This window comes from Variovorax sp. GW821-FHT09B05, from assembly GCF_059418265.1.
Map to the genome: position 1 here is coordinate 53,730 of NZ_JBWKPN010000016.1, position 56,112 is coordinate 109,841.

Here is a 56,112-nt window from a genome sequence, read left to right on the forward strand (position 1 = left end):
CGTCTACCGACGAAGCTATGCTTTCAATAGCAAACGCCAGTCAATGGCTGCCGCAGGCGTGGCCGCCCTTCTCGGCCATCGGTGCGTCGCGATCGACGCCTGCTTCGGCCAGCTTCTGCTCGTAGGCGGCCCAGAGTTCGGCTTGCTGCGAACCCAGCTGGTAGAGCAGGTCCCACGAGTAGATGCCGGTGTCGTGCCCGTCGCTGAAGCGGGGCTGCACCGCGTAGTTGCCCACCGGCTCGAGCGCGACCAGCTCGACCTCGCGCTTGCCGGTCTGCAACGTTTCCTGGCCCGGTCCGTGGCCCTGCACCTCGGCCGAGGGCGAATAGATGCGCATCAGCTCGAAGGGAATGCGGAAGGTGGCGCCGTCGGAGAAGCCCACCTCGAGCACGCGCGAGCGGCCGTGCACGGTGATCGACTGCGGCGTCGGCGCGCCGGCTTGCAAGCCTGCCATGGGGGAGTGTCCGTTCGAAGTGGAGGAAAGAGGATGCGGGGAGACGGCGCAGTATGCCGCGCCGGCTACAGCGCCGCGAGGCGCGTGGCCATCGCGGCCTCGGCCGCGCTCAGCAGCGCCTCGACCTGGGCCACGCGCGCGGCCGGTGCCGCGCGCTGCGCGGCGGCCCAGAACGGCGCGGGGAAATGGCTGTCCCAGTCGAAGCGCGCGATCACGTGCCAGTGCAGGTGCGGCACCATGTTGCCGAGCGCGGCGACGTTGATCTTGGTCGGCGCGAGCGTGTCGCGCAGGCATTGCTCGACCTCGGCCACGGCGTCCATGCAGTGCGCGCGCTCCTCGCGCGACAGGTCGGACAGCTCGGGCCGGTGCGCATTCCACACCACGCGGTAGAAGGCCGGGAAGCCCGCCTCCACCGCGTGGATCACGCGCAGCCTCGCGCCCTCGAACACCAGGCGTCCGCCCGCCTGTTCGCAGAACACGCAGCCGGCCACGCGCGCCACCTCGCCGCTCACACCAGCACCCGTTCGATGCCACCGTGGTTCGCGGCCGCCACGTACTCGGGCATCCAGTCGGCGCCGAGGATCTTGTTGGCCATCTCGACCACGATGTAGTCGGCCTCGAGCAGGCCGTTGTTCAGGTCGCTGCCGTAGCGCGACAGGCCCTGCAGGCAGCTCGGGCAGCTGGTGAGGATCTTCACGTTCTCGCCGGCGCCGATCTTGCCGCCGTCGCGCAGCGCGGCCTCACCCTTCTTCAGTTCCTCTTCCTTGCGGAAACGGATCTGCGTCGAGATGTCGGGCCGCGACACGCCCAGCGTGCCCGACTCGCCGCAGCAGCGGTCGTTCTTGAGCACGTTGTCGCCGACAAGCGCCTTCACCGTCTTCATCGGGTCCTGCTGCTTCATCGGCGTGTGGCAGGGGTCGTGGTAGAGGTAGCCGGCGCCGCCGGCGTCACCCAGGGTGATGCCCTTCTCGAGCAGGTACTCGTGGATGTCGATGATCCGGCAGCCCGGGAAGATCTTGTCGAACTGGTAGCCCTGCAGCTGGTCGTAGCAGGTGCCGCAGCTCACCACCACGGTCTTGATGTCGAGGTAGTTGAGCGTGTTCGCCACCCGGTGGAACAGCACACGGTTGTCGGTGATCATCTTCTCGGCCTTGTCGAACTGGCCGCTGCCGCGCTGCGGATAGCCGCAGCACAGGTAGCCCGGCGGCAGCACCGTCTGCACGCCCGCGTGCCAGAGCATGGCCTGCGTCGCGAGCCCCACCTGCGAGAACAGCCGCTCCGACCCACAGCCCGGGAAATAGAACACCGCCTCGGTCTCCGAGGTCGTGACCTTGGGGTTGCGGATGATCGGCACGTAGTCGGCGTCCTCGATGTCGAGCAGCGCGCGCGCCGTCTTCTTCGGCAGGTTGCCCGGCATCTTCTTGTTGATGAAGTGGATCACCTGCTCCTTGAGCGGCGCCGGTCCGAGCGAGGCCGGCGGCGCTGCCGTCTGCTTCTTCGCGAGGCCGCGCAGCAGGTCGTTGGCCATGCGCTGCGCCTTGAAGCCGATGCCCACCATGCCCGCGCGCACCGTCTTGATGGTCTGCGGATTGGTCGCGTTGAGGAAGAACATCGCGGCCGCGTTGCCGGGACGGAAGCTCTTCTGCCCCATCTTGCGCAGCAGGTTGCGCATGTTCATCGACACGTCGCCGAAGTCGATCTTCACCGGGCAGGGCGTGAGGCACTTGTGGCACACCGTGCAGTGGTCGGCCACGTCCTCGAACTCCTCCCAGTGCTTGATGCTCACGCCGCGCCGGGTCTGCTCCTCGTAGAGGAAGGCCTCGACCAGGAGCGAGGTCGCGAGGATCTTGTTGCGCGGGCTGTAGAGCAGGTTGGCGCGCGGCACGTGGGTGGCGCACACCGGCTTGCACTTGCCGCAGCGCAGGCAGTCCTTCACGCTGTCGGCGATGGCACCGATGTCGCTCTGCTGCATGATGATCGACTCGTGCCCCATCAGGCCGAAGCTCGGCGTGTAGGCGTTGGTCAGGTCGGCATGCAGCGACTGCGCGCCGGCACCCGGCTCGCGCAGCAGCTTGCCCTTGTTGAAGCGGCCCTCGGGATCGATGCGCTGCTTGTACTCGGCGAAGGGGCGCAGCTCCTCGTCCGACAGGAACTCGAGCTTGGTGATGCCGATGCCGTGCTCGCCCGAGATCACACCGTCGAGCCGGCGCGCCAGCTTCATGATGCGCGCGACCGCCTCGTGCGCGGTCTGCAGCATCTCGTAGTTGTCGCTGTTGACCGGGATGTTGGTGTGCACGTTGCCGTCGCCCGCGTGCATGTGCAGCGCGACCCACACGCGGCCCTTGAGCACGCGCTTGTGGATCGCCGTGCACTCGGCCAGGATCGGCGCGAAGGCCGCGCCCGCGAAGATCGCCGACAGCGGCTGGCGCAGCTGGGTCTTCCAGCTCGCGCGCAGCGAATGGTCCTGCAGCTGCGGGAACAGCGCATCGACCTCGTCGAGCCAGCCGGCCCACAGCGCGCGCACCTCCTGCAGCAACGCCACGGCCTGCGCCACGCGGTCCTCGAGCAGCTCGGCCGAGGGGATCTCGTTGGCGTCGTCGGTCTTGCCCAGCGGCAGGTTGCCGTGCACGAAGAACTTCTCGAGCTCGTCGACCAGCGCGAGCTTGTTGCGCAGCGAGAGCTCGATGTTGATGCGCTCGATGCCGTCGCTGTACTCGGCCATGCGCGGCAGCGGGATCACCACGTCCTCGTTGATCTTGAAGGCGTTGGTGTGGCGGCTGATCGCGGCGGTGCGCTTGCGGTCAAGCCAGAACTTCTTGCGCGCCTCGGGGCTGATGGCGATGAAGCCCTCGCCGCTGCGCGAGTTGGCGATGCGCACCACCTCGGAGGTGACGCGCGCCACCGCGTCGGCGTCGTCGCCCGCGATGTCGCCGAACAGCACCATCTTCGGCAGGCCGCCGTGCTTCTTCGACTTGGTGGCGTAGCCCACGGCCTTCAGATAGCGGTCGTCGAGGTGCTCGAGGCCGGCCAGCAGCACGCCCGAGCGCTTCTGCTCGGCGAACATGAAGTCCTTGATCTCGACGATGCTGGGCACCGCGTCCTTGGCGTTGCCGAAGAACTCGAGGCAGACGGTACGCGTGTGCGCCGGCATGCGGTGCACCACCCAGCGGCAGCTCGTGATCAGGCCGTCGCAGCCTTCCTTCTGGATGCCCGGCAGGCCCGAGAGGAACTTGTCGGTCACGTCCTTGCCCAGGCCTTCCTTGCGGAAGGTACGGCCCGGGATGTCGAGGCGCTCGGTGCGCAGCGGCGTCTTGCCGTCGGCCGCGAAGTACTGGAGCTCGAACAGCGCGCTCTCGGCGTCGTGGATCTTGCCGAGGTTGTGGCCGATGCGCGTGACCTCGAGCCATTCGGCCTGCGGCGTGACCATGCGCCACGAGGCCAGGTTGTCGAGCGCGGTGCCCCACAGCACGGCCTTCTTGCCGCCCGCATTCATCGCGACGTTGCCGCCGACGCACGAGGCCTCGGCCGAGGTCGGGTCGACCGCGAACACGTAGCCCGAGCGCTCGGCCGCGTCGGCCACGCGCTGCGTGACCACGCCGGCCTCGGTCCAGATGGTGGGCACGGGCGCCTCGAGGCCGGGCAGCGCGACCAGCTCGACCTCGGTCATCGCCTCGAGCTTCTCGGTGTTGATGACCACGCTGTTCCAGGTCAGAGGAATGGCGCCGCCGGTGTAGCCGGTGCCGCCGCCGCGCGGAATGATGGTCAGGCCCAGCTCGATGCAGCCCTTGACCAGCAGCGCCATCTCGGCCTCGGTGTCGGGGCACAGCACGACGAAGGGGTACTCCACGCGCCAGTCGGTGGCGTCGGTGACATGGGCCACGCGCGAGAGGCCGTCGAACTTGATGTTGTCCTTGGCCGTGAGCCGGCCCAGCACGCGGGTGGCCTTGCGGCGCAGCGCGGCGACGTCGCGGAACAGGGTGTCGAAGGCCTGCACGGCCTCGCCGACGCGGCCCGTGAGCTCGCCCACGAGCTGGTCGCGCGGCAGGTCGCTGTCGGGCGTGCGGCGCTTCTGCACCTCGGCCAGGCGATGCCGCAGCGCATCGACCAGCAGGCCGCGGCGGCGCGGGTTGTCGAGCAGGTCGTCGATCAGGTAGGGGTTGCGCTGAACGACCCAGATGTCGCCGAGCACCTCGTAGAGCATGCGCGCCGATCGGCCGGTGCGGCGCTCGGCGCGCAGCGTCTGGAGCAATTCCCAGGCGCGCTCGCCCAGCAGGCGGATCACGATCTCGCGATCGGAGAAGCTGGTGTAGTTGTAGGGGATCTCACGCAGTCGTGCAGGCTCTGCGGCCTGCGACAGCAGCGCGTTCAACGCGGTCGGAGCATTCATCGGGGTGGGACCTCGGCCGGGCGCCACGCGTCCATAGCCGGGGTGGGGATTTTAGGTCAGGGCCAGGGTTCGTGCCCTGGCGCCGACGCGTGTCCCTCTGCCACTGCCGGCGCGCCGGCCGGCCTCAGCGCGATGCGATCAGAACAGCACGCGGCTGCGGATCGTGCCCTGCACCTTCGCGAGCTTCTCGAGCGCGAGGTCCGAGGAGGCGGCGTCGATGTCCATCACCACGTAGCCGATCTTCTCGTTGGTCTGCAGGAACTGCGAGGAGATGTTGATGTGGTTGTCCGAGAAGATCTTGTTGATCTCCGACAGCACGCCCGGCACGTTGCGGTGCACGTGCAGCAGGCGGTGCTTGCCCGGGTGCGCGGGCAGCGCCACCTCGGGGAAGTTGACCGACGAGGTCGAGGTGCCGTTGTCGCTGTACTTGACCAGCTTCTCGGCCACCTCGAGGCCGATGTTGGCCTGCGCCTCCATCGTCGAGCCGCCGATGTGGGGCGTGAGGATCACGTTGTCGAGTCCGCGCAGCGGCGACTGGAACTCGTCCTTGTTGCTGCGCGGCTCGACCGGGAACACGTCGATGGCGGCGCCCAGCAGCTTCTTCTCCTTCAGCGCGCCGGCCAGCGCGTCGATCTCGACCACGGTGCCGCGCGAGGCGTTGATCAGGATCGAACCGGGCTTCATGGCCGCGATCTCGGCCGCGCCGATCATCCATTGCGTGGCCTGCGTCTCGGGCACGTGCAGGGTCACGATGTCGCTCTGCGCCAGCAGCTGGTGCAGGTCGCGCACCTGGCGCGCATTGCCCAGCGGCAGCTTGGTGACCACGTCGAAGAAGGCGACGTGCATGCCCAGCGCCTCGGCCAGCACCGACAGCTGCGCGCCGATCGAGCCGTAGCCCACGATGCCCAGCGTCTTGCCGCGGATCTCGAAGGCGTTGTCGGCCGACTTGAGCCAGCCGCCGCGGTGCGCCACCGCGCTCTTCTCGGGCACGCCGCGCAACAGCAGGATCGCCTCGGCCAGCACCAGCTCGGCGACCGAGCGGGTGTTGGAGTAGGGGGCATTGAAGATCGCCACGCCGTGCTCGCGCGCGGCCTCGAGGTCGACTTGGTTGGTGCCGATGCAGAAGCAGCCGGCGGCCACCAGCTTGTGGGCGGCCGCGAACACCTCGGCGGTCAGCTGGGTGCGCGAGCGGATGCCGAGGAAGTGCACGTCGCCGATCTTGGCCTTGAGCGCCTCGTCGGACAGCGCGCCCGGCAGCGACTCGACGTTGGTGTAGCCCGCCGCATGGAGCACCTCCACGGCCGAGGGGTGGATACCCTCGAGCAGAAGAAACTTGATCTTGCTTTTGTCGAGGGAGGTCTTGCTGCTCATGCTGCTGCTCGCGGTAGCCCCGGCCATGGCAACAGGCTAGGCCGAAAAAGGGAGGGCGATGCTAGCATGGTGCAGCGCAGCAAGCAGGGGCCCGGCGCGCGAGCGCCCTGTCGGCCAAGGGGGTTTCCCCGGGTTTCTTGCCGTGTGCACTCCGTGCGACAAAGCCGCAGAACCGTCACGTATGTAACCTAACATCGCCGGTTTTACTTACTTTTCCCTACAGGAGTCTTAATGCGCTTCAAGACGCTCGCCATCGCCTCTACGCTGGCTGCCGCTCTGGCCGTGCCAGCCCTCGCCCAGGCCCAGACCGAGATCCAGTGGTGGCACTCGATGGACGGCGCCCTCAACGACTGGGTCAACGACCTCGCCAAGCAGTTCAACGAGAGCCAGAAGGACTACAAGGTCGTGCCCACCTACAAGGGCGAATACGACCAGTCGATGGCGGCCGGCATCGCGGCCTACCGCTCGGGCAACGCGCCCGACATCCTGCAGGTGTTCGAGGTGGGCACCGCCACCATGATGTACTCCAAGGGCGCGATCAAGCCCGTGGCCGACGTCATGAAGGAAGGCGGCCAGAAGTTCGACCCCAAGGCCTACATCCCCGCGGTGGCCGGCTATTACACCGCCCCCAACGGCCAGATGCTGTCGTTCCCGTTCAACAGCTCGACGACGGTGTTCTACTACAACAAGGACGCCTTCAAGAACGCCGGCCTCGACCCCGAGAAGGCCCCCGCCACCTGGCCCGAAGTGGTCTCGGCGGCCGCCAAGCTCAAGGCCAGCGGCAGCCAGTGCCCGTTCACCACCTCGTGGATGAGCTGGGCCCAGCTCGAGAGCTTCTCGGCCTGGCACAACACCTCGTACGCCTCGAAGAACAACGGCTTCGGCGGCCTCGACGCCCGCCTGGAATTCAACTCGCCGCTGCACGTGCGCCACTTCGAGAACCTGTCGAACATGTCCAAGCAGGGCCTGTTCGTCTACAAGGGCCGCGCCAGCAAGCCGATCACCTCGTTCACCTCGGGTGAATGCGCGATGTTCATCGGCTCGTCGGGCAGCTACGCCAGCGTGAAGCGCGACGCCAAGTTCAAGTTCGCCGAATCGGCGCTGCCCTACTACCCGGACGTGCAGGGCGCGCCGCAGAACACCATCGTCGGTGGCGCCAGCCTGTGGGTGATGTCGGGCAAGCCGGCCGCCAGCTACAAGGGCGTGGCCGCGTTCTTCACCTTCCTGTCGAGCCCCAAGGTGCAGTCCGAAAGCCACATGCGCACCGGCTACCTGCCGATCACCACCGCAGCCTACGAGCTGACCGAGAAGGCCGGCTTCTACAAGGAAAACCCGGGCACCGACGTCGCGGTGAACCAGATGATCAAGAAGACCACCGACAAGTCGCGTGGCGTGCGCCTGGGCAACCTGCCCCAGATCCGCGCCATCGAGGACGAGGAAACCGAGCTGATCTGGACCGGCAAGAAGACCCCGAAGGAAGCGCTGGACAGCGCCGTGAAGCGCGGAAACGAACTTTTGGTGAAATTCCAGGCCGCAAACAAGTAAGCTCCGACCCCGAACCGGCGCGAACGAATGTTCGTTTCGGTTCGTTTGACCCGCCACAAGCCAGGCTGCCCCGTGCAGTCCTGGCTGTTTGCTTATTTAGTGTGTCCGTGACCTGAACGCCCTGCCCCATGGAAAAACGCGTCATCTTTCGTTCGAACTGGCTGCCCTGGGCACTGCTGGCGCCGCAGTTGTTCATCGTCGGCGTCTTCTTCTTCTGGCCCGCGGGCCAGGCGCTGGTGCAGTCGCTGCAGCAGCAGGACGCCTTCGGCAACTCGATCACCTGGGTGGGGCTGGACAACTTCGAGGCGCTGTGGAACGACAGCACCTACATGGCCTCGTTCCACACCACCATCGTCTTCTCGGTGCTGGTGACGGTCCTGGGCCTGAGCATCGCCCTGGTGCTAGCGGTGTTCGCCGACCGCGTGGTGCGCGGCACGCGCTTCTACCGCAGCGTGCTGATCCTGCCGTACGCGGTCGCCCCGGTCGTGACCGGCCTGCTGTGGTCGTTCATGTTTTCCTCGTCGATCGGCATCGTGGCCTACTGGCTCAAGAAGATGGGCTTCAACTGGAACCATCTGCTCAACGGCGACCACGCCATGGCGCTGGTCGTGATGGCCTCGGTCTGGAAGCAGATCTCCTACAACTTCCTGTTCTTCCTCGCGGGGCTGCAGTCGATTCCCAAGTCGCTGATCGAGGCCGCCGCCATGGACGGCGCGCGCCCGATGCGCCGCTTCTGGACCATCCAGTTCCCGCTGCTGACGCCCACCACCTTCTTCCTGCTGGTGATCAACATGGTGTACGCCTTCTTCGACACCTTCGCGATCATCGACGCCACCACCCAGGGCGGCCCCGGCAAGGACACCGCCACGCTGGTCTACCGCGTGTACTTCGACGGCTTCCGCGGCATGGACTTCGGCGGCGCCGCGGCCCAGTCGGTGGTGCTGATGGTGATCGTCATCGCGCTGACGGTGGTGCAGTTCCGCTACGTCGAGAAGAAGGTCCAGTACTGATGACCGCCCCCATGCCCCCCTTCTTCCCCGCCCGCCGCGCGGCCGACGCCACGGAGGCCCGCCATGGTTGAGCGCCGCCCCTCCCTGGGCATCCTCGCGCACGTGATCATGATCATCGGCGTGCTGCTGGTGATGTTCCCGATCTACCTGGCCTTCATCGCCTCCACCCACACGCCGCAGGAGATCATGCAGGCGCCGATGCCGATCCTGCCCGGCAGCAACTTCTGGGAAACCTACAAGGCGGCGCTGACCGGCGGCGGGCGCACCAGCGCCAACGTGTCGGTGGCGCGAATGATCTGGGTGAGCACGGTCATCACGCTCGTCATCACCTTCGGCAAGATCAGCATCTCGCTGCTGTCGGCCTTCGCGGTGGTGTATTTCCGCTTCCCGCTGCGCGGCCTGTGCTTCTGGCTGATCTTCATCACGCTGATGCTGCCGGTCGAGGTGCGCATCGGCCCGACCTACCAGGTCGTGGCCAGCCTCGGCATGATCAACAGCTTCGCCGGCCTCTCGATACCGCTGATCGCGTCGGCGACCGCCACCTTCCTGTTCCGGCAGTTCTTCCTGACGGTGCCCGACGAGCTGGTCGAGGCCGCGCGCGTCGACGGCGCCGGGCCGATGCGCTTCTTCAAGGACATCCTGCTGCCGCTGTCGAAGACCAGCATCGCGGCGCTGTTCGTGATCCAGTTCATCTACGGCTGGAACCAGTACCTGTGGCCGCTGATCGCCGCCACCAGCGAGGACATGTACCCGATCGTCGTCGGCATCAAGGCCATGATCGGCAACGGCGAGTCGCCGGTGGACTGGAACGTGGTGATGGCCACGGCCGTGCTGGCCATGCTGCCGCCCGCGGTGGTCGTGGTGCTGATGCAGAAGTGGTTCGTCAAGGGCCTGGTCGATACCGACAAATAAAACGCTGAACTGAAAACATGGCTGCCATTTCCCTACGCAACGTCATCAAGCGCTACGGCCACGGCCCCAAGGCCAACCAGGTCATCCACGGCGTGAGCGCCGAGATCGCCGACCACGAGTTCGTCGTCATCGTCGGCCCGTCGGGCTGCGGCAAGTCCACGCTGCTGCGCATGGTGGCCGGCCTGGAGGAGATCTCCGCCGGCGAGATCGCCATCGGCAACAAGGTGGTGAACCAGCTCGAGCCCTCCGAGCGCGACATCGCGATGGTGTTCCAGAACTACGCGCTCTATCCGCACATGACGGTGTTCGCGAACATGGCCTACGGCCTGAAGATCGCGAAGGTGCCGGTGGCCGAGATCAAGGTGCGCGTGGACAAGGCCGCGAAGATCCTCGAGCTGGGCCACCTGCTCGAGCGCAAGCCGCGCGAGCTCTCGGGCGGCCAGCGCCAGCGCGTGGCCATGGGCCGCGCCATCGTGCGCCAGCCGCAGGTGTTCCTGTTCGACGAACCGCTGTCGAACCTCGACGCCAAGCTGCGCGCCCAGACCCGCCTCGAGATCCAGAAGCTGCACCGCGAGCTCGGCATCACCTCGCTGTTCGTCACCCACGACCAGGTCGAGGCCATGACGCTGGCGCAACGCATCATCGTGATGAACGGTGGCGTGATGGACCAGTTCGCGACGCCCGAGGAGGTCTATTCGCGCCCCGCCACCACCTTCGTCGCGAGCTTCATCGGCTCGCCGCCGATGAACCTGCTGCGCCATGCACCGGGCGTGCGGCCGGGCCAGATCCTGGGCATCCGCCCCGAACACATGGCGCTCGACGAGCGCGGCTGGTCGGTGCAGGTCGAGCAGGTCGAGCTGCTGGGCGCCGAGCGCCTGGTCTACGGTCGCATCGGCGACGAGCAGATCATCATGCGCACCGACGAGGCCGACCAGCCGCCGATGGCGGGCGACACGGTGAAGATCGCCGCGCGCGAAGACAAGCTCCACTGGTTCGACGCCGGCTCGGGCAAACGCGCGGAATGAGCGCGGAATGAGCACCCCCTGGCCCTATCCGCGCTGGATCGCCCACCGCGGCGCCGGCAAGCTCGCGCCCGAGAACACGCTCGCGGCCTTCCGCTTCGGCGCCGCGCACGGCTATCGCATGTTCGAATGCGATGCCAAGCTCAGCGCCGACGGCGTGGTGTTCCTGATGCACGATGCCACCCTGGAGCGCACCACCAGCGGCCGCGGCATCGGCGGCCAGAAGCCCTGGAGCGAACTGGCGCAGCTCGACGCGGGCGGCTGGCATTCGCGCGCCTTCGCGGGCGAGCCGCTGCCCACGCTCGAGAACCTCGCGCGCTTTTGCCTGGCCAACCACCATCTGCTGAACATCGAGATCAAGCCTACGCCCGGCACCGAGCGCGAGACCGGCGAGGCGGTGGCGCGGCAGGCCGCGACGCTGTGGCGCGATGCGGCCGTCCCGCCGCTGCTGACCTCGTTCCAGGTCGATGCGCTGAAGGGCGCGGCGGCCGCGGCGCCCGAATTGCCGCGCGGTCTGCTGCTCGACACACTGTGGAACGGCTGGCTCGAGACCGCGCGCGAGCTCGGCTGCGTGGCCATCGTCTGCAACCACGCGCTGTGGGACGCCACGGTCGTGACGCAGGTGCACGGCGCCGGCCTGCGCGCGCTGAGCTACACGGTCAACGACGACTGGGCCGCGCAGCGCCTGATCGACCTGGGCACGGACGGCATCATCACCGACCGCGTCGACCTGTTCAGCCCCGCACGCTGAACGCGGCCCCGTCACATGCTGTGACGCGCCGCGAAGCCGGACCTTCAGGTGCGGCTTCTATGATGCGGCCATGAGTTGGACCTCCCGTCTCGCGGCCTTGCTGATGGCCGCCCTGCTGCTGTGCGGCACCGCCTTCGCGCAGCAGGACCCCGATCTCGCGGCCGCGCCGCCCGCGCCCACCGTGGCCGAGCTGCGCGCGCTGCTCGCCAAGATCGACCAGAGCACCGACTCGGCCGAGGACGCGCGCAGCCGGCTGACCCAGATCAACGCGATCGGCGCGCAGGCCGACAAGTTCGTGGCGGCGCGCACCGGCGAGCTCAACGACCTCAACGCGCGCCTGGGCGAGCTCGGCAACCCGCCCGCGGCCGGCGCCAGCGAAGACCCCGACATCACGCGCCAGCGCGCGCGCCTGACCAAGGAGCGCAATGCGCTCGATGCCGACATCCGGCTCGCCAAGCTGCTGGCGATCGACGTGCGCCAGCGCGGCACCGACCTGCTGACGCAGCGCCGCGCGGTGTTCGAGGCCCAGCTCACCGAGCGCGCGGCCTCGCCGCTGACCGGCGAGTTCTGGAGCGACCTGCAGGAGGCCTGGCCCGACGACCTCGACCGGCTGCAGGCCATGGTCGCGGGCGTGCAGGCGGGCCTCGCCACCGCCATCGGCGGCGCGGGCCGCACGCTGGTGATCGCGGCGCTGATCGGCGCGCTGCTGCTGGCCTTCGCGGGCGTCTGGGCCGCCGAGCACGGCCTGACCCGGCTCGCGGTGAAGCTGCTGCCCGCCGGGCGGCTGCGGCGCTCGCTGCTGGTGATCGCGATCGTCGCGGCCCACGTGCTGCTGGTGGCGCTGGCCGCGCACGGCTTCGTCTACGTGCTCGAGCAGCACGCGGGCTGGGCGCCGCAAGCGCGCAAGGCGATGCTGTCGCTGGCGCAGGCGCTGGTGTTCATGGCCTTCGTGATCGGCCTGGGCCGCGCGCTGCTGGCCACCGGCCGGCCGTCGTGGCGGCTGCCACCGATTCCCGACGCCATGGCCGCGCGGCTCGCGGCCCTGCCCTGGCTGGTGGCGCTGGTGGCGGCGCTGGCCTGGGCACCGGCCGAGATCAACGCGCTGGTCGATGCCAGCCTCTCGGCCGTGGTCGCCACGCACGTGCTGACCGCGCTGCTGCTGACCGCGCTCGTGGGCGCGGTGCTCTACCGGCTCAAGGCGCTGCGCGCCGGCGCACCCGGCGAGGACCTGCCCGAGCGGCCGATGTGGGTCGGCATCCTGGTGGCGCTGATCGCCATCCTGATGATCGTGATCTGGGTGCTGGTGGCCGTGGGCTACGTGGCGCTCGCGAGCTTCCTGGCTTCGCAGCTGACCTGGAGCGGCATCGTCGCCACCGCGTTCTACGTGCTGTTCAAGTTCGCCGACGACGTGTTCATGGCCACCGTGTCGTCGCGCAGCGGCTTCGGCCAGCGGCTGCAGAAGAGCTTCGGCCTGGCACCGCAGACGCTGGACCAGATCGCCACCGTGCTGTCGGGCCTGAGCCGGGTGGCGCTGTTCTTCTACATGCTGATCGCGCTGGCCGCGCCGCTGGGCACCAGCCCCGGCGAGGTGTTCCAGCGCAGCGGCAAGTTCGGCACCGGCGTGAAGATCGGCGAGTTCCAGCTCGTGCCGGGCGCGATCCTCAGCGCGGTGGCGGTGCTGGCCGTGGGCTTCGTGATGCTGCGCATCTTCAAGCGCTGGCTGGCCGCGAGCTACCTGCCGACCACCAAGTTCGAGCCCGGCATGCAGAGCTCGATCAGCACCCTGCTGGGCTACGTGGGCGGCATCCTGGTGATCGCGTTCTCGCTCTCGGCGCTGGGCATCGGCGTCGAGCGCATCGCCTGGGTGGCGAGCGCGCTGTCGGTGGGCATCGGCTTCGGCCTGCAGGCGATCGTGCAGAACTTCATCTCGGGCCTGATCCTGCTGGCCGAGCAGCCCGTGAAGGTGGGCGACTGGGTGGTGCTGGGCACGGCCGAGGGCGACGTGCGGCGCATCAACGTGCGCGCCACCGAGATCCAGCTCGGCGACCGCTCCACGCTGATCGTGCCGAACTCGGAATTCATCACCAAGACCGTGCGCAACATGACCTTGGCCAACGCCGAGGGCCGGGTGCTGATCCGCCTGCCGATGCCGCTGACCACCGACGCGCAGAAGGTGCGCGACCTGATCCTCGAGGCCTGCAAGGCGCACGAGGGCGTGCTCGAGACGCCGGCGCCCTCGCTCACGCTCGAGGGCATCGAGAACGGCCTCTTGATCTTCCAGGCGATCGCCTACGTGGCCAGTCCGCGGCTGGCCGGCGGCGTGCGCAGCGACCTGCTGTTCACCATCCTCGACGCGCTGCGCCAGGCCGACCTGCCGATGGCCACGCCCACGCTGGTGATGGCGGCCGCGCCGGCGGCACCCTCGGCGCTCTCGACCGCGCCCTCGCCGGTGCCCTCCTCGCCGGCCTCGCCGCTGCCGGGCGTGCAGGGCTGAAGGCCGGCTGCGCTCGACTCAACTCAGCGGCAGGGTGGTCGTGCACTTCACCTCGTTGAGGCACACGCTCGAGCGCACCGCCGACACGCCCGGCATGTGCATCAGCGTGTCCATCAGGAACTGCGACAGCGAGTGCAGGTCGCGCGCGACCACCTTGATGACGTAGTCGAAGTCGCCGGTGACCGAGTAGCACTCGAGGATCTGCGGCAGGTCGGCCACCAGGTCCTGGAACTTCGGCAGCTCGCCGATGTGGCCGCGCGCCATGGTCACGTGGATGAAGGCGATCACGCCGAGCCCCACCTGGCGCGCGTCGAGCCGGGCCGCGTAGCCGCTGATGAAGCCCATCTCCTCGAGCCGCCGGTGCCGCCGCAGGCACTGGGCCGGCGAGAGGTTGGCCACTTCGGAGAGTTCGAGGTTCGATGCACGGCCATGCGCTTGCAAGTGGTCGAGGATCTTCCTGTCGATGCGGTCGAGCGTGATCTCGTGCAATTTCGTCTCCTTCAAGTGCCAATGACCGCAATCATATTTCTCAAAGCGGGGTAAGCACTGGCGTGGGATGCACCTTAATTGTGCAGACCACGCTCTAGACTCCAGGCTTCCGGAAGTGCATGCCGCATTTCCGTGCATCGCTTCCCTGCCCGGCCCCGCCGTGGCGTCGGACCCGTTCCCTTCCTCTGATCCGGAGATCCTCACGTGAAATTCGCCCTGCTTCGCACCCCTGTCGCCGCCGCCCTGGCCCTCGGCATGCTCGCCGCCGCGCCCGCCTTCGCGGCCGACAAGTCGGTGGCCGTGACCGCCATCGTCGAGCACCCGGCGCTCGACGCCGTGCGCGACGGCGTCAAGGCCGAGCTGAAGGCGGCCGGCTACGAAGAGGGCAAGAACCTCAAGTTCACCTACCAGAGCGCGCAGGGCAACGTGGGCACCGCAGCCCAGATCGCGCGCAAGTACGTGGGCGACCAGCCCGACGTGATCGTCGCGATCGCCACCCCCTCGGCCCAGGCCACGCTGGCCGCCACCAAGACCATCCCGGTCGTCTACTCGGCCGTGACCGATCCGGTGGCCGCCAAGCTGGTGAAGAGCTGGGACGCCACCGGCACCAACGTGACCGGCGTGTCGGACCTGTCGCCGCTGGACAAGCACATCGCCCTCATCAAGCAGGTGGTGCCCACCGCCAAGCGCATCGGCGTGATCTACAGCCCCGGCGAAGCCAACTCGGTGGCGATCGTGGCCGACCTCAAGAAGGCCGCCGCGGCCGCCGGCATGACGGTGGTGGAAGCCGCCGCCGCGCGCACCGTGGACGTGCCGACCGCCGCCCAGAGCCTGGTCGGCAAGGCCGACGCGATCTACACGCCGACCGACAACAACGTGGTGTCGGCCTTCGAGGGCATCGTGAAGGTGGCGCAGCAGGCCAAGCTGCCGGTGGTGGCGGCCGACACCGCGACCGTCGAGCGCGGCGCGGTCGCGGCGCTGGGCCTGAACTACACCGACATCGGCCGCCAGACCGGCAAGATCGTGGTGCGCATCCTCAAGGGCGAGAAGCCCGGCACGATCGCCTCGCAGACCAGCACCAACTTCGAGCTGGTGGTGAACCCGGGCGCGGCCAAGCTGCAGGGCGTGACCCTGTCGGACGAACTGCTGAAGACCGCCAAGGTCGTGAGCACCAAGTAAGTCCCGGCCTCATCGCCAGCGACGGGTCGTCCCGCGGACGGCCCGTCTTTTCGTTTTCGCCGGGAGCTTCTTCCTCATGTCCCTCATCGCCTCGCTGGGCGCCATCGAGATCGGCCTGATATTCGGGCTGGTCGCGCTGGGCGTCTTCATGTCCTTCCGCATCATCAACTTTCCCGACCTCACGGTGGACGGCAGCTTCCCGCTCGGCGCCGCCGTGGCGGCCACGCTGATCGTGGCCGGCTGGAACCCGGTGGCCGCCACCGCGGTGGCCTGCGTCGCGGGCGCCGTCTCGGGCTGGGTCACGGCCTGGCTCAACGTGAAGCTCAAGATCATGCAGCTGCTCGCGAGCATCCTGGTGATGATCGCGCTCTACTCGATCAACCTGCGCGTGATGGGCAAGCCCAACGTGGCGCTGATCACCGAGCCCACCGTGTTCAGCATGGCCAGCTTCGGCGGCATGCCCGAGCAGTGGGCCAAGCCGCTGTTGCTGCTCTTGATCGTGATCGCCGCGAAGATCGTGGTCGACCTGTTCTTCGCCTCCGAGGCCGGCCTGGCGATGCGCGCCACCGGCGGCAATGCGCGCATGGCGCGCGCCCAGGGCATCTCGACCGACTTCCACACCATGGCGGGCCTGGCGCTGTCGAACGCGCTGGTGGCGCTGGCCGGCGCGCTGTTCGCGCAGAGCCAGGGCACGGCCGACATCTCGATGGGCGTGGGCACGATCGTGATCGGCCTGGCGGCGGTGATCATCGGCGAGACGCTGATGCCCGCGCGCAGCATGGTGATCACCACGCTGGCCTGCATCCTGGGGGCGCTGCTCTACCGCTTCTTCATCGCGATGGCGCTGAACACCGACTTCATGGGCCTGCAGGCGCAGGACCTGAACCTGGTGACCGCCGTGCTGGTGGCCTTCGCGCTGCTGGTGCCTGCCTACAAGCGCAAGCTCGGCGGGCTTTTCAAGGGGAAGAACTGATGCTGCGCGCCGAACAACTCGAGATGACCTTCAACCCGGGCACGCCGATCGAGAACCGCGTGCTGCGCGGGCTCAGCCTGGAGATTCCCACCGGCCAGTTCGTCACCGTGATCGGCTCGAACGGCGCCGGCAAGTCGACCTTCCTCAATGCGGTCAGCGGTGACCTGATCGTCGACAAGGGCCGCATCGAGATCGACGGCAAGGACGTGACGCGGCTCAACGCCTGGCAGCGTTCGGGCATGGTGGCGCGCGTGTTCCAGGACCCGATGGCCGGCACCTGCGAGGCGCTGACCATCGAGGAGAACATGGCGCTGGCCTGGAAGCGTGGCGAGCGGCGCGGCCTGGGCCTGTCGCTCAACCGTGGCCTGCGCGAGCTGTTCCGCGAGAAGCTGTCGATCCTCAAGCTCGGGCTGGAGAACCGGCTGGCCGACCGCATCGGCCTGCTGTCGGGCGGCCAGCGGCAGGCGGTGAGCCTGCTGATGGCTTCGCTCAAGCCCTCGCGCATCCTGCTGCTCGACGAGCACACGGCCGCGCTCGACCCGAAGACCGCGGCCTTCGTGCTCGAGCTCACCGCGCGCATCGTCGAGGAGAGCAAGCTCACCGCGATGATGGTCACGCACAGCATGCGCCAGGCGCTGGACTACGGCTCGCGCACGGTGATGCTGCACGAGGGCCAGGTGATCCTCGACGTGGCCGGCCCCGAGCGCTCGGGCCTGGACGTGCCCGACCTGCTGCGCATGTTCGAACAGACGCGCGGCGAGAAGCTCGACGACGACAAGCTGCTGTTGGCATGAGCGCCGCGCCGGGCCGCCCCAAGCAAGCTCGCACCGCAGTGCGACGCACGGAGGTACTTCAATGACCGTCGTGCGCGCGATGCGGCCCGAGGACCTGCAGGCGGTGCTGGCGATCCAGCTCGCCTGCTACGGCGCGGGCTTCGTGGAGGACGGGGCGCTGATCGTGCGCCGGCTCGCCGCGGCGCCGCGCACCGGCTGGGTGATCGAACACGCGGGGCGGGTGGCCGCCTACCTCGCGGCCTATCCCTCGCGCGTGGGCAAGCTCACGGCCCTGCACGGCGACTTCGAGGTGCTGCCAGAGGCACAGGCCGACGCGCTCTACCTGCACGATCTCGCGGTCGACCCGGCCGCCTCGGGCCATGGCCTGGGGCCGGCGCTGGTGCGGCATGCGCTGGCCTTCGCCGACGCGGCGGGCTGGCGGCGCTCGGCGCTGGTGTCGGTGCAGTCATCGCTGGGCTTCTGGGAGCGCCACGGCTACGCGGTGCATGCGCTGGCCGACGCGGCGCAGCAGGCGCGCCTGGCAAGCTATCCCGCGCCGGCGCACTACATGGTGCGGACCTGAAAGCCGTCGCTCAGCGCCGCCAGCCGCGCTGCAGCAGCCACTGCACGGTGCCGCAGACCACCACCAGCGCGGCATAGCTCGCGATGCGGCCGTCGTGGCCCGTGACCACCAGCCCGGCCAGCAGCACCAGCACGCCAGCTATCGTATTGATAGCGAATTGCGCCCAGATGGCGGGCGTTCCGGGCTTTCGTGGCATCAGGAAGCGGCCGCACAGCGCGAGCACCCCGGCCACGAAGACGGCCGGCAGCGCGAAGTTGAGGAGGTGGTTGAGCAGGGCGAGCGCGGACATTCGGGAAGGGGCGGAAGCGTCATCCGCCAGCCGCTATGGAGGTCATAGACAGCACGGTGCCGGGACGGGCTCCGCAAATTTTATAATCGCTACATGTCTGTCTGGGCTCTTGGCTTGAACCACACGACCGCGCCGCTCGATCTGCGCGGTCGTTTTGCGTTTGCGCTCGACCAGATCGCTCCCACCCTGCAGAGCCTGCGCAGCTCGTTCTCGAGCGGCCGCCACCCGCAGGTCGAGGCCGCCATCATCTCGACCTGCAACCGCACCGAGATCTACTGCGCCGCCGACCATGCCGCGATCGACCACACGGTCGGCTGGCTGGCCCAGAGCGGCGGCGTGGCCCCCGCGCTGCTGCGCTCGCATGCCTACACCCTGCACGATGGCGATGTCGCGCGCCATGCCTTCCGCGTGGCCAGCGGCCTCGATTCGATGGTGCTCGGCGAAGCCCAGATCCTCGGCCAGATGAAGGACGCGGTGCGCGCCGCCGAAACCGCCGGCGCGCTGGGCAGCACGCTCAACCAACTCTTCCAGCGCTCGTTCGCGGTCGCCAAGGAAGTGCGCACCGCCACCGAGATCGGTGCGCACTCGATCAGCATGGCGGCCGCCGCCGTGCGCCTGGCCGGCCAGCTGTTCGAGGACCTGCGCCAGACGCGCGTGCTGTTCGTCGGCGCCGGCGAGATGATCGATCTCGCGGCCACGCACTTCGCGGCCAAGGAGCCGAAGTCCATCGCCATCGCCAACCGCACGCTCGAACGCGGCGAGAAGCTGGCCTCGCGCTTCGGCGGCGAGGCGATGCGGCTGGCCGACCTGCCGGCACGGCTGGCCGAGTTCGACATCGTCGTGAGCTGCACCGCGAGCACGCTGCCGATCATCGGCCTGGGCGCCGTGGAACGCGCGCTCAAGTCGCGCAAGCATCGCCCGATGTTCATGGTCGACCTGGCCGTGCCGCGCGACATCGAACCCGAGGTGAAGGCGCTCGAGGACATCTACCTCTATACCGTCGACGACCTCGCCCAGGTGGTGCAGCAGGGCCAGGCCAACCGCCAGGCCGCGGTGGCGCAGGCCGAGGTCATCATCGACGCCGGCGTGCAGAGCTTCATGCACTGGCTGGGCCAGCGCGGCACCGTGCCGCTGATCCAGCAGCTCAACGCCCAGACCGACGAATGGCGCGCCGCCGAACTGGCGCGCGCGCGCAAGCTGCTCGCCAAGGGCGAATCGGTCGACGCCGTGCTCGAAGCCCTGTCGCGCGGGCTCACGCAGAAGATGCTGCACGGCGCGCTGGCCGAGCTGCATGCGGGCGATGCCGCCTCGCGCGAGCAGACGGCGCAGACCATCTCGCGCCTGTTCCTGCGCAAAGAGCGTTAGCGGCGCTCGTCCGCGAGCCCGGCACGGCGTGCCGCGGCCTCCATGCGCCTTGCCGCCATGCCGCGGCACCTCCCCTCTTTTTCGAATCCCTCCGTCGTGAAGCCCTTTCTCCGCAACCAACTCGAACGCTATGCCGCCCGCCTCGGCGAACTCGACTTCCTGCTCTCGCGCGAGGACATCATGGGCGACATGGCGCAGTACCGCACCATCTCGCGCGAGCATGCCGAGGTGACGCAGGTGGCCGGCCGCTATGCGCGCTACGTGCAGCGCGAGGCCGACATCGCGGGCGCGAAAGAGATGCTCGACGACGCCGACATGGCCGAGATGGCCGCGCAGGAAATCGCCGAGGCCGAGGCCGAGCTCACGCAGCTGGAAGACGAGTTGCAGCGCCTGCTGCTGCCCAAGGACCCCGACGACGCGCGCAACGCCTTCCTCGAAATCCGCGCCGGTACCGGCGGCGACGAATCGGCGCTGTTCGCGGGCGACCTGCTGCGCATGTACACGCGCTACTGCGAGCGCGCGGGCTGGCGCTGCGAGATCGTGAGCGAGAACGAGAGCGAGCTCGGCGGCTACAAGGAAGTGGTGGTGCGCATCTCGGGCGACGAGGTGTTCGGCAACCTGCGCTTCGAATCGGGCGGCCACCGCGTGCAGCGCGTGCCGGCCACCGAGACGCAGGGCCGCATCCACACCAGCGCCTGCACGGTGGCGGTGCTGGCCGAGCCCGACGAGGCGCAGGCGGTGCAGATCAATCCGGCCGACCTGCGCATCGACACCTACCGCGCCAGCGGCGCCGGCGGCCAGCACATCAACAAGACCGATTCGGCGGTGCGCATCACGCACATCCCAACCGGCATCGTGGCCGAGTGCCAGGACGACCGCAGCCAGCACCGCAACAAGGCCAAGGCGCTGCAGGTGCTGTCGGCGCGGATCCAGGAGAAGGAGCGCAGCGAGCGCGCCGCCAAGGACGCCGCGCTGCGCAAGGGCCTGATCGGCAGCGGCGACCGCTCCGACCGCATCCGCACCTACAACTTCCCCCAGGGCCGGCTCACCGACCACCGGATCAACCTCACGCTCTACAAGCTGCTCGCGATCATGGAAGGCGACCTCGGCGACGTGCTGGAGGCGCTGCGCGCGGCGCGCGCGGCCGAGCAGCTGGCCGAGCTCGAATCGAGCCTGCCCTCATGAGCACCGAGCCGCTCGCGCCCTCGACCGTGACCCAGGCGCTGGCCGCGGCCGCGCGGCTGGGCGTCGACCGGCTCGATGCCCAGCTGCTGCTGCTGCATGCGCTGGGCCGGCCGCCGCACGACCGCGCCTGGCTGCTCGCGCACGACACCGACGCGCTGCCCGAGCCGCTGTGGACCGAACTGTCGGCGCGGCTGCTGCGCCGCCTCGCGGGCGAGCCGGTGGCCTACCTGCTGGGCGAGAAGGAATTCCACGGCCTCGAGCTGCGCGTCGACCCGCGCGTGCTGGTGCCGCGGCCCGACACCGAGACGCTGGTCGACTGGGCGCTGGAATGCCTCGAAGGCCATGCAGCGCCGCGCGTGCTCGACCTGGGCACCGGCAGCGGCGCGATCGCGCTGGCGCTGCAGCATGCGCGCGCCGATGCGCAGGTCGATGCGGTGGATGCCAGCGCCGATGCGCTGGCGGTGGCCCGCGCCAACGCCGAGCGCCTGGCGCTGCCGGTGCGCTTCGCCCAGGCCGACTGGCTGGCGGGCGCGGCCCAGGGCTACGCGCTGATCGCCAGCAACCCGCCCTACATCGCCGCCGGCGACCCGCACCTGCCGGCGCTGCAGCACGAGCCCGTCTCGGCGCTGGTGGCCGGCGCCGACGGGCTCGACGACATCCGCCGCATCGTGGCCGACGCGCCCGCGCACCTGGCCGAAGGCGGCTGGCTGCTGCTGGAGCACGGCCACGACCAGGCCCCCGCGGTGCGGCAGCTGCTGGCCGCCCACGGCTTCGCCGAGGTGCAAAGCCGCGACGACCTGGCAGGCATCGCGCGCTGCTCGGGCGGAATCCGGCGCACGGTGAAATAATCCCTCCAGCCTACTTTTCAGGAGCCCCCATGTCCGACGCCCAGCAACGCATCGACGACCTCGTCAAATCCAACGAACTCGTGCTCTTCATGAAGGGCAACGCCAGCTTCCCCATGTGCGGCTTCTCGGGCCGCGCGATCCAGATCCTCAAGGCCGTGGGCGTCGACACCAAGTCGCTCAAGACCGTCAACGTCCTCGAGGACGACGGCATCCGCCAGGGCATCAAGGACTACAGCAACTGGCCCACCATCCCCCAGCTCTACGTCAAGGGCGAATTCGTCGGCGGCTCGGACATCATGATGGAGATGTACGAGTCGGGCGAACTGCAGAAGGTGCTGGCCGGCGACGCTGCCTGATCCGGGCCCGGCGATGAGCCACGGCCACGATCACGACCACGGGCATCCGCACGACGAGGCTGCTGCCCCGGCGTGGAAGCACGACGGCGTGCGGGTGATCGCGGCCAACCAGCTCGACGCCAACACCGCCCAGACGCCCGGCATGAACCGGGCCGCGGCGATCAACTTCGCGCGCGTCGGCGCGCAGAAGCTCTGGGCCGGCACGGTCACCATCCATGCCGACGCCAAGACCGGCGCCCACCACCACGGCCACCTCGAATCGGTGATCTACGTCGTGCGCGGCCGCGCGCGCATGCGCTGGGGCGAGCAGCTCGAGTTCACGGCCGAGGCCGGGCCGGGCGACTTCATCTACGTGCCGCCCTACGTGCCGCACCAGGAAATCAACGCCAGCCCGACCGAGACGCTCGAGTGCGTGCTGTGCCGCAGCGACGGCGAGGCCGTCGCGGTGAACCTCGACATCGAGCCGGTCGAGAAGCCCGAGTCGGTGCTGTGGGTCGACCCGACCCATCCGCACGGCGGGGTCTGAGCCCCCTTTCGTCCGCGGGCCGCGCCCGTGGCGGGCGCCCCCTGCGCCATGGCACCATCGGGGTCTGTTGGTGATCACCATGACCCTGACCCAAAGCCTGCTCGTCATCGCGCTCCTGATCGCGCTGAGCGCCTTCTTCTCTCTCGCTGAGATCGCGCTGGCCGCCTCGCGCCGCCTGCGCCTGCGCCAGATGGCCGACGACGGCGACGCGCGCGCCGACCTCGTGCTGCGCATCCAGGAGCAGCCGGGCTACTACTTCACCGTGGTGCAGATCGGCCTCAATGCGGTCGCGATCCTGGGCGGCGTGGTCGGCGAAGGCGCGCTGAGTCCCTACTTCGCGCGCCTGTTCACCGGCTGGCTCGGCCCCGAGGGCGCGCAGAGCGCGGGCTTCCTGTGCTCCTTCGTGACCATCATCGCGGTGTTCCTGGTGTTCGCCGACCTGTTCCCCAAGCGGCTGGGCATGAACGACCCCGAACGCCTGGCGGTGCGCATCGCCAAGCCGATGCAGCTGCTGATCACCACCTTCAAGCCGCTGGTGTGGCTGTTCACCGCCTGCACCGACCTGCTGTTCAAGCTGCTGGGCATGCCGATGGCGCGCGACGACAAGATCACCTCGGCCGACATCCTCGCGATGACCGAGGCCGGCGCGCGGGCCGGCGTGCTCGCGGTGCGCGAGCAGCAGGTGATCGCCAACGTGTTCGAGCTCGAGACGCGGCTCGTGAGCAGCGTGATGACCGCGCGCGACAGCATCGCCTGGTTCCTGCACGACGACCCCGAGTCGGTGCTGCGCGCGCGCATCGTGGCCGAGCCCTTCTCGGCCTACCCGGTGTGCGATGGCGACATCGACCACGTGCTGGGCTACGTCGATGCCAAGGACATGTTCCAGCGCGTGCTCAGCGGCCAGCCGCTGGCCTTCGACCAGGGGCTGCCGCTGCACAAGGCGCTGGTGATTCCCGACCGGCTGTCGCTGACCGAGGTGCTCGAGCAGTTCCAGCAGGCCCATGAAGACTTCGCGATCATCGTCAACGAGTACAGCCTGGTGGTGGGCGTGATCACGCTCAACGACGTGATGAGCACGGTGATGGGCGACCTCGTGTCCACACCCGACGAGGAGCAGATCGTGCGCCGCGACGAGAACTCCTGGCTGATCGACGGCATCACACCGATCCAGGACGTGCAGCGCGCGCTGCAGATCGATGAGCTGCCGCATGCCGACGAGTACGAGACGCTCGCGGGCTTCCTGATGGTGATGCTGCGCCGCGTTCCCAAGCGCACCGACAGCGTGAGCTGGGCGGGCTATACCTTCGAGGTGATGGACGTCGACAGCTACCGGATCGACCAGGTGATGGTCACCAAGACCTGACCGCCCGCGCCCGGGTCAGGCCGCGGAACGGGCCTTGTCCTGTTCCTTGCGCTCGATCTCGCGCTCGCGGTCGGCCCAAGCCCACAGCCGCTGGTTCGAGAACACCGCGTTCGGATACGGCGCCTTGCCGCGGCTGCCGTTGTAGCGGCCCAGCGTCATGAACAGGTCGCCGCTCTCGCGGTCCAGGTAGTGGCGCAGGATCACGCAGCCGAAGCGCAGGTTGGTCTGCATGTGGAACAGCTTGGCCGGGTCGCTGTCGCCGATCACGCGGGTCCAGAACGGCATGACCTGCATGTAGCCGCGCGCGCCCGCGCTCGAGACGGCGAACTTGCGGAAGTTGCTCTCGACCTGGATCAGCCCGAGCACCAGGCTCACGTCGAGCCCCGAGCGCTTGGCCTCGTACCAGACCGTCTGCAGGAATTCGATGCGCGAGGGCGCGTCTGCGATCTTTTTCTTGAGCCGTTCGCTCATCTCGCCGAGCCAGCGCAGGTAGGCCAGCCGGGCTTCGGTGTTCGCGAACTGCGGCACCGGCGGTGCCTTGTTGTGGATGGCCGAGCTCAGCGCGGTGCGCACCGAGTCGATCAGCGGCTCCTCGATCTGCGCGCCGGCCAGTGCGGGGCGCGGCAGCGACAGCGCCGCGAGGGCGCCCGCCGCGGCACTCAGACAGCGGCGCCGGGAGAAGCCGCCCGGCAGGCTCATGCGCCGAGCTTGCCCGCGATGAAGTCCGCGATGCCGGCGGCCGGCACCTTGGTCGCGGCGGTGTCGCGGCGATGCTGGTATTCGAGCTGGCCTTCCTTGAGGCCGCGGTCGGAGATCACCACGCGGTGCGGCACGCCGATCAGTTCCCAGTCGGCGAACATCGCGCCCGGGCGCTCGCCGCGGTCGTCGAGCAGCACGTCGACGCCCTTGGCGAGCAACTCTTCGTAGAGCGCCTCGGCCGCGATCTTGACCTCGGCGCTGCGGTCCATGCCGATCGGGCACACCACCACGGTGAACGGCGCGATCGCGTCGGGCCAGATGATCCCGCGCTCGTCGTGGTTCTGCTCGATGGCGGCGGCAGGCAGGCGCGTGACGCCGATGCCGTAGCAGCCCATCTCGAGGAACTGCGGCTTGCCGGCCTCGTCGAGGAAGGTGGCGTTCATCGACTTGCTGTACTTTGTGCCCAGCACGAAGACGTGGCCCACCTCGATGCCGCGCTCGATCGCCAGCACGCCCTTGCCGTCGGGCGAGGCATCGCCCGCGACCACGTTGCGCAGGTCGGCCACCAGCTCGGGCTCGGGCAGGTCGCGGCCCCAGTTGACGCCAGTCATGTGGAAGTCGACCTCGTTGGCGCCCGTGATCCAGTCGGCCATCAGCGCGACTTCGCGGTCGGCCACCAGCTTCACCGGCTTCTTGAGGTTCAGCGGGCCGAGGTAGCCTGGCTTGCAGCCGAAGTGCGCATCGATCTCGGCCAGGGTCGCGAAGCGGAAGCCCTTGTCGAGGCCGGGCAGCTTGGCGACCTTGATCTCGTTCATTTCGTGGTCGCCGCGCAGCAGCAGCAGCCAGACCTGCGAGCCCTTGATGTTGCCGGCGTCGTCGACGATGTCGGTGGCCAGCACCAGCGACTTCACGGTGGTGGCGAGCGGCACGCCGAGCAGCACGGCGACATCCTCGCAGGTGCTCTTGCCGGGCGTGGGCGTCTTCTCGAGCGCATTGGCGGCGGCGGGACGCGGGCCGGCCGGGGCCAGCGCCTCGGCCTTCTCCATGTTGGCCGCGTAGTCGCTGTCGGGGCAGTAGACGATCGCGTCCTCGCCGGTGGCGGCGATGACCTGGAATTCCTCGCTGAGGTCACCGCCGATGGCGCCGCTGTCGGCCGCCACGGCGCGGTAGCGCAGGCCGAAGCGGTCGAAGATGTTGCGGTAGGCCTGCGCCATCGCCTGGTAGCTGGCCTTGGCCGCGTCGAGGTCGCGGTCGAAGCTGTAGGCGTCCTTCATGATGAATTCGCGCCCGCGCATCAGGCCGAAGCGCGGACGGCGCTCGTCGCGGAACTTGGTCTGGATCTGGTAGAAGTTCTTCGGCAGCTGCTTGTAGCTGCGGATCTCCTGGCGCGCGATGTCGGTCACCACCTCTTCGCTGGTGGGCTGCACCACGAAGTCGCGGTCATGGCGGTCCTTGATGCGCAGCAGCTCGGGGCCCATCTTGTCGAAGCGGCCCGACTCCTGCCAGAGCTCGGCGGGCTGCACCACCGGCATCGTCAGCTCGACCGCGCCGGCGCGGTTCATCTCCTCGCGCACGATCGCCTCGACCTTGCGGATGACGCGCAGGCCCATGGGCATGTACGTGTAGATGCCGGTGCCGACCTTCTTGATCATGCCCGCGCGCATCATGAGACGGTGGCTCGCCACCTCGGCATCGGCCGGCGCTTCCTTGAGGGTGGAGACGAAGAAACGGGATGCTTTCATCGGAAATGCGGTGCTGGTTCGGAGTGAAACGAGACGGACGACGGCCCCCGTAGAGACCCTGAGAGCCCGGAACCGGTCGCTTGCCGAGTGCAACCCGGCATGCATAATCGACTCAGTTCAAAAATTGGGGTTTGATTATGCTCGACCGGGACGGCTTCAGGCCCAACGTCGGCATCATCCTGCTCAACCAGAAAAACCAGGTTTTTTGGGGCAAACGCATCCGCACGCATTCCTGGCAGTTTCCGCAAGGCGGCATCGACCGCGGCGAAAGTCCCGAGCAAGCCATGTTCCGGGAATTGCATGAGGAAGTGGGTCTCCATCCGGAGCACGTGCGTATCGTGGCCCGTACCCGCGACTGGTTGCGCTACGAGGTGCCGGATCGGTTCATCCGACGAGACGCACGAGGTCACTACAAGGGCCAGAAACAAATCTGGTATCTGCTGCAACTGGTCGGCCACGACTGGGATCTCAACCTGCGTGCCACGGACCATCCCGAATTCGACGCCTGGCGCTGGCACGACTACTGGGTGCCGCTCGACGTCGTCGTCGAATTCAAACGGGGCGTCTACGAGATGGCGCTCACCGAGCTTGCTCGCTACCTGCCACGGCAGGATTTCCGCAACCGCTTCCTGCGCAGCAACGTGCGCGCCCGAGAGTTCGAGCGCCATCCCTCCGCAGGCGGCCACGACGCCAACTTCGAACTGCCTCCGGGCGCGAGCTTCGACCCGGATCCCAATGTCAAATCTGCGACCGACTCTTCCGACGGCCCCGTCTTTCCGTCCGCATCCGCTGCGCAACCTCCCACGCCGCGCTAGCCCGGCGCTCGTTCTCGCCAGTGCCCTGCTGCTGGCCGCCTGCGGCTCGGCCAAGCACGACACCGACAACCCCGACTGGGCGCAAAGCGGCATGCCGCCCCCGCCCAAGACGACGCAGTCCGATGCCGAGTGGCAGGAGTCGGCGGCGCCGCCGCCACCGGCCTTCGACCAGAACCGCCTGGTGCCGATCGAGATGCCGCCCTACATGACGCTGAAGTTCGGCATCGACCCGAAGACCATTACGATCACGCCCGACGGCATCGTGCGCTACGTGGTGGTGGCGAGCAGCAAGGCGGGCGGCACGGTCAACGCCTTCTACGACGGCGTGCGCTGCAAGACCGGCGAGATGAAGAGCTATGCGCGCTACAGCGGCAATGCCTGGGAGCTGGCCAAGGCGCCCGAGTGGAAGCGCATCACCGATCTCAACTCGCGCTACACCTGGGCCATCGCGACCCAGGGCCTGTGCCGCGACAGCGCACCGCGCTCGACGGCCAGCGAGATCGTCCAGTACATCCGCAATCCGGTGCGCGAAGTGCAGTGAGCGGCACGCCGGCACGATGAGAAAAGGCCCCGATCGGGGCCTTTTTCTTTGGCGCGGGTCGAGGCAAGGCTCAGACCGGCATCAGCACCATGTTGTCCCGGTGCACCATCTCCGGCTCGGCGGCGTAGCCCAGCAGCCGCTCGAACTCGGCCGAGGGCTTGCGGCACAGCAGCCGCGCCTCGACGCTCGAGTAGTTGGCGAGGCCGCGCGCCAGTTCGATGCCCTCGGCATCGCGCACCGCGATCACGTCGCCGCGCGAGAACTCGCCCGATACGCCCGTCATGCCGATCGGCAGCAGGCTCTTGCCCTCGGCACGCACCTTGGCGGCCGCGCCGGCATCGACGATCACGGCGCCACGCAGTTGCAGATGGTCGGCCATCCAGCGCTTGCGCGCCTGGTGCTTCGCGGTCTGCGCCACCAGCAGCGTGCCGATGGCGTCGCCTTGCGCGAGCCGCAGCAATGCGTCGGGCTCGCGGCCCCAGGCGATCACGGTGGAGGCGCCCGAACCGGCCGCGCGCTTGGCCGCGAGGATCTTGGTGATCATCCCGCCCTTGCCGATGCTCGAGCCCGCGCCACCGGCCATGGCCTCGAGCGCCGGGTCGCCCGCGGCGGCCTCGTGGATGAACTTCGCGTCGGGGTCCTTGCGCGGGTCGGCCGAATAGAGGCCGCGCTGGTCGGTGAGGATCACCAGCGCATCGGCCTCGACGAGATTAGCGACCAGCGCGCCGAGCGTGTCGTTGTCGCCGAACTTGATCTCGTCGTTGACCACGGTGTCGTTCTCGTTGATGACCGGCACCACGCCGAGGCGCAGCAGCGTCACCAGGGTCGAACGGGCATTGAGGTAGCGCTCGCGGTCGGCCAGGTCGGCGTGCGTGAGCAGCACCTGCGCGCTGCCGATGCGGTTCTCGCGCAGCTTGGTCTCGTACATCTGGGCCAGGCCCATCTGGCCGACGGCCGCCGCGGCCTGGAGCTCGTGCACTTCGTGCGGCCGGGTCTTCCAGCCGAGGCGCTTCATGCCCTCGGCGATGGCGCCGCTCGAGACCATCACCACCTCGCGCCCGTCGCGCACCAGCGCGGCGAGCTGCCGGCACCACTCACCGATGGCGCCCTCGTCGAGGCCGCGGCCCTCGTTCGTCACGAGGCTCGAGCCCACCTTGACGACGATGCGGCGGGCGTCCCGCAGGGCTGTGGATCCGGTATTCGAGGTCATTGGAGGCTGTAGCTGGCGTGAAGACTGACGATTATGCTATTTAATCAATAGCATTGCAGGGCCGGGCCGAAGGCCCCCGCTCAGGGCTTTTCGGGCGGCAGTTCGACGAAGCGCGGATCGATCTCGGCCTGCGGCTGCTCGGCCACCTGCTGGGCCTTCACCTGGCGATAGATCGCGTGCACGAGCGGCTCGCAGCCTTCGCGCGTCAGCGCCGAGATCTCGAACACCGGGCCCTTGAAGCGCAGGCGCTTCACGAAGTCCTTCACGCGCGCGGCGCGCTCTTCCTCGGGGATCATGTCCAGCTTGTTGAGCACCAGCCAGCGCGGCTTCTCGTAGAGCTGCGCGTCGTACTTCTTGAGCTCGCCCACGATCGCCTTGGCCTGCGCGACCGGGTCGACGGTCTCGTCGAAGGGCGCGAGGTCGATCACGTGCAGCAGCAGCCGGGTGCGCTGCAGGTGGCGCAGGAACAGGTGGCCGAGGCCAGCGCCGTCGGAAGCACCCTCGATCAGGCCGGGCAGGTCGGCCACCACGAAGCTCTGTTCGGGGCCGACGCGCACCACGCCGAGGTTGGGGTGCAGGGTGGTGAACGGATAGTCGGCGATGCGCGGGCGCGCGTTCGAGATCGCGCTGATCAAGGTCGACTTGCCGGCGTTCGGCATGCCCAGCAGGCCCACGTCGGCCAGCACCTTGAGTTCGAGCTTGAGGCTCTTGCGCTCGCCGGGCCAGCCGGGCGTCTTCTGGCGCGGCGCGCGGTTGATGGCGCTCTTGAAGCGCAGGTTGCCGAACCCGCCGTCACCGCCCTTGGCGATGGTGATGACCTCGCCGGGTGTGAGCAGTTCGTAGAGCACCTCGCCGGTTTCGGCGTCGGTGATGATCGTGCCGACCGGCATCTTCAGCGTGATGTCGTCGCCCGCGGCGCCGAACATGTCGGAACCCATGCCATGCTCGCCGCGCTTGGCTTCGTGCCGGCGCGAGTAGCGGAAATCCACCAGCGTGTTGAGGTTCGAGTCGGCCACGGCGAACACATGGCCGCCGCGCCCGCCATCGCCGCCATTGGGGCCGCCGAATTCCTTGTACTTCTCATGGCGGAACGACACGCAGCCGTTGCCGCCATCGCCGGCGGCGATGTCGATGAAGGCTTCGTCGACGAACTTCATGGGATGTCCAGTTTACAAATGAAGAAGCCCCGGCAAAGCGGGGCTCCGAGACAGTCGAAGTGGCTGGAGGCTCAGGCCGCCGGCGTCACATTGACCATGTGCTTGTTGAGCGCACCCTTGAAGCCGAACGACACGTGGCCGTCGACGAGGGCGAACAGCGTGTGGTCCTTGCCCACGCCGACGTTCACGCCGGGGTGGAACTGGGTACCGCGCTGGCGCACGATGATCGAGCCGGCGCTGATCAGTTGGCCGCCGAAGGCCTTCACGCCGAGCATCTTGGGCTTGGAATCGCGCCCGTTTCGCGTGGAGCCGCCGCCTTTTTTCTGTGCCATGGAGTCTGCTCCTTAACCGGCGATCGCGCCGATTTGCAGCTCGGTGAACTGCTGGCGATGGCCTTGACGTTTCTGATAGTGCTTGCGACGGCGCATCTTGAAGATGCGAACCTTGTCGTGCTTGCCGTGCGACAGCACCGTGACCGTCACCGTTGCACCGGACACCAGGGGCGTGCCAACCTTGATTTCAGCGCCGTTTCCGACGGCCAGAACCTGGTCGATCACGATTTCCTGGCCAACGTCCGCAGCAATCTGTTCTACTTTGATTTTCTCGCCGGAAGCAACGCGATACTGCTTGCCACCGGTTTTTATGACCGCGTACATGTGAACCTCTTAGGAATTGAGTCTCCGCGGCGAATTCCGCAGAGCCCAAGACTATAGCACGGTTTGCGCATGCTCACATGGCCGGGCACCCGGCCGAGGCCGGTGGCCGCTTCCCGCTCCCTATAATCGGCGCCTTCCGGCGTCTTGCGCCATCCCTGTATTCAGCAGCGCCCAGCGCCCACGCTTTGTCAGTTCCCGCCGCCGACACCTCCCCCACCGCCGCAGTCCTCGGCCTGATCGCCGGTGACATGGTCGAAGTCGACCGCGTGATCTCCAACCGCCTCGACACCGGGGTGCCGCTGGTCAGCCAAGTCTCGAAGTACATCATCTCCGCGGGCGGCAAGCGCCTGCGGCCGGCGCTGCTGCTGCTGATGGCCGGCGCGCTCGGCTACACCGGCGAACAGCGCTTCAATCTCGCGGCCGTGGTGGAGTTCATCCACACCGCCACGCTGCTGCACGATGACGTGGTCGACGAGTCGACGCTGCGCCGCGGGCGGCCGACCGCCAACGAATCCTTCGGAAATCCCGCCAGCGTGTTGGTCGGCGACTTCCTTTATTCGCGCGCCTTCCAGATGATGTTGGATGCCAACAACATGCGCGTGATGCAGATCCTGGCCGAAGCGACCAACGTGATCGCCGAAGGCGAGGTGCTGCAGCTGATGAACATGCATGACGCCTCGCTCGACGAGTCGGCTTACCTGCGCGTCATCCGCTCCAAGACCGCCAAGCTGTTCGAAGCCAGCACGCGCCTGGCCGCAGTCCTGGCAGGCGTGACGCCCGCAGTCGAGGAGGCCTGCGCCACCTACGGGCAGGCACTGGGCACGGCCTTCCAGGTGATCGACGACGTGCTCGACTACGCGGGCGACGCCAGCGAGACCGGCAAGAACCTCGGCGACGACCTGCGCGAAGGCAAGACCACGCTGCCGCTGATCTTTGCGATGCAGCGCGGCACCGCGGCCCAGAGCGCGCTGGTGCGCGCGGCCATCGAGGCGGGCGACACCGCCCAGCTGGGCAAGATCGTCGAGATCGTGCGCGAAACCGGTGCCCTGGATGCATCGCGCGCGGCAGCCGCAGCTGAAGCACAACGCGCAATTTCTGCGCTCGACGGCTTCGCGACGAATTCGCACGCTTCAGGTTTGCTACAATTAGCGGCTCAGCTGCTTGAGCGGCGTGCCTGACACCTCTTACGAGTTGGCCAAGGACGACTGACTTTTCGCACCATCGGGGTGTAGCTTAGCCTGGTAGAGCGCTACGTTCGGGACGTAGAGGCCGGAGGTTCGAATCCTCTCACCCCGACCAGTCTTTTCGACTGGCATAAACCATCAGAATGCCATTTTCTGTTGCTGTACAGCGATTTACAGCACGGAAGTGTTCGGCGATGATCGTGAAGCAATTTCTCACATCTCTTGCATTCGCTGATGGCTGCAGCCGAACTTCCCGTTAAAGAAAACCCGCAAGTCGCCTTGCCAGGGCTTGCACGCGCGCTGGTCTCGGCCGGCAAGCTGCCCGCGAAAACCGCGGAAGATCTCTATCAGAAGTCGCTGAGCAGCCGCTCCAGCTTCATCGCCGAGCTCACGGGCACCGGCGCCGTCTCGGCCGCCGACCTCGCCCACACGCTCTCGAATGCATTCGGCGCTCCGCTGCTCGATCTCGACGCCATCGACCACCAGCGCCTGCCGAAGGATCTGCTCGATCCCAAGCTCTGCCAGGCCTACCGCATCGTCGTCCTCAGCAAGCGCAACAACCGCCTGATCGTTGCCACGGCCGATCCGTCCGACCAGCAGGCCGCCGAGAAGATCAAGTTCGCCTCGCAGATGGGCGTGGACTGGGTCATCGCCGAGTACGACAAGCTGTCGCGCATGGTCGAGGCCGCCGCCGCGAGCGCGGCCGAAACCATCAACAGCATCGTCGGCACCGAGTTCGAGTTCGACGACGTCAGCGCCGACACCGCGGGCGACGCCAACGAACAGGCGATCGCCGAGGTCGAGGACGCGCCGGTCGTGCGCTTTCTGCACAAGATGCTGCTCGACGCGGTCAGCATGCGCGCTTCGGACATCCACTTCGAGCCCTACGAGCACCACTACCGCGTGCGTTTCCGGGTCGACGGCGAACTGCGCGAGGTGGCGAGCCCACCGACCGTGATCAAGGACAAGCTGGCCTCGCGCATCAAGGTCATCTCGCGGCTCGACATCTCCGAGAAGCGCGTGCCCCAGGACGGGCGCATGAAGCTCAAGATCGGTCCCGACCGGGTGATCGACTTCCGCGTGAGCACGCTGCCCACACTGTTCGGCGAGAAGATCGTGGTCCGGATTCTCGACCCCAGCAGCGCGCGCATGGGCATCGATGCGCTGGGCTACGACGCCGACGAGAAGGAACGCCTGCTGCACGCCATCAGCCGCCCCTACGGCATGGTGCTGGTCACCGGGCCGACCGGCTCGGGCAAGACGGTGTCGCTCTACACCTGCCTCAACCTGCTGAACCAGCCGGGCGTGAACATCGCGACCGCCGAAGACCCGTCGGAAATCAACCTGCCGGGCGTCAACCAGGTCAACGTGAACGAGAAGGCAGGCCTGACCTTCGCGGCCGCGCTGCGGGCCTTCCTGCGGCAGGATCCCGACATCATCATGGTCGGCGAAATCCGCGACCTCGAAACCGCCGACATCTCGATCAAGGCGGCCCAGACCGGTCACCTGGTGCTGTCGACGCTGCACACCAACGACGCTCCCACTACCCTCACGCGGATGCGCAACATGGGCATCGCGCCCTTCAACATCGCGTCGAGCGTGATCCTGATCACCGCCCAGCGGCTCGCGCGGCGGCTGTGCATGGCCTGCCGCGCGCCCGTCGACATCCCGCGCGAAGCGCTGCTCGAAGCAGGCTTCCAGGACGACGAGATCGACGGCAGCTGGAAGCCCTACCGGCCCGTGGGCTGCGCGGCCTGCAGCGGCGGCTACAAGGGCCGCGTGGGCATCTACCAGGTGATGCCGATCTCCGAGGCGATCCAGGAAATCATCCTGCGCGACGGCAGCGCGCTCGACATCGCGCAGCAATCGGAAGCCGAAGGCGTGCGCTCGCTGCGCCGGTCGGGCCTGCGAAAAGTGATGCAGGGCCTGACCTCGCTCGAGGAAGTGGTGGCGGTCACCAACCTATAACGAACACACTGGAAGCGGAGATCGAACCGAATGGCCACAGCAGCATCGACGGCAAACCGGCAACGGCGCGACGTCAAGGAATTCGTCTTCGAATGGGAAGGCAAGGATCGCAACGGCAAGATGGTGCGCGGTGAACTGCGTGCCGCCGGCGAGAACCAGGTGCAGGCCGCGCTGCGGCGCCAGGGCGTGCTCGCCAGCAAGATCAAGAAGCGCCGCACCCGCTCGGGCAAGAGCATCAAGCCCAAGGACATCGCGATCTTCACGCGCCAGCTCGCCACCATGATGAAGGCGGGCGTGCCCCTCCTGCAGTCCTTCGACATCGTGGGCCGCGGCAACGCCAACCCCAGCGTCGCCAAGCTGCTCAACGAGATCCGCAGCGACGTCGAAACCGGCACCTCGCTGTCGTCGGCCTTCCGCAAGTTCCCGAAGTACTTCGACAACCTCTACTGCAACCTGGTCGAGGCTGGCGAAGCGGCCGGTATCCTCGAAGACCTGCTCGACCGCCTGGCGACCTACATGGAGAAGACCGAGGCCATCAAGTCAAAGATCAAGTCGGCGCTGATGTACCCGACCTCGGTGGTCGTGGTGGCCTTCGTGGTGGTCGCGATCATCATGATCTTCGTGATCCCGGCCTTCAAGCAGGTGTTCAGCTCCTTCGGCGCCGACCTGCCCGCGCCCACGCTCTTCGTGATGGCGGTCAGCGAATTCTTCGTGGCGTACTGGTGGCTGATCTTCGGCGTGATCGGCGGCGGCCTCTATTTCTTCTTCCAGGCCTGGAAGCGCAACGAGCGCGTGCAGCGGGTCATGGACCGCCTGCTGCTGCGGGTGCCGATCTTCGGCGCGCTGATCGAGAAGTCCTGCGTCGCACGCTGGACGCGCACGCTGGCCACCATGTTCGCCGCGGGCGTGCCGCTGGTGGAAGCCCTCGATTCGGTCGGCGGCGCTTCGGGCAATACCGTCTACAGCGATGCCACGGCCAAGATCCAGCAGGAGGTGTCGACCGGCACCAGCCTCACGAACGCGATGATCAACGTCAATCTGTTCCCCTCGATGGTGGTCCAGATGACCGCCATCGGCGAGGAGTCGGGCTCCATCGACCACATGCTCGGCAAGGCGGCCGACTTCTACGAGTCCGAGGTCGACGACATGGTCGCCGGCCTGTCGAGCCTGATGGAGCCGATCATCATCGTCTTCCTCGGGGTGATCATCGGCGGCATCGTGGTCTCGATGTACCTGCCCATCTTCAAGCTCGGCCAGGTCGTCTGATGCCGGTGTCGCAGGGATTCGACGCCGCGCTGGCCGGCGTCCTCGGTCTGTTGATCGGCAGCTTTCTCAACGTGGTGATCTACCGCACGCCGGTCATGATGTACCGCGACTGGCTGAACGACGCGGTCGCGAACCTCATGAGCGTCAAGGACATGCCCTCGCTCTGGTCGCTGGTCTTCGGCCCCAAGGCGCAGCCCCCGGCCGGCCTCGAAGCCGCGGCCGACAAAGCCGCTGTCGAACTCGAGAAGTTGCCGCGCTTCGACCTCATGCGACCCGGCTCGCGCTGCGGCAGTTGCGGCCACGAGATCCGCTGGTACGAGAACATCCCGGTGCTGAGCTACCTCGTATTGCGCGGCCGCTGCGGCGCCTGCAAGACCCGGATCAGCCCGCGCTATCCGCTGGTCGAACTGGCCACCGCCGCGCTGTTCGCGCTCTGCGGCCATCGCTTCGGCCTCACGCCGACGGGCGCGCTGTGGGCCGCCTTCGCGGCGCTGCTGGTCTGCCAGTTCCTGATCGACTTCGACACCCAGTTCCTGCCCGACTCGCTCAACTACCTGCTGCTGTGGCTCGGCCTGATCGGCGCGGCCGCGGGCTGGACCGGCACCTCGCTGCTGTTCTCGGTCTGGGGCGCGGTGTTCGGCTACCTCAGCCTCTGGCTGGTCTACCATGGCTACCGACTCATCACGGGCAAGGAAGGCATGGGCTACGGCGACTTCAAGCTGCTGGCGGCGCTGGGCGCATGGCTCGGTGCCGACTACCTGATCGCGATCATCCTGGTCTCGTCGCTCGTGGGCGCCGTGCTGGGCCTGGGCATGCGCGTGGCGGGCAAGCTGGCCCACAAGGACATCCCGATCGCCTTCGGCCCCTTCCTCGCGGGCGCGGGCCTGGTCTGCCTCGTCATCGGCCCCGGTGTCGTCAAGCAATGGGTGCCCTTCGCCTTCCCGCTCGGCCCCTGGCTGCACTGAAGGCCACGCCCCTCTCATGATCCGGCGCATCGGCCTCACCGGCGGCATCGGCAGCGGCAAGAGCACCGTCGCGAGCCTGCTGGTCGCCGAGGGCGCGGTGCTGGTCGACACCGATGCCATAGCGCGCCGCATCGCCGAACCCGGCGGCATCGCGATGCCCGCGTTCGAGGCCCGCTTCGGCGCCGCGGTGCTGCGGCCGGACGGCGGCCTCGACCGCGCCCGCATGCGCGAGATCGTATTCCAGGACCCCGAGGCCAAACGCGCGCTCGAAGGCATCCTGCACCCCCTGATCGGCGCCGAGACCCGGCGCGAAGCCGCGGCCGCCGGTCCCGATGCCATCGTCCTCTTCGATGTCCCGCTGCTGGTCGAATCGGGGCGCTGGCGCGCACTGGTCGAGCGCGTGCTGGTGGTCGACGCCACCGAAGCCACCCAGCTGCGGCGCGTCGTCGCGCGCTCGGGCTGGGCACCCGAAGCCGTGCGCTCGGTGATCGCGCAGCAGGCCCCGCGGGCGCTGCGCCGGGCCGCGGCCGACGCGGTCATCGACAACGAAAGCCTGACCCTGGAGGAACTCGCCGAGCAGGTGCGGGGTCTCTGGAAACGGTGGGCCTCGGCCAGCACGCGATAATCACCGGTTAGCCGCAGCGGCGGCTGCACCACGATTACGACAAAAGGGCGCTCGCAGCAGCGCCTCCTCTCGAGATGCTGTTCAACTCGTATTCCTTCATCTTTGTCTATTTCCCGCTGGTGCTGCTCGGGTTCTTCCTGATCGGCAAACGCAACATCCGGGCCGCAGCCGGGTTTCTTGCGCTGGCCTCGCTGTTCTTCTATGGCTGGTGGAGCGTGCAGGCCCTGCCGCTGCTGCTGGCCTCGATCTGCGTCAACTACTGGTTCGGCCTGCGCCTGACGCCGGCACCGGGGCGCGACGACCGCCGGCGCAAGACCTTGCTGATCACGGCGCTCACGGTCAATCTCGTGGTGCTGGCGGTGTTCAAGTACGCCAACTTCTTCGTCTCGAACGTCAACGACGGCCTGAGTGCCGCGGGCCTCGCGCCGATTCCGCTGCTGCACATCGTGCTGCCGATCGGCATCTCGTTCTACACCTTCACGCAGATCGCCTTCCTGGTCGACTGCTGGCAGGGCAAGGTGCACGAGCGCAGCTTCATCCACTACGTGCTGTTCGTCACCTACTTCCCGCACCTGATCGCGGGCCCGGTGCTGCACCACGCGCAGATGATGCCGCAGTTCGCCAACCCGGCGACCTACCGCGCCGACCCCAACAAGATCGCGCTCGGGCTGGCCATCTTCACCTTCGGCCTGGCCAAGAAGCTGCTGATCGCCGACCCGATGGGCCAGTACGCCGACCTGGTCTTCAACGGCGTGCACAACGGCATCGAGCCCACGCTCTACACCGCATGGTTCGGCGTGCTCGCCTACACGCTGCAGATCTACTTCGACTTCTCGGGCTACTCCGACATGGCGGTCGGCCTGTCGCTGTGCCTGGGCGTGCAGCTGCCGCTGAACTTCAACTCGCCCTACAAGTCGACCAGCATCATCGAGTTCTGGCGCCGCTGGCACATCTCGCTGTCGACCTTCCTGCGCGACTACCTCTACATCCCGCTGGGCGGCAACCGCAAGGGCCCGAAGCGCCGCCACGTGAACCTGTTCCTCACGATGGTGCTCGGCGGCCTGTGGCATGGCGCAGCCTGGACCTTCGTGATCTGGGGCGCGCTGCACGGCATCTTCCTGATGATCAACCACATCTGGACCACCACCTTCCGCCGCAAGGGCCCGCCGAGCATCGCCGGCCGCGTCTTCGGCTGGTTCCTGACCTTCCTGTGCGTGATGATCGCCTGGGTGATGTTCCGCGCCGAGAGCCTGCACGCCGCCATGGACATCTACCGCGGCATGCTGGGCCTGCACGGCGTGCCCGGCACCGCATTCCGCGAGTTCCTCGCGGTGCCCTACCGCAAGCCCGAGTTCTTCCAGACCATGCTGGTGGCGATCATCATCTGCCTCGCGCTGCCGCCCACCATCACGTTGCAGCGCTGGGTGCCGCAGGCCGCCGCGCTGGCCGGCCGGCCGGCGCTCAACAAGCTGTTCACGGCCGCGATGGCGCTCTTCACCGTGACGCTGCTCGGCATCTGCATCTCGAAGCTGGGCACCTACAGCCCCTTCCTCTACTTCCAGTTCTGACATGACGCCCGCAAAACTGTGGCTGCGGATCTTCGTGGCCGGATTCCTCGTCATCTCGTCGCTGCTGGTGCTCACGCTCGCGACGCCCATTCCCTACGGCGACCTGAGCCGCATCGGCCTGATGTCCGACCGCGAGTTCGGCTGGACCCAGGAGCCGCCGAAGGTCGCGCCCGAGTACCTCCACGCCGTGCCGCTCGACCAGGCCGACATCGTCGTGATCGGCGACAGCTTCTCGATGACGCACCGCTGGCAGTCGGTGCTGGTCAAGGCCGGCTACAAGGTCACCACGGCTTTCTGGGGGCAGTTCGACGAGCGCTTGTGCGGCGACTTCGACGCCTGGCTCGCGCGCGCCGGCTTCAAGGGCAAGCTCGTGATCGTCGAGAGCGTGGAGCGCATCCTGCAGGAGCGCATGCGCTACACGCGCAGCTGCGAGACGATGAAGCGGCCCTTCGCCGCGCGCACCGAGCCCTTCGCGGTGCCGCTCGAGCACGTGCCCGGCTTCGCGCTCAACTGGGGCGCCAAGCTCACCTCGGGCCTGGACACGCTCAAGTACACGCGCGCCGCCAAGGCGACCACGGCCGACACGGTCTCCACCGACCGCACCAAGGCCCGCACGGTGGTCAATGGTTGCGAAATGTTCAGTCACCGCCTGTGCAACAAGGCCCTGTTCTTCGGCGAGGACGACGAGAACGGCGAGCTGCCGGCCGCGGACGTGGCCGCGATGCAGGCCTTCACGAAGTCGCAGACCGCATTCCCGATGCTCTGGATGGTGATCCCCAACAAGACCACCACCTACATCGATCCCTCGCACTCGAAGGCCTTCGTCGAGGCCTTCAAGACCTCGGGCCTGGGCCCCGACCTGTTCGCCTTCACGCAGGAAAAGAAGACCCGGATCCGCGACTTCTACTTCCCCAACGACACCCATCTGTCGATGCACGGCCAGCTCGCGCTCGGCGAGCTGATGCTCGGCGAGGTGCGCAAGATCGTGCCCGAGCCCCCGTCACGCACGCCATGAGGCTATCATCGCCTCGTCAGGAGACCGAGCCCGCGTGATCCTCTACGAGTACCCCTTCAACGAGCGCATCCGGACCTATCTGCGACTGGAGCACCTGTTTCGCCGTCTTGGCGAGCTGGTGCCTGCCGAGTCGCCCCTGTCCCACCACTTCGCGCTCGTCACCATCTTCGAGATCATGGACGTGGCCGCGCGCGCGGACCTCAAGGCCGACGTCATGCGCGACCTCGAGAAGCACAAGTCCGCCTTCAACGCCTACCGCGGCAATCCGAACATCTCCGAGGCCGCGCTCGACCAGGTGGTGGCGCAGCTCGAGCGCAACTTCAACACGCTCAACGGCATCGCGGGCAAGGCCGGCCAGTCGCTGACCGAGAACGAGTGGCTGATGAGCATCCGCAGCCGCGCGAGCATTCCGGGCGGCACCTGCGAATTCGACCTGCCCGCCTACTACGCCTGGCAGCACCGCAGCACCCAGAGCCGCCGCGCCGACCTCGAGCGCTGGTCGGGCACGCTGGCGCCGCTGGCCGAGTCGATCTATCTGCTGCTCAAGCTGCTGCGCGACGCCGACGTGCCCTACAAGGTCATCGCCACCAACGGGCAGTTCCAGCAGAACCTGCCGCAGGGGCGCAGCTTCCAGTTGCTGCGCCTGCGCATCGATCCCAAGCTCGGCCTGATCCCCGAGATCAGCGGCAACCGGCTCATGGTCTCGGTGCGGCTCATGCGCCACGAGAGCGACGACCGCCTCCACCAGAGCAGCGACGACACCCCCTTCGAACTCACCTTGTGCGCATGACCGGCGAAGAGCGCATCGAGCCCCGCGAGGGCGAACGCATCGTCCGCTGCCCGAACTGCGGCGGCGACAGCGTCTATTCGGAACGCAACCCCTACCGTCCGTTCTGCAGCGCGCGCTGCAAGGGCATCGATCTCGGTGCCTGGGCCAGCGAGGAGTTCAGGATGCCGGCCGAAGCGCCGCCCGACGACGAGCCCTTCGGCGATCCGAAGGCGCAGCAGTAGACATCGGCCCGCGGAAATCCGTGGGCCGACTTACTTGCCGCCCGCGGTGGCCGGCGCCGCCTCTCCGAGAAAGATCCTGTCGACATAGTCCGCGTGCGCTCGCGTGTACACGGGCCGCAGATGCTCGCCATCCTTGTAGACCGGCTTGCCGTCGGCCGTCACGCGCAGGCACTGGCCGTCCTTGCACAGCGAAGCCATCGGCTCGACCACCTGTGCACCGCTGTCCAGCGCGATCTGCCGCAGCCGTGCATTGAGCTCGGCCTGTGCCGCGGGCAGCGGGGCCGTCGGCGAATCGAGCACCACCGTCATCGTGCCGAGCCGGCTGCCCGCGATCATGCGCTGCGGCTGGAAGTCCATGCCGCTCGGGTTGTCGAGCAGCAGGTAGACCTTCTTGTTCTGCTTCACGAGCTCGGCCATGGTGTGGCCCAGCATCGAGAGCGCCGGCGCGATGCCGGGCCCGCCGTTGTTCACCGGGTAGACCGCGCGGCCCTCGCGGTACTCGTAGGCCAGCGGGAAGTCGCCGCTGAAGTAGCAGTTCCAGCAGCCGCCGAACACCACGGTGTCGATCTGCGGCGCGCGCGCGAGCTGCAGCATGCCGTCGCGCTGTTCGCCGCAGGCCGGGTTGCCCTCGGCGAACATGCCGGGAATCGGCGCGCAGGCGCCCCAGGTGTAGAAGTAGGCGGTCGCCATGCGCTCGGGCGCGAGGCGCTCGAGCGCCTTGGCGCGCGGCCCGTACTGCTGCATGTGGCTGTCGCCGATCAAGAGCACCTTGCGCTCGCCGCGGCCGACCCGGTAGACCAGGTGCGGGCCCACCTTCTCGGGCGTGAAGCCGTCGTAGTAGCCGTCGTCCACGGTCGCGTCGGTCACCTTCTGCAGCATCTCGCCGCCGTTGCGCGCCGGCAGGCCGGCCACCACCATCACGCCGGCCAGCACGATCGCGCAGCCGATGCCGACCAGGCCGCGCAGCAGCGGTGCGCCCGCGCGGGTGCGCGTGAAGCGTTCGAGAAAGCGGTAGGTCAGCCAGGCCAGCAGCACCGCCGCGACTACCGCGCCGGCGCGCACGCCCGCCGAAGGCTCCCACCCGCCATTGAGGATGCGCGGGTACACCAGCAGCGGCCAGTGCCACAGGTACAGCGGATAGCTGATCAGCCCGATGCCCACCATCAGCGGGTTCGACAGCAGGTAGCGGTTCAGCACCCCCTGCGGCCCCGCCGCGATGCAGCTCGCCGCGCCCAGCACCGGCAGCAGCGCCCACCAGCCCGGGAACGCCTTGTCGGCCCGGATCATCACCAGCCCCAGCACGATCAGCCCCACGCCCAGCACCGACTGCACATGGCTGCGCCACGCGGGCTTCATGATTCCAGCATCGCGCAACCGCATGCACGCCAGGATCCCGCCCGCCATCAGCTCCCAGAAGCGCGACAGCGGCGAGTAGAACGCCGCCGTGCGGAACGGATGGATCGTCAGCACGTTGATCAGGAACGACACCACCGCCAGCGCCCACAGCACGCGCAGCATCGGCCAGCGCCTGCGCCACGCCAGCGCCAAGAGCGGCGGCCAGAAGATGTAGAACTGCTCCTCGATCCCCAGCGACCACAGGTGCAGCAGCGGCTTGGTCTCCGCCGCCGTGTCGAAGTACCCCGCCTCGCCCCAGAACACGAAGTTCGCGATGAAGGCCGCTCCGCCCGCGGCCTGCTTGCCCAGTTCCACGAACTCGCGGTTCAGCAGCACGTACCAGCCGAAGGCCAGGGTCGCCGCCAACACCAGCATCAGCGCCGGGAAGATGCGCCGCACGCGCCGTGCGTAGAAGTCGCGGTAGCTGAAGTCGCCCGCCGCCTGGCTTTGAAGAATGATCGTCGTGATCAGGAAGCCCGAGATCACGAAGAAGATGTCCACCCCCACGAAGCCACCGGGCAGCGCCTTCGGAAAGGCGTGGTACGCCACCACCGAGGCCACGGCCACGGCGCGCAGGCCATCGATGTCGGGACGGTACTTGGGATGCATCGGTGCCCCTCCGGGCCGTTCTTTCAGTTGCCGGCGCGCGATGGCGCGGCGGGTGCGAGGAACACGGGATCGACGTAGCGCGCGTGGTCGCGGATGTAGGCCGGACGCAGATGGTTGCTGTCGAGATAGGCCGGCGCGCCATCGGGCATGGTGCGCAGGCACCGGCCTTCCCGGCACAGCTGTCCGACCGCGTCGATCGGCTCGGCACCGGCGGCCAGCGCGATCGCGCGCAGCCGGTCGTTCAAGCGCTCCTGCGCGGGCGGCAGCACCGCGCTGCCTGCCGTCGCGAGCACGGTCATCGTGCCGAGACGGCTGCCCGCGATCATGCGGCCCGGTTCGAAATCGCTGCCCATCGGGTTGTCCAGCAGCAGGTAGACCTTCTTGTGGCGCGCGAGTTCGCCCAGCAGTTTCTGCAGCGACGCGAGTGCCGGCTCGATGCCGGGGCCGCCGTCGTTGATCGGCAGCGCCGAGGCGCCGTCCTGGAACACGTACGGCATGTAGAAGTTGCCGGTGAAGTAGCAGTTCCAGCAGGCGCCGACCATCACCACGTCGATCTTCGGATCGAAGGCGGACTTGAGCATCTGCTCGCGCCGCGGCGCGCAGCCTGGATTGATCGCCACCACCATGCCCGGCACCGGCGCGCAGGCCGGGTATTCGAAGAAGTAGGTGGTCGACATCGCATCGGGCGCGCTGCGTGCCAGCGCGCGCGCGCGCGGCGCGTACTGCGAGATATGGCTGTCGCCGATCACCAGCACCTTGCGCGTGCCCTCGCCGATACGGCGCACGAAGTGGCCGTCGAGCGTCTCCGACGCGAGGCCTTCGTAGTACTCGCCGTCGGAGGACGCGTTGCTCAGCGTCTGCAGCATCGGGTTGTCGTGCCGCGGCGCCGGCAGGCCCAGTTGCACCGCGACCGCCACAGCGAGCACCGCGACGGCGCTGCCGCCCAGCACGCGCAAGGTGGCGGGCTGCGCGCGCGTCCGGACGGCGCGCTCCACCGTGCGGTAGGTGAGCCAGGCCAGCACCACGCTCGCCGCGACCATCGCGGCGCTCACGGCCGCCGACGGCGCCGCGCCCTGCACGATGCGCGCATAGGACAAGAGCGGCCAGTGCCACAGGTACAACGGATAGCTGATCAGCCCGATGCCCACCATCAACGGGTTCGACAGCAGGTAGCGGTTCAGTACCCCCTGCGGCCCCGCCGCGATGCAGCTCGCCGCACCCAGCACCGGCAGCAGCGCCCACCAGCCCGGAAACGCCTTGTCGGCCCGGATCATCACCAGCCCCAGCACGATCAGCCCCACGCCCAGCACCGACTGCACATGGCTGCGCCACGCGGGCCTCGTCACCCCCGCATCCCTCAACCGCATGCACGCCAGGATCCCACCCGCCATCAGCTCCCAGAAGCGCGACAGCGGCGAGTAGAACGCCGCCGTGCGGAACGGATGGATCGTCAGCACGTTGATCAGGAACGACACCACCGCCAGCGCCCACAGCACGCGCAGCATCGGCCAGCGCCTGCGCCACGCCAGCGCCAAGAGCGGCGGCCAGAAGATGTAGAACTGCTCCTCGATCCCCAGCGACCACAGGTGCAGCAGCGGCTTGGTCTCCGCCGCCGTGTCGAAGTACCCCGCCTCGCCCCAGAACACGAAGTTCGCGATGAAGGCCGCCCCGCCCGCGGCCTGCTTGCCCAGCTCCACGAACTCGCGGTTCAGCAGCACGTACCAGCCGAAGGCCAGGGTCGCTGCCAGCACCAGCATCAGCGCCGGGAAGATGCGCCGCACGCGCCGTGCGTAGAAGTCGCGGTAGCTGAAGTCGCCCGCCGCCTGGCTCTGAAGAATGATCGTCGTGATCAGGAAGCCCGAGATCACGAAGAAGATGTCCACCCCCACGAAGCCACCGGGCAGCGCCTTCGGAAAGGCGTGGTACGCCACCACCGAGGCCACGGCCACGGCGCGCAGGCCATCGATGTCGGGGCGGTACTTGGGATGCATCCGTCTCTTGTTCGTTCTTCGCTCAGCCCCGTAGCGCGCGCCGCCGGGCCCCAGTCAGCGGCGCAGGCATCGCCACGCCGCGGCGCTCAGGCCAGGGTCGATACGGCCTGGGCCGCCGACGCGGGCAGGCCGCGCTCCTGCACCAGCCATTCGAGCACCGGCAGCGCGCCCGGCAGCACGGGCGCCACGTCCAGCGGCAGGTGCTGCCAGGCCATCTGCTGGCCTTCGCGCATCTCGAAGTCGCCGTGCCAGGCCGTGACCTTGCACCAGTGCAGGCGCACCAGCGCATGCGGGTAGTCGTGCTCGGTCACTTTCCAGACCGTGGCGCCGTCGATGGTGATGCCGAGTTCTTCCTGCAGCTCGCGCCGCAGCGCCTCTTCGACCGTCTCACCGGCCTCGATCTTGCCGCCCGGAAACTCCCAGTAGCCCGCGTAGGGCTTGCCGGGCGGACGGGTCGACAGCAGCAGCGCATCGTCGGCCGTACGGATCAGCACGCCGACCGCGACCTCGGTGTGCTTGCGCTCACCTGGCGCGGCGCTCATGCCGTGGCCCGTCCCGCGTAGTCGCGTGCGAACTGGTAAGCCACCCGGCCGCTGCGCGAGCCGCGCTCGAGCGCCCAGACCAGCGCCTCGGGCCGCGCGGCCTCGATCGCGGCGGCATCGACGCCGAACGAGGACAGCCACTGGGCCACGATCGCGAGGTACTCGTTCTGGCTGAACGGATAGAAGCTGACCCAGAGGCCGAAGCGCTCCGACAGCGAGATCTTCTCCTCGATCACCTCGCCCGGATGGACCTCGCCATCTTCGGTGTGGGTGTAGCTGAGGTTGTCCTTCATGTACTCGGGCAGCAGGTGGCGCCGGTTGCTGGTCGCGTAGATCAGCACGTTGGGCGTGGCCGCGGCGATCGAGCCGTCGAGGATCGACTTGAGCGCCTTGTAGCCCGGCTCGCCCTCGTCGAAGCTCAGGTCGTCGCTGAAGACGATGAATTTCTCGGGCCGCTGCGACACCACCTCGACGATGTCGGGCAGGTCGGTGAGCTCGGCCTTGTCGACCTCGATCAGGCGCAGGCCCTGCGGCGCGTAGGCCTGCAGGCAGGCGCGGATCAGCGAGGACTTGCCGGTGCCGCGTGCGCCTGTCAGCAGCACGTTGTTGGCCGGCTTGCCCTCGACGAACTGGCGCGTATTGCGCTCGATCTTTTCCTTCTGGACGTCGATTTCCTTCAGCGAATCGAGCGCCATCGCGGCCACGTGCTTCACCGGCTCGAGCACGCCATGGCCCGAGCTGCGGCGGCGGTAGCGCCAGGCGATCGAGGCATTCCAGTCGGCCGGCTCGGCCAGCGGCTGGGGCAGGATCGATTCGATGCGGTTGATGAGCTGCTCGGCGCGCTCGATCAGTCTCTGGAACTGCTCGTTCATCGAAAAATCAGGATCTGTAGTCGGCGTTGATCGACACGTAGTCGTGGCTGAAGTCGCAGGTCCAGACGGTTTCGCTGGCATTGCCGCGGCCGAGGTTCACGCGCACCGTGATCTCGCTCTGCTTCATCACGCGCTGGCCGTCCTCCTCGCGGTAGGCCGGGTTACGGCCGCCCTTGACCGCCACGTGCACGTCGTCGAGGAACAGGTCGATGCCGGTCTGGTCGAGGTCGGCGATGCCCGCGTAGCCCACGGCCGCGAGGATGCGGCCGAGGTTCGGGTCGCTGGCATAGAAGGCGGTCTTGACCAGCGGCGAATGCGCGATCGCATAGGCCACCTGGCGGCATTCGGGGGCGTCGCGGCCGCCGTCGATCTGCACCGCGATGAACTTGGTCGCGCCTTCGCCGTCGCGCACGATCGCCTGCGCCAGCAGGCGCGCCACGTCCTGCATCGCGGCCACGAGCGCCTGGCCCTCGGCCGAGGTCAGCGAGGTGATGGTCGCGTGCGCGGCCTTCTGCGTGGCGATGACCACGAAGGAATCGTTGGTCGAGGTGTCGCCGTCGATGGTCACGCGGTTGAACGAAGCGTCGGCCAGCTGCTTGGCCAGCGGCTGGATCAGCGCCGGGTCGATCTTCGCGTCGGTGGCCATGAAGCCCAGCATGGTCGCCATGTTCGGGCGGATCATGCCGGCGCCCTTGCTGATGCCGGTGACGCTGACCGTGGCGCCGCCGATCTGCACCTGGCGGCTGAAGGCCTTGGGCACGGTGTCGGTGGTCATGATGCCTTCGGCGGCACGGGCCCAGTGGTCGTCGGCGGCATCGGCCAGCGCGGCGGGCAGGCCGGCCTCGATGCGGTCGATCGGCAGCGGCTCCATGATCACGCCGGTCGAGAACGGCAGGATCTGCTCGGGCGCCAGGTCGAGCTGGCGCGCCAGCGCGATACAGGTGGCCCGGGTGCGCGCCAGGCCGTCCTCGCCGGTGCCGGCGTTGGCATTGCCGGTGTTGATCAGCATCGCGCGGATGCCGTGGCCGGCCGCGAGGTGGTCGCGGCAGACCTGCACCGGCGCGGCGCAGAAGCGGTTCTGCGTGAACACGCCGCCGACCGCGGCGCCTTCGTCGATCAGCACGACCGTCAGGTCCTTGCGGTTGGCCTTGCGCACGCCCGCTTCGGCCACGCCGATGCGGATGCCGGGGACCGCGAACAAGGCGGCGGGATCGGGAGCGGACAGGTTCACGGGCATGGCGGTATCTCTTCGGAGTTGCGGGTCAGCTGAGTTTGCCGTGGCAATGTTTATATTTCTTGCCACTGCCGCAGGGGCACGGGTCGTTGCGGCCGACGCGCGCGAAGGCGGCCGCCTCGGCGCTCAGCGTGCCCAGGCCCGCGGCCGCGATGCGGCGCTGGCTTTCCTCGTCGACGCGCACCTCGACCTCGCCGGTCTCGGTGGGTGCCGAATAGGTGATGTTCGAGACGTTCTCGCCGCGGTTCTCCATCGCCTCGGCCGCCTGGTCGAGCTGCTCGCTCGACTGCACGCGCACCGTCATGAGCTGGCGCGTGACCTCGTTCTTGACCGAGTCGAGCAGCTGGCCGAACAGCTCGAAGGCCTCGCGCTTGTATTCCTGCTTGGGCTGCTTCTGCGCGTAGCCGCGCAGGTGGATGCCCTGGCGCAGGTAGTCGAGCGAGGCCAGGTGTTCGCGCCAGTGGGTGTCGATGCTCTGCAGCAGCACCATGCGCTCGAACTGCGTGAAGTTCTCGGGCCCGATCAGCGCGACCTTGGCGTCGAAGGTCTCGTTGGCGGCCTGCACCACCTTCTCGACGATGTCCTCGTCGGAGATGGCTTCGGAGCCCTCGACGATCTTCGCGAGCGGCATGTCGATGCCCCACTCGTTGAACAGGGCCTGCTCGAGCGCCGGGATGTTCCACTGCTCTTCCACCGACTCGGCCGGCACGTACTGGCGCACCAGGTCGATGAAGCAGCCTTCGCGCAGCGCGGCGATCTGGGCGCCGAGGTCGCCGGCATCGAGGATGTCGTTGCGCTGCTGGTAGATCACCTTGCGTTGGTCGTTCGACACGTCGTCGTACTCGAGCAGCTGCTTGCGGATGTCGAAGTTGCGCGCCTCGACCTTGCGCTGCGCGCTCTCGATGCTGCGCGTGACGATGCCGGCCTCGATGGCCTCGCCGTCGGGCATCTTCAGGCGGTCCATGATCGCCTTCACGCGGTCGCCCGCGAAGATGCGCATCAGCGGATCGTCCAGGCTCAGGTAGAAGCGCGAGGAGCCCGGGTCGCCCTGGCGGCCCGAACGCCCGCGCAGCTGGTTGTCGATGCGGCGCGACTCGTGGCGCTCGGTGGCGATGATGCGCAGGCCGCCGAGCGACTTCACGAACTCGTGGTCGTTGTTCCACTCGGCGCGGATGTGCTCGATGTCGGCCTTCTTCGCGGCCTCGTCGCGGCCTTCGTCGGCCTCGACCGCCTCGATCATCTTCTCGATGTTGCCGCCCAGCACGATGTCGGTACCGCGACCGGCCATGTTGGTCGCGATCGTGATCATCTTGGTGCGGCCGGCCTGCGCCACGATGTCGGCCTCGCGCGCATGCTGCTTGGCGTTGAGCACCTGGTGCGGCAGGCCCGCCTGCGTGAGCAGGCCGTCGATGATCTCGGAGTTCTCGATCGAGGAGGTGCCCACCAGCACCGGTTGGCCGCGCTCGTAGCACTCGCGGATGTCCTGGATCGCCGCCTCGTACTTCTCGCGCGTGGTCTTGTAGACGCGGTCGAGCTGGTCGTCGCGCTTGCTCACGCGGTTCGGCGGGATGATCATGGTTTCCAGGCCGTAGATCTCCTGGAATTCGTAGGCCTCGGTGTCGGCCGTGCCGGTCATGCCGGCGAGCTTGCCGTACAGGCGGAAGTAGTTCTGGAAGGTGATCGAGGCCAGGGTCTGGTTCTCGGCCTGGATCTCCACGCCTTCCTTGGCTTCCACGGCCTGGTGCAGGCCGTCGCTCCAGCGGCGTCCGGTCATCAGGCGGCCGGTGAACTCGTCGACGATCACCACCTCGCCCTGCTGCACCACGTAGTGCTGGTCGCGGTGGTAGAGGTGACGGGCGCGCAGCGCCGCGTTCAGATGGTGCATCAGCGTGATGTTGGCCGGGTCGTAGAGCGAGGCGCCCTCGGGCAGCAGCTTGAATTCGCCGAGGATGCGTTCGGCGTTCTCGTGGCCGTCCTCGGTCAGGAACACCTGGTGCGTCTTCTCGTCGACCGTGAAGTCGCCGGGCACCGTGACGCCCTCGCCCGTGCGCGGGTCGGCTTCGCCTTCCTGCTTCTTGAGCAGCGGCACCACCTTGTTGATGGCGAGGTACAGGTCGGTGTGGTCCTCGGCCTGGCCGCTGATGATCAGCGGCGTGCGGGCCTCGTCGATCAGGATCGAGTCCACCTCGTCGACGATCGCGTAGTTCAGCTTGCGCTGAACCCGGTCGCCGGGCTCGTAGACCATGTTGTCGCGCAGGTAGTCGAAGCCGTACTCGTTGTTGGTGCCGTAGGTGATGTCGCTGCCGTAGGCGGCCTGCTTCTCCTCGCGCGGCATCTGCGGCAGGTTGATGCCCACCGACAGGCCGAGGAAGTTGTAGAGCCGGCCCATCCAGGTCGCGTCGCGGTTGGCCAGGTAGTCGTTGACCGTCACCACGTGCACGCCCTTGCCGGACAGCGCGTTCAGGTACACCGGCAACGTGGCGGTCAGCGTCTTGCCTTCGCCGGTGCGCATTTCGGAGATCTTGCCGTTGTGCAGCGCCATGCCGCCGAGCAGCTGGACGTCGAAATGGCGCATCTTCATCACGCGCTTGGAGCCCTCGCGCACGGTGGCGAAGGCTTCGGGCAGCAGGTCGTCGAGGCTCTCGCCCTTGGCGATGCGGTCCTTGAATTCCTGGGTCTTGGCGCGCAGCGCGTCGTCGCCTAGTTTTTCGAATTCGGGTTCGAGCGCGTTGATGCGCGCGACCGTCTTGCGGTACTGCTTGAGTAGCCGGTCGTTGCGACTGCCGAAGATCTGGGTCAGGAAGTTGGTGGCCATGGGTGGAGGTGGGCGGGCACCTGACACGACAGGCACTGCGACCGGATTCCCTAAGATATGGTGAGAGCAGTTGGGCGCACCTCTTTCAAAAGCAAGCCTTCGAAAGTTGGAAGCCCGTGCCGGTTATCGGTAGTCGGGTTATCGGATTTGAACGATTTTCCCGGCGGGACCGCCGGCAAACCGGGCATTTTAGCTGTCTTGTTTCACCCTCAGAATTACGAATGAATCGCCGTTCCACGCCCCCGTTCACGCTGCAGCAGGCGGCCGAGGATTCGCCCACGCTGGCGAGCCTGATCGCCCGCGCGCGCGACGCCGGCGACCGGCTGCGCGCGGTCGAGGAACTGATCCCGCCGCTGATGCGCCCCGCCATCCAGGCCGGCCCGGCCGAGGGCGACGAATGGTGCCTGCTGGTCAAGGGCAGTGCCGCGGCCGCCAAGCTGCGCCAGCTGGCGCCGATGCTCGTGACCCGGCTGCGCAACCGCGGCTGGGAGGTGCGCAGCATCCGCATCAAGGTGCAGACCGGGCGCTGACGCCCGCGGCGGCCGGCCGCTCTCCTTGTGTTTTACTTTTCGTCTGGAATTGGATAATATTTCCAGATGAATGAAGCCCCATCGTCGCCCGCCGACGCCTCGCTGCTGCTGCTCGACCAGCACCAGGTCGACGCCCTGCTCGCTCCCGAGAACGTGCTCGAGGCCGTGCGCGAGGCCTTCGTGCTGCACAGCGCGCGCGAAGGCCGGGTGTTTCCGGTGGTGCGCGAGCCGCTGGCCACCGGCGGCGTGTTCGGCATCAAGTCGGGCGACGTGCCCGCGCAGGGGCTGCTGGGCTTCAAGGCGGCGGGCTTCTGGCCGGCCAACCGCGCGCGCGGCGGCGAGCCCCACCAGGCCACGATCCTGCTGATCGACCCGCAGACCGGCCGGCCGCAGTGCCTGATCGACGGCAACGCGGTCACCACGCTGCGCACCGGCGCGGCCGGCGCGCTGGGCCTGCGCGCGCTCGCGCGGCCCGGCAGCACGCGCGCCTGCGTGTTCGGCACCGGCGTGCAGGCGCGGGTGCAGCTCGAGTTCGCGCTGCGCACGCTGCCCTCGCTGGCCGAGGTGCGCTACGTGAGCGCCCGCGGCGGGCGCGACGCCAGCTTCGAGGCCGCCTTCGCCGCGCGCTGCGCGATAGCGCCGGCGGCCGACCGCCACGAGGCCGTGGCCCACAGCGACCTCGTGATCACTGCCACGCCCGGCGCCGGCGCGCTGTTCGACCTCGAGGCCGTGCAACCCGGCACCCATCTGAACTGCGTGGGCGCCGACACGCGCGGCAAGCGCGAACTACCCGACGGCCTGCTGCCGCGCGTGCGCCTGGTCGTCGACGACCGCGCACAAGCGCAGCAGATCGGCGAGACCCAGTGGGCACCCGACACCGCCAGCATCGAGCTCGGCGACCTGCTCTCGGGCCGCGCGGACTTCGAGCGCGCCGACGACGACATCACCGTGTTCGACATGACCGGCCTCGCGCTGCAGGACCTGACCGTGGCGCGCATGCTGCAGCGACGCGCGGCCGCGACCGGCACCGGCACGCGCATCGCCTGGCCCTGGTAACTCCCCCTCTTCCCTCCCCGCCATGACCACCACTCCCTCCCTCGCCGAACTCGACACCCCCGCCGCCCTGATCGACCTGCCGCGCATGCAGCGCAACATCGCGCGCATGCAGCAGCGCATGGACGCGCTGGGCGTGCGCTTCCGCCCGCACGTGAAGACCAGCAAGTGCACGCCGGTCGCGCAGGCGCAGCTCGCGGCGGGTGCGCAGGGCATCACGGTCTCCACGCTCAAGGAGGCCGCGCAATTCCATGCCGACGGCATCGACGACATCCTCTACGCGGTGGGCATGGCCGCGGCCAAGCTGCCGCAGGCGCTCGCGCTGCGCCGCGCGGGCTGCCGGCTGAAGATCATCACGGACAGCCTGGCCTCGGCCCGCGCCATCGTCGATTTCGGCCGCGCGCAGGGCGAGGCCTTCGAGGTGCTGATCGAGATCGACACCGACGGCCACCGCTCGGGCATCAAACCCGGCGAGGCCGCGCTGCTCGAGGTCGGGCGCGTACTGCACGACGGCGGCATGCGGCTGGCGGGCGTGCTCACGCATGCGGGCTCGAGCTACGAGCTCGACACGCCCGAGGCGCTCGCGGCCATGGCCGAGCAGGAACGCGCGGGCTGCGTGCAGGCCGCCGAGCGGCTGCGCGCGGCCGGCCTGCCCTGCGCGGTGGTGAGCGTGGGCTCCACGCCCACCGCGCTGTCGGCCGCGCGGCTCGACGGCGTGACCGAAGTACGCGCCGGCGTCTACGTGTTCTTCGACCTCGTGATGCACAACATCGGCGTCTGCGCGCCCGGGGACATCGCGCTGAGCGTGCTGGCCACCGTCATCGGCCACCAGGCCGAGAAGGGCTGGGCCATCCTCGACGCGGGCTGGATGGCGATGAGCCGCGACCGCGGCACCGCGAAGCAGAAGCACGACTTCGGCTACGGCCAGGCCTGCGACCTCGAGGGCCGCGTGCTCGAAGGCTATGTGCTGAGCGGCGCGAACCAGGAGCACGGCATCCTGTCGCTCGCGGACGGCACGGCCGCGGACATCGTCGAACGCTTCCCGATCGGCACGCGGCTGCGCATCCTGCCCAACCATGCCTGCGCGACCGGCGCCCAGTTCCCCGAATACCACGCGCACGCGCAGGACGGCAGCCTGCGCGCCTGGCCGCGGCTGCACGGCTGGTAAAGCGGTAAAGCGCCCCGCTGCACGCGGGGCGCCCGGTCGATCAGCCGGCCGCCCCGGCGAACAGCTCGGTCATGAACTGCGTCGACTTGAGCCCCGTGCCCGTCAGCAGCACCACCGTCTTCTCGCCCGCGCGGATCTCGCCGCGCTGCTCCAGCAACTCGATGGCGGCAGCGGCCGACGCGGAGGTCGGCTCGGCATAGAGCCCCGTCGCCGCCAGCCGGCGCACGGCCGCCGCGATCTGCTCCTCGGTCAGCGCTACCGTGCCGCCGCGCGTCTCGCGCAGCGCCTGCAGGATCTCGGGCAGCCGCACCGGCCGCTTGATCGCCGTGCCCTCGGCGATGGTCGGCGCCACCGCGCGCTCGACCAGCGTCTCGACACCGGCCGTGAAGCTCGCGTCGATCGGCGAACAGTTGAGCGGCTGCGCGACGAAGATGCGCGGCAGCCGGCGGATCTGCCCGGCCGCCAGCAGCTCCTGGAAGCCGATGTGGCAACCGAGCACGTTGCTGCCCGCGCCGGCCGGGATGATCACGTTGTCGGGCGCCTCGAAGCCCAGGTCCTCCCAGAGCTCGTAGGCCAGCGTCTTCGTGCCCTGCAGGAAGAACGGGTGCCAGTTGTGGCTGGCGTAGAAGATCTCGGAGGACTGGCGCACTGCCTCTTCTTCAGAAGCCTCGCGCGGGCCGGGCACGAGCTGCACCTCGGCGCCGAAGGCGCGGATCTGCGCCACCTTGGGCGCGGGCGTGTAGGCGGGCGCGAGCACCTTCACGCGCAGGCCCGCCGCGGCACCGGAGGCGGCGATCGCGGCGCCGCCATTGCCCGAGCTGTCCTCGAGCACCGCGTCGACGCCGATCTGGCGCAGGAAGGACATCATCACGGCCGCGCCGCGGTCCTTGAAGCTGCAGGTGGGGTTGAACCACTCGAGCTTGAAGAAGGGCTCGAGCCCGCCCCAGCGCTTCTGCACGAGCGGCGTGCAGCCCTCGCCCAGGCTCGCGGGCTGCTCGATCGCCACCGGCAGCGCCGCGCGGTAGCGCCACAGCGAGCGCACGCGCGTATCGATGTCGTCGCGCGAGATGCCGGGCAGCGGCGTGATCATCATCGGGTGGCCATCGTCGGAGCGCCAGCGGCGCTCGAGCAGGCCGTGGGTGCGGCCGGTGCGGGGGTCGATGTAGTGCGGGGTGTTCGGCATGGATCGGGTCCTTCGTTGCTTGATGAATGGATTCAGCGGGCCTGGTAGGCCTCGGAGGGGTTGTCGTTCGGCGCCGCGATCGCCTGGCGCAGCGCGGCGCTCATCGGCAGGTTCAGCGCCGCGTTGCGCGGCGGGATCGGCTGCACGAACCACTTGTCGTAGAGCTTCGCGAGCTCGCCGTCGGCCATCAGCCGGCGCAGCTGGGCATCGACCGCGGCCTTGAAGGCCGGGTCGTCGCGCCGCAGCATGATCGCGATCGGCTCCACCGCGAAGGTCTCGCCCGCGATGCGGAAGTCGCCCGGCGTGCGCGCGCTCGCGATGTTGCCCGCGAGGATGTTGTCGTCGTCGACCCAGGCATCGGCGCGGCCGGTCTGCAGCAGCAGGAAGCTGTCGCCCGTGTCCTTGCCGTAGACCTCCTGGAACTCGACGCCGGCCGCCTTCTTGTGCAGCCGCGCGGTCTTCACCGCGCTCGAGCCCGAGGTCACGACCACCGTCTTGCCCTGCAGCTGCGCGATCGAGGCGATGCCCGACTTCGCGGCCACCGCGAGCCGCACCTCGGTGACGTAGGTGGTGAGCGCGAACGCCACCTCCTTCTGGCGCGCCGCGTTGTTGGTGGTGGTGCCGCACTCGAGGTCGACCGTGCCGTTGCGCACCAGCGGAATGCGGTTCGACGAGGTCACGGGCTGGTAGTCGATGGCCAGCGCGGGCAGTCGCTGCGCCTCGCGCAGGCCGGCGATCACGCGCTCGCAGAGCTCGACGTGGTAGCCGGTGTAGCGGCCCGCGCCGAGCGCATAGGACAGCGGTGCGCCCGAGTCGCGCACGCCCATCGCGATGCGGCCGCTGTCGGCGAGCTTGCGCAGGGTGTCGGCCGAGGCCGGGCCGGCACCGGCGGCCAGCAGCGAGAGGACGAGGACAGGGAACGCCAGACGGATCTTCTTCATGGGTTTCTCCGAGCAGAGAAAGAAAGAGGGAAGTCGGCGCGCCGCCCGCGAAGGCGGCCGCCGGAGGGCACCGCGGTTCCAGACAATATATCCATTAATGTACTTTTTGTACAGTTTTGGCGCGCGGTTTGGATGCTTCGTCCAGACCTGGATACATTCACCCGCATGAAGAAGAAGTCCGACAAGCACCTGCTCGAGATGCTCGACCACATCGCCGAGGGCCTGGGCCAGACCTTCGCGCCCTTCTGCGAGGTGGTGGTGCACGACCTGCGCAATCCCGAGAACGCGATCCATGCGATCGAGAACGGCCTGAGCGGCCGGCAGGTCGGCCAGTCGGTCACCGAGCTCGGGCTCGCGCGCATCCGCGATCCCGAATTCCCGGCCGTGATCGCGAACTACGCCAATGCCTTTCCCGACGGCCGCAAGGTCAAGAGCACCTCGATCGGCATCAAGGACGAGCACGGCGAGTACGTGGCCGCGCTGTGCCTGAACGTGGACCTGACCCTGTTCCAGAGCTTCCAGAGCGCGATGTCGCAGTTCACGCGCATCGACGACAGCGAGGTGCGCGAGCACCTCGAGCCGGGCAGCGGCCAGTCCGAGCGCATCCATGCGCGCATCGACGCCTTCGCGGCCGCGCGCGCGACCACGCCGCGCTCGCTCAAGCCGGCCGACCGCAAGCAGCTGGTGCAGGAACTGAGGAAGGAAGGCTTTCTCGAGATCCGCCGCGGCGCCGAGATCGCGGCCGCGCACATGGGCGTGTCGCGCGCCACCGTCTACAGCGACGCCCGCTAGGAGCCGGCGCGGCCTACTGCGGCTGCAGCCCGATCTCGCGCGCCACGCGCTGCCAGCGCTCGGCCTCGGCGCGCATGAAGGCGCGCAGCTCGCCGGTGGTCGAGCCGCGCAGCTGCACGCCGAGCGCCGACATGCGCTCCTTCACCGAGGCATGGGCCAGCGCCGCGACGGCCTCGGCGCGCAGCTTCTCGACCACCTCGAGCGGCGTGGTGGCGGGCGCGACCAGCGCCCACCACTGGTCGATCTCCATGCCCGCGAGGCCGCTCTCGGCCAGCGCGGGCACGCCCTGCAGGCCCGGGATGTCCACGCGCTTCGTGCTCGCCACCAGCAGCGGCCGGATGCGGCGCGCGCCCACCAGGCTCGAGCCGCTGGCCAGGGTCGCGAAATGGCCGGCCACCGTGCCCGCTGCCACGTCGGTGAGCGCGGGCGCCGAGCCGCGGTACGGGACCATGTTGAAACGGATCTTCGAGCGCTGCGCCAGCAGCTCGCCCGCGAGATGGCTCACGGTGCCCGCGCCGCTGTGCGCGATCGCGGGCGGCGCGGCGCTCGCGGCGGCCGTCTTCATGAAGCTGCGAAAGTCCTTGCTGCCCTCGTCCATGCCCGCGAACAGCACCAGCGGCGAGGTGCCGATCATGGTCACCGGCGTGAAGTCGCGCAGCAGGTCGTAGGGCAGCTTCGCCGTCACCGCCG

General features: G+C 68.3%; 52 protein-coding genes and 1 tRNA gene (1 of these 53 cut by a window edge). 32 read left to right on the forward strand and 21 right to left on the reverse strand.

Going from position 1 to position 56,112, the window contains the following annotated elements:
- Window positions 1-40: 40 nt before the first annotated feature.
- The 4 genes from AC07RM_RS32110 to serA all read right to left on the reverse strand — a co-directional run bounded on the left by AC07RM_RS32110 (window position 41) and on the right by serA (window position 6,212).
- Complete coding sequence (locus AC07RM_RS32110) at window positions 41-454, reverse strand: gamma-butyrobetaine hydroxylase family protein (RefSeq protein WP_093340991.1); 414 nt, start codon at window positions 452-454, stop codon at window positions 41-43.
- A 65-nt stretch (window positions 455-519) separates the two neighbouring features.
- Complete coding sequence (locus AC07RM_RS32115) at window positions 520-966, reverse strand: HIT family protein (RefSeq protein WP_495337059.1); 447 nt, start codon at window positions 964-966, stop codon at window positions 520-522.
- On the reverse strand, window positions 963-4,841 hold the full coding sequence (locus AC07RM_RS32120; protein WP_208511835.1) for a DUF3683 domain-containing protein: 3,879 nt from the start codon (window positions 4,839-4,841) through the stop codon (window positions 963-965). Before AC07RM_RS32120 ends, AC07RM_RS32115 begins: the two co-directional genes overlap by 4 nt.
- A 138-nt stretch (window positions 4,842-4,979) precedes the next feature.
- Window positions 4,980-6,212, reverse strand: coding sequence for a phosphoglycerate dehydrogenase (gene serA, locus AC07RM_RS32125; RefSeq protein WP_093340995.1), 1,233 nt, complete (start codon window positions 6,210-6,212; stop codon window positions 4,980-4,982).
- Between the two features lie 231 nt (window positions 6,213-6,443).
- Here serA and ugpB point away from each other — a divergent pair, with 231 nt between their 5' ends.
- From ugpB to AC07RM_RS32155, 6 genes are all read left to right on the forward strand, one after another.
- The gene (gene ugpB / locus AC07RM_RS32130) at window positions 6,444-7,757 is read left to right on the forward strand and encodes a sn-glycerol-3-phosphate ABC transporter substrate-binding protein UgpB (RefSeq protein ID WP_093340996.1); all 1,314 of its coding nucleotides are present in this window, start codon (window positions 6,444-6,446) and stop codon (window positions 7,755-7,757) included.
- A gap of 128 nt (window positions 7,758-7,885) precedes the next feature.
- A complete protein-coding gene (ugpA, locus tag AC07RM_RS32135) occupies window positions 7,886-8,767 on the forward strand; it encodes a sn-glycerol-3-phosphate ABC transporter permease UgpA (RefSeq protein WP_093340998.1) in 882 nt (293 codons plus the stop codon).
- A 63-nt stretch (window positions 8,768-8,830) separates the two neighbouring features.
- Window positions 8,831-9,679, forward strand: coding sequence for a sn-glycerol-3-phosphate ABC transporter permease UgpE (gene ugpE / locus AC07RM_RS32140; RefSeq protein WP_057592066.1), 849 nt, complete (start codon window positions 8,831-8,833; stop codon window positions 9,677-9,679).
- A gap of 17 nt (window positions 9,680-9,696) precedes the next feature.
- A complete protein-coding gene (gene ugpC / locus AC07RM_RS32145; protein ID WP_093340999.1) occupies window positions 9,697-10,704 on the forward strand; it encodes a sn-glycerol-3-phosphate ABC transporter ATP-binding protein UgpC in 1,008 nt (335 codons plus the stop codon).
- 7 nt (window positions 10,705-10,711) lie between these two features.
- Window positions 10,712-11,452: a glycerophosphodiester phosphodiesterase gene (ugpQ, locus tag AC07RM_RS32150; protein WP_495337060.1), complete on the forward strand. Its 741-nt coding sequence runs from the start codon at window positions 10,712-10,714 to the stop codon at window positions 11,450-11,452.
- 70 nt (window positions 11,453-11,522) lie between these two features.
- Window positions 11,523-13,946 (forward strand): DUF3772 domain-containing protein, encoded by a 2,424-nt coding sequence (locus AC07RM_RS32155; protein ID WP_495337061.1) that lies wholly within the window; start codon window positions 11,523-11,525, stop codon window positions 13,944-13,946.
- Window positions 13,947-13,964: 18 nt separating this feature from the next.
- On the opposite strand, the gene AC07RM_RS32160 is transcribed toward AC07RM_RS32155, so the two are convergent.
- Window positions 13,965-14,435 carry an Lrp/AsnC family transcriptional regulator gene (locus tag AC07RM_RS32160; RefSeq protein ID WP_093341004.1) on the reverse strand — a complete coding sequence of 157 codons (471 nt, stop codon included), beginning with the start codon at window positions 14,433-14,435 and terminating at the stop codon, window positions 13,965-13,967.
- Window positions 14,436-14,639: 204 nt separating this feature from the next.
- On the opposite strand from AC07RM_RS32160, the gene AC07RM_RS32165 reads away from it, so the two are divergent.
- From AC07RM_RS32165 to AC07RM_RS32180, 4 genes are all read left to right on the forward strand, one after another.
- A complete protein-coding gene (locus AC07RM_RS32165) occupies window positions 14,640-15,614 on the forward strand; it encodes an ABC transporter substrate-binding protein (protein WP_093341005.1) in 975 nt (324 codons plus the stop codon).
- Window positions 15,615-15,690: 76 nt separating this feature from the next.
- Entirely contained in the window at window positions 15,691-16,587 is an 897-nt protein-coding gene (locus AC07RM_RS32170) for an ABC transporter permease (RefSeq protein ID WP_057592072.1), read from the forward strand.
- Complete coding sequence (locus tag AC07RM_RS32175) at window positions 16,587-17,381, forward strand: ABC transporter ATP-binding protein (protein WP_093341008.1); 795 nt, start codon at window positions 16,587-16,589, stop codon at window positions 17,379-17,381. Before AC07RM_RS32170 ends, AC07RM_RS32175 begins: the two co-directional genes overlap by 1 nt.
- Window positions 17,382-17,442: 61 nt before the next feature.
- Window positions 17,443-17,943 carry a GNAT family N-acetyltransferase gene (locus AC07RM_RS32180; RefSeq protein WP_495337062.1) on the forward strand — a complete coding sequence of 167 codons (501 nt, stop codon included), beginning with the start codon at window positions 17,443-17,445 and terminating at the stop codon, window positions 17,941-17,943.
- Between the two features lie 10 nt (window positions 17,944-17,953).
- On the opposite strand, the gene AC07RM_RS32185 is transcribed toward AC07RM_RS32180, so the two are convergent.
- Window positions 17,954-18,232, reverse strand: a complete 279-nt coding sequence (locus AC07RM_RS32185; protein WP_203202644.1) for a hypothetical protein — start codon at window positions 18,230-18,232, stop codon at window positions 17,954-17,956.
- A gap of 93 nt (window positions 18,233-18,325) precedes the next feature.
- Here AC07RM_RS32185 and hemA point away from each other — a divergent pair, with 93 nt between their 5' ends.
- From hemA to paeA, 6 genes are all read left to right on the forward strand, one after another.
- Window positions 18,326-19,597, forward strand: a complete 1,272-nt coding sequence (gene hemA, locus AC07RM_RS32190) for a glutamyl-tRNA reductase (protein WP_057592076.1) — start codon at window positions 18,326-18,328, stop codon at window positions 19,595-19,597.
- Window positions 19,598-19,693: 96 nt separating this feature from the next.
- Window positions 19,694-20,782 carry a peptide chain release factor 1 gene (prfA, locus tag AC07RM_RS32195; RefSeq protein ID WP_398499146.1) on the forward strand — a complete coding sequence of 363 codons (1,089 nt, stop codon included), beginning with the start codon at window positions 19,694-19,696 and terminating at the stop codon, window positions 20,780-20,782.
- A complete protein-coding gene (gene prmC, locus AC07RM_RS32200) occupies window positions 20,779-21,630 on the forward strand; it encodes a peptide chain release factor N(5)-glutamine methyltransferase (RefSeq protein ID WP_495337063.1) in 852 nt (283 codons plus the stop codon). The genes prfA and prmC overlap by 4 nt, the downstream gene beginning before the upstream one ends.
- Before the next feature lie 29 nt (window positions 21,631-21,659).
- Window positions 21,660-21,986, forward strand: a complete 327-nt coding sequence (gene grxD, locus AC07RM_RS32205; protein ID WP_093341014.1) for a Grx4 family monothiol glutaredoxin — start codon at window positions 21,660-21,662, stop codon at window positions 21,984-21,986.
- A 13-nt stretch (window positions 21,987-21,999) separates the two neighbouring features.
- Window positions 22,000-22,512, forward strand: a complete 513-nt coding sequence (locus AC07RM_RS32210; protein ID WP_296787503.1) for a cupin domain-containing protein — start codon at window positions 22,000-22,002, stop codon at window positions 22,510-22,512.
- Window positions 22,513-22,591: 79 nt separating this feature from the next.
- On the forward strand, window positions 22,592-23,875 hold the full coding sequence (gene paeA, locus AC07RM_RS32215; protein ID WP_296787502.1) for a polyamine export protein PaeA: 1,284 nt from the start codon (window positions 22,592-22,594) through the stop codon (window positions 23,873-23,875).
- Between the two features lie 15 nt (window positions 23,876-23,890).
- On the opposite strand, the gene AC07RM_RS32220 is transcribed toward paeA, so the two are convergent.
- Together AC07RM_RS32220 and AC07RM_RS32225 are read right to left on the reverse strand one after the other, a co-directional pair.
- A complete protein-coding gene (locus AC07RM_RS32220; protein ID WP_495337064.1) occupies window positions 23,891-24,574 on the reverse strand; it encodes a lytic transglycosylase domain-containing protein in 684 nt (227 codons plus the stop codon).
- Window positions 24,571-26,316, reverse strand: coding sequence for a proline--tRNA ligase (locus tag AC07RM_RS32225; protein WP_495337065.1), 1,746 nt, complete (start codon window positions 26,314-26,316; stop codon window positions 24,571-24,573). Before AC07RM_RS32225 ends, AC07RM_RS32220 begins: the two co-directional genes overlap by 4 nt.
- Window positions 26,317-26,453: 137 nt before the next feature.
- Between AC07RM_RS32225 and AC07RM_RS32230 the strand changes: the two genes are divergently transcribed.
- Window positions 26,454-27,131, forward strand: a complete 678-nt coding sequence (locus AC07RM_RS32230) for an RNA pyrophosphohydrolase (protein WP_093341020.1) — start codon at window positions 26,454-26,456, stop codon at window positions 27,129-27,131.
- A gap of 91 nt (window positions 27,132-27,222) precedes the next feature.
- Entirely contained in the window at window positions 27,223-27,672 is a 450-nt protein-coding gene (locus AC07RM_RS32235) for a CNP1-like family protein (RefSeq protein WP_495337066.1), read from the forward strand.
- A gap of 70 nt (window positions 27,673-27,742) precedes the next feature.
- On the opposite strand, the gene proB is transcribed toward AC07RM_RS32235, so the two are convergent.
- From proB to rplU, 4 genes are all read right to left on the reverse strand, one after another.
- Window positions 27,743-28,882 (reverse strand): glutamate 5-kinase, encoded by a 1,140-nt coding sequence (gene proB / locus AC07RM_RS32240; protein WP_093341023.1) that lies wholly within the window; start codon window positions 28,880-28,882, stop codon window positions 27,743-27,745.
- Window positions 28,883-28,962: 80 nt separating this feature from the next.
- A complete protein-coding gene (cgtA, locus tag AC07RM_RS32245; RefSeq protein WP_495337067.1) occupies window positions 28,963-30,039 on the reverse strand; it encodes an Obg family GTPase CgtA in 1,077 nt (358 codons plus the stop codon).
- A gap of 71 nt (window positions 30,040-30,110) precedes the next feature.
- The gene (rpmA, locus tag AC07RM_RS32250) at window positions 30,111-30,371 is read right to left on the reverse strand and encodes a 50S ribosomal protein L27 (protein WP_057592096.1); all 261 of its coding nucleotides are present in this window, start codon (window positions 30,369-30,371) and stop codon (window positions 30,111-30,113) included.
- A 12-nt stretch (window positions 30,372-30,383) separates the two neighbouring features.
- Window positions 30,384-30,695 (reverse strand): 50S ribosomal protein L21, encoded by a 312-nt coding sequence (gene rplU / locus AC07RM_RS32255; RefSeq protein ID WP_057592097.1) that lies wholly within the window; start codon window positions 30,693-30,695, stop codon window positions 30,384-30,386.
- A 185-nt stretch (window positions 30,696-30,880) separates the two neighbouring features.
- On the opposite strand from rplU, the gene AC07RM_RS32260 reads away from it, so the two are divergent.
- The 10 genes from AC07RM_RS32260 (at window position 30,881) to AC07RM_RS32305 (ending at window position 40,297) form a co-directional block, all read left to right on the forward strand.
- Window positions 30,881-31,873 (forward strand): polyprenyl synthetase family protein, encoded by a 993-nt coding sequence (locus tag AC07RM_RS32260; protein ID WP_093341026.1) that lies wholly within the window; start codon window positions 30,881-30,883, stop codon window positions 31,871-31,873.
- 44 nt (window positions 31,874-31,917) lie between these two features.
- A tRNA-Pro gene (locus tag AC07RM_RS32265) sits at window positions 31,918-31,994 on the forward strand.
- Between the two features lie 119 nt (window positions 31,995-32,113).
- On the forward strand, window positions 32,114-33,847 hold the full coding sequence (pilB, locus tag AC07RM_RS32270) for a type IV-A pilus assembly ATPase PilB (protein ID WP_495337068.1): 1,734 nt from the start codon (window positions 32,114-32,116) through the stop codon (window positions 33,845-33,847).
- A gap of 30 nt (window positions 33,848-33,877) precedes the next feature.
- A complete protein-coding gene (locus tag AC07RM_RS32275; RefSeq protein WP_495337069.1) occupies window positions 33,878-35,113 on the forward strand; it encodes a type II secretion system F family protein in 1,236 nt (411 codons plus the stop codon).
- Complete coding sequence (locus tag AC07RM_RS32280; RefSeq protein WP_495337070.1) at window positions 35,113-36,078, forward strand: prepilin peptidase; 966 nt, start codon at window positions 35,113-35,115, stop codon at window positions 36,076-36,078. Before AC07RM_RS32275 ends, AC07RM_RS32280 begins: the two co-directional genes overlap by 1 nt.
- A gap of 16 nt (window positions 36,079-36,094) precedes the next feature.
- Entirely contained in the window at window positions 36,095-36,703 is a 609-nt protein-coding gene (gene coaE / locus AC07RM_RS32285) for a dephospho-CoA kinase (protein WP_495337071.1), read from the forward strand.
- 74 nt (window positions 36,704-36,777) lie between these two features.
- On the forward strand, window positions 36,778-38,271 hold the full coding sequence (locus tag AC07RM_RS32290; RefSeq protein ID WP_490875681.1) for an MBOAT family O-acyltransferase: 1,494 nt from the start codon (window positions 36,778-36,780) through the stop codon (window positions 38,269-38,271).
- A gap of 1 nt (window position 38,272) precedes the next feature.
- Window positions 38,273-39,286 carry a hypothetical protein gene (locus AC07RM_RS32295; protein ID WP_490875682.1) on the forward strand — a complete coding sequence of 338 codons (1,014 nt, stop codon included), beginning with the start codon at window positions 38,273-38,275 and terminating at the stop codon, window positions 39,284-39,286.
- A 34-nt stretch (window positions 39,287-39,320) separates the two neighbouring features.
- Window positions 39,321-40,076 carry a cell division protein ZapD gene (zapD, locus tag AC07RM_RS32300; RefSeq protein WP_057592104.1) on the forward strand — a complete coding sequence of 252 codons (756 nt, stop codon included), beginning with the start codon at window positions 39,321-39,323 and terminating at the stop codon, window positions 40,074-40,076.
- Window positions 40,073-40,297: a DNA gyrase inhibitor YacG gene (locus AC07RM_RS32305; protein ID WP_495337072.1), complete on the forward strand. Its 225-nt coding sequence runs from the start codon at window positions 40,073-40,075 to the stop codon at window positions 40,295-40,297. The genes zapD and AC07RM_RS32305 overlap by 4 nt, the downstream gene beginning before the upstream one ends.
- A gap of 30 nt (window positions 40,298-40,327) precedes the next feature.
- On the opposite strand, the gene AC07RM_RS32310 is transcribed toward AC07RM_RS32305, so the two are convergent.
- The 6 genes from AC07RM_RS32310 to secA form a co-directional block, all read right to left on the reverse strand.
- Window positions 40,328-42,301, reverse strand: a complete 1,974-nt coding sequence (locus tag AC07RM_RS32310) for an acyltransferase family protein (RefSeq protein WP_495337073.1) — start codon at window positions 42,299-42,301, stop codon at window positions 40,328-40,330.
- 23 nt (window positions 42,302-42,324) lie between these two features.
- Window positions 42,325-44,292, reverse strand: a complete 1,968-nt coding sequence (locus AC07RM_RS32315; protein ID WP_495337074.1) for an acyltransferase family protein — start codon at window positions 44,290-44,292, stop codon at window positions 42,325-42,327.
- Between the two features lie 86 nt (window positions 44,293-44,378).
- On the reverse strand, window positions 44,379-44,834 hold the full coding sequence (locus AC07RM_RS32320) for an NUDIX domain-containing protein (protein WP_398498809.1): 456 nt from the start codon (window positions 44,832-44,834) through the stop codon (window positions 44,379-44,381).
- Entirely contained in the window at window positions 44,831-45,706 is an 876-nt protein-coding gene (locus tag AC07RM_RS32325) for an ATP-binding protein (protein WP_093341040.1), read from the reverse strand. The genes AC07RM_RS32320 and AC07RM_RS32325 overlap by 4 nt, the downstream gene beginning before the upstream one ends.
- 7 nt (window positions 45,707-45,713) lie before the next feature.
- Window positions 45,714-46,943, reverse strand: a complete 1,230-nt coding sequence (argJ, locus tag AC07RM_RS32330; RefSeq protein WP_495337075.1) for a bifunctional glutamate N-acetyltransferase/amino-acid acetyltransferase ArgJ — start codon at window positions 46,941-46,943, stop codon at window positions 45,714-45,716.
- 25 nt (window positions 46,944-46,968) lie between these two features.
- The gene (gene secA, locus AC07RM_RS32335) at window positions 46,969-49,755 is read right to left on the reverse strand and encodes a preprotein translocase subunit SecA (protein ID WP_093341043.1); all 2,787 of its coding nucleotides are present in this window, start codon (window positions 49,753-49,755) and stop codon (window positions 46,969-46,971) included.
- 221 nt (window positions 49,756-49,976) lie between these two features.
- Here secA and AC07RM_RS32340 point away from each other — a divergent pair, with 221 nt between their 5' ends.
- From AC07RM_RS32340 to AC07RM_RS32350, 3 genes are all read left to right on the forward strand, one after another.
- Complete coding sequence (locus AC07RM_RS32340; RefSeq protein WP_093341044.1) at window positions 49,977-50,285, forward strand: hypothetical protein; 309 nt, start codon at window positions 49,977-49,979, stop codon at window positions 50,283-50,285.
- A 66-nt stretch (window positions 50,286-50,351) separates the two neighbouring features.
- Window positions 50,352-51,341: an ornithine cyclodeaminase family protein gene (locus AC07RM_RS32345; RefSeq protein ID WP_495337076.1), complete on the forward strand. Its 990-nt coding sequence runs from the start codon at window positions 50,352-50,354 to the stop codon at window positions 51,339-51,341.
- 22 nt (window positions 51,342-51,363) lie between these two features.
- Window positions 51,364-52,506 (forward strand): DSD1 family PLP-dependent enzyme, encoded by a 1,143-nt coding sequence (locus AC07RM_RS32350; protein WP_495337077.1) that lies wholly within the window; start codon window positions 51,364-51,366, stop codon window positions 52,504-52,506.
- Between the two features lie 40 nt (window positions 52,507-52,546).
- Here AC07RM_RS32350 and AC07RM_RS32355 read toward each other — a convergent pair whose 3' ends face one another.
- The gene (locus AC07RM_RS32355) at window positions 52,547-53,689 is read right to left on the reverse strand and encodes a threonine synthase (protein ID WP_495337078.1); all 1,143 of its coding nucleotides are present in this window, start codon (window positions 53,687-53,689) and stop codon (window positions 52,547-52,549) included.
- Window positions 53,690-53,721: 32 nt separating this feature from the next.
- Complete coding sequence (locus AC07RM_RS32360; protein ID WP_398498773.1) at window positions 53,722-54,630, reverse strand: amino acid ABC transporter substrate-binding protein; 909 nt, start codon at window positions 54,628-54,630, stop codon at window positions 53,722-53,724.
- A 165-nt stretch (window positions 54,631-54,795) separates the two neighbouring features.
- On the opposite strand from AC07RM_RS32360, the gene AC07RM_RS32365 reads away from it, so the two are divergent.
- Window positions 54,796-55,422 (forward strand): helix-turn-helix transcriptional regulator, encoded by a 627-nt coding sequence (locus AC07RM_RS32365; protein WP_495337079.1) that lies wholly within the window; start codon window positions 54,796-54,798, stop codon window positions 55,420-55,422.
- Between the two features lie 13 nt (window positions 55,423-55,435).
- Here the strand turns inward: AC07RM_RS32365 and AC07RM_RS32370 are convergent, their stop codons facing one another.
- On the reverse strand, window positions 55,436-56,112 hold the 3' portion of the coding sequence (locus AC07RM_RS32370) for a Bug family tripartite tricarboxylate transporter substrate binding protein (RefSeq protein ID WP_490879398.1). The gene runs 301 nt beyond the window's last position; 677 of the gene's 978 nt are visible here — the last part of the coding sequence; its start codon lies off the right edge, out of view; its stop codon occupies window positions 55,436-55,438.

Coding starts and splice junctions, on each gene's coding strand:
- AC07RM_RS32225 (WP_495337065.1), bottom strand. CDS start 26,316: ATGAAAGCATCCCGTTTCTTCGTCTCCACCCTCAAGGAAGCGCCGGCC.
- AC07RM_RS32230 (WP_093341020.1), top strand. CDS start 26,454: ATGCTCGACCGGGACGGCTTCAGGCCCAACGTCGGCATCATCCTGCTC.
- AC07RM_RS32180 (WP_495337062.1), top strand. CDS start 17,443: ATGACCGTCGTGCGCGCGATGCGGCCCGAGGACCTGCAGGCGGTGCTG.
- AC07RM_RS32235 (WP_495337066.1), top strand. CDS start 27,223: ATGCCGCCCCCGCCCAAGACGACGCAGTCCGATGCCGAGTGGCAGGAG.
- AC07RM_RS32360 (WP_398498773.1), bottom strand. CDS start 54,630: ATGAAGAAGATCCGTCTGGCGTTCCCTGTCCTCGTCCTCTCGCTGCTG.
- AC07RM_RS32280 (WP_495337070.1), top strand. CDS start 35,113: ATGCCGGTGTCGCAGGGATTCGACGCCGCGCTGGCCGGCGTCCTCGGT.
- ugpC (WP_093340999.1), top strand. CDS start 9,697: ATGGCTGCCATTTCCCTACGCAACGTCATCAAGCGCTACGGCCACGGC.
- AC07RM_RS32315 (WP_495337074.1), bottom strand. CDS start 44,292: ATGCATCCCAAGTACCGCCCCGACATCGATGGCCTGCGCGCCGTGGCC.
- AC07RM_RS32175 (WP_093341008.1), top strand. CDS start 16,587: ATGCTGCGCGCCGAACAACTCGAGATGACCTTCAACCCGGGCACGCCG.
- AC07RM_RS32325 (WP_093341040.1), bottom strand. CDS start 45,706: ATGAACGAGCAGTTCCAGAGACTGATCGAGCGCGCCGAGCAGCTCATC.
- AC07RM_RS32345 (WP_495337076.1), top strand. CDS start 50,352: ATGAATGAAGCCCCATCGTCGCCCGCCGACGCCTCGCTGCTGCTGCTC.
- AC07RM_RS32290 (WP_490875681.1), top strand. CDS start 36,778: ATGCTGTTCAACTCGTATTCCTTCATCTTTGTCTATTTCCCGCTGGTG.
- AC07RM_RS32170 (WP_057592072.1), top strand. CDS start 15,691: ATGTCCCTCATCGCCTCGCTGGGCGCCATCGAGATCGGCCTGATATTC.
- AC07RM_RS32220 (WP_495337064.1), bottom strand. CDS start 24,574: ATGAGCCTGCCGGGCGGCTTCTCCCGGCGCCGCTGTCTGAGTGCCGCG.
- AC07RM_RS32355 (WP_495337078.1), bottom strand. CDS start 53,689: ATGCCGAACACCCCGCACTACATCGACCCCCGCACCGGCCGCACCCAC.
- ugpQ (WP_495337060.1), top strand. CDS start 10,712: ATGAGCACCCCCTGGCCCTATCCGCGCTGGATCGCCCACCGCGGCGCC.
- proB (WP_093341023.1), bottom strand. CDS start 28,882: ATGACCTCGAATACCGGATCCACAGCCCTGCGGGACGCCCGCCGCATC.
- paeA (WP_296787502.1), top strand. CDS start 22,592: ATGACCCTGACCCAAAGCCTGCTCGTCATCGCGCTCCTGATCGCGCTG.
- AC07RM_RS32275 (WP_495337069.1), top strand. CDS start 33,878: ATGGCCACAGCAGCATCGACGGCAAACCGGCAACGGCGCGACGTCAAG.
- AC07RM_RS32210 (WP_296787503.1), top strand. CDS start 22,000: ATGAGCCACGGCCACGATCACGACCACGGGCATCCGCACGACGAGGCT.
- AC07RM_RS32110 (WP_093340991.1), bottom strand. CDS start 454: ATGGCAGGCTTGCAAGCCGGCGCGCCGACGCCGCAGTCGATCACCGTG.
- AC07RM_RS32365 (WP_495337079.1), top strand. CDS start 54,796: ATGAAGAAGAAGTCCGACAAGCACCTGCTCGAGATGCTCGACCACATC.
- serA (WP_093340995.1), bottom strand. CDS start 6,212: ATGAGCAGCAAGACCTCCCTCGACAAAAGCAAGATCAAGTTTCTTCTG.
- AC07RM_RS32350 (WP_495337077.1), top strand. CDS start 51,364: ATGACCACCACTCCCTCCCTCGCCGAACTCGACACCCCCGCCGCCCTG.
- coaE (WP_495337071.1), top strand. CDS start 36,095: ATGATCCGGCGCATCGGCCTCACCGGCGGCATCGGCAGCGGCAAGAGC.
- AC07RM_RS32120 (WP_208511835.1), bottom strand. CDS start 4,841: ATGAATGCTCCGACCGCGTTGAACGCGCTGCTGTCGCAGGCCGCAGAG.
- AC07RM_RS32340 (WP_093341044.1), top strand. CDS start 49,977: ATGAATCGCCGTTCCACGCCCCCGTTCACGCTGCAGCAGGCGGCCGAG.
- AC07RM_RS32305 (WP_495337072.1), top strand. CDS start 40,073: ATGACCGGCGAAGAGCGCATCGAGCCCCGCGAGGGCGAACGCATCGTC.
- rpmA (WP_057592096.1), bottom strand. CDS start 30,371: ATGGCACAGAAAAAAGGCGGCGGCTCCACGCGAAACGGGCGCGATTCC.
- prmC (WP_495337063.1), top strand. CDS start 20,779: ATGAGCACCGAGCCGCTCGCGCCCTCGACCGTGACCCAGGCGCTGGCC.
- AC07RM_RS32320 (WP_398498809.1), bottom strand. CDS start 44,834: ATGAGCGCCGCGCCAGGTGAGCGCAAGCACACCGAGGTCGCGGTCGGC.
- grxD (WP_093341014.1), top strand. CDS start 21,660: ATGTCCGACGCCCAGCAACGCATCGACGACCTCGTCAAATCCAACGAA.
- AC07RM_RS32185 (WP_203202644.1), bottom strand. CDS start 18,232: ATGTCCGCGCTCGCCCTGCTCAACCACCTCCTCAACTTCGCGCTGCCG.
- pilB (WP_495337068.1), top strand. CDS start 32,114: ATGGCTGCAGCCGAACTTCCCGTTAAAGAAAACCCGCAAGTCGCCTTG.
- ugpE (WP_057592066.1), top strand. CDS start 8,831: ATGGTTGAGCGCCGCCCCTCCCTGGGCATCCTCGCGCACGTGATCATG.
- ugpA (WP_093340998.1), top strand. CDS start 7,886: ATGGAAAAACGCGTCATCTTTCGTTCGAACTGGCTGCCCTGGGCACTG.
- cgtA (WP_495337067.1), bottom strand. CDS start 30,039: ATGAAGTTCGTCGACGAAGCCTTCATCGACATCGCCGCCGGCGATGGC.
- AC07RM_RS32295 (WP_490875682.1), top strand. CDS start 38,273: ATGACGCCCGCAAAACTGTGGCTGCGGATCTTCGTGGCCGGATTCCTC.
- secA (WP_093341043.1), bottom strand. CDS start 49,755: ATGGCCACCAACTTCCTGACCCAGATCTTCGGCAGTCGCAACGACCGG.
- AC07RM_RS32310 (WP_495337073.1), bottom strand. CDS start 42,301: ATGCATCCCAAGTACCGTCCCGACATCGATGGCCTGCGCGCCGTGGCC.
- rplU (WP_057592097.1), bottom strand. CDS start 30,695: ATGTACGCGGTCATAAAAACCGGTGGCAAGCAGTATCGCGTTGCTTCC.
- argJ (WP_495337075.1), bottom strand. CDS start 46,943: ATGCCCGTGAACCTGTCCGCTCCCGATCCCGCCGCCTTGTTCGCGGTC.
- AC07RM_RS32155 (WP_495337061.1), top strand. CDS start 11,523: ATGAGTTGGACCTCCCGTCTCGCGGCCTTGCTGATGGCCGCCCTGCTG.
- ugpB (WP_093340996.1), top strand. CDS start 6,444: ATGCGCTTCAAGACGCTCGCCATCGCCTCTACGCTGGCTGCCGCTCTG.
- hemA (WP_057592076.1), top strand. CDS start 18,326: ATGTCTGTCTGGGCTCTTGGCTTGAACCACACGACCGCGCCGCTCGAT.